General features: G+C 63.4%; 49 protein-coding genes and 2 pseudogenes (2 of these 51 running past the window's edge). 28 read left to right on the forward strand and 23 right to left on the reverse strand.

The window, feature by feature from the left end:
- Both D1Y85_RS17640 and D1Y85_RS17645 read left to right on the forward strand, forming a co-directional pair.
- Positions 1 to 602, forward strand: the 3' portion of a protein-coding gene (locus tag D1Y85_RS17640) for an SDR family oxidoreductase (RefSeq protein WP_124152363.1). 175 nt of this gene lie to the left of the window's left edge; 602 of the gene's 777 nt are visible here — the last part of the coding sequence; its start codon lies beyond the left edge, outside the window; it ends in the stop codon at positions 600 to 602.
- Between the two features lie 232 nt (positions 603 to 834).
- The gene (locus tag D1Y85_RS17645; RefSeq protein ID WP_124152364.1) at positions 835 to 2,463 is read left to right on the forward strand and encodes an ABC transporter substrate-binding protein; all 1,629 of its coding nucleotides are present in this window, start codon (positions 835 to 837) and stop codon (positions 2,461 to 2,463) included.
- 73 nt (positions 2,464 to 2,536) lie between these two features.
- Here the strand turns inward: D1Y85_RS17645 and D1Y85_RS17650 are convergent, their stop codons facing one another.
- Positions 2,537 to 3,583, reverse strand: a complete 1,047-nt coding sequence (locus D1Y85_RS17650) for a hypothetical protein (protein ID WP_124152365.1) — start codon at positions 3,581 to 3,583, stop codon at positions 2,537 to 2,539.
- Between the two features lie 391 nt (positions 3,584 to 3,974).
- Between D1Y85_RS17650 and D1Y85_RS17655 the strand changes: the two genes are divergently transcribed.
- Positions 3,975 to 4,259, forward strand: a complete 285-nt coding sequence (locus D1Y85_RS17655; RefSeq protein WP_124152366.1) for a PXPV repeat protein — start codon at positions 3,975 to 3,977, stop codon at positions 4,257 to 4,259.
- Positions 4,260 to 4,385: 126 nt separating this feature from the next.
- Here D1Y85_RS17655 and D1Y85_RS17660 read toward each other — a convergent pair whose 3' ends face one another.
- Positions 4,386 to 5,396: a sulfate ABC transporter substrate-binding protein gene (locus D1Y85_RS17660; protein ID WP_124152367.1), complete on the reverse strand. Its 1,011-nt coding sequence runs from the start codon at positions 5,394 to 5,396 to the stop codon at positions 4,386 to 4,388.
- Positions 5,397 to 5,744: 348 nt separating this feature from the next.
- Positions 5,745 to 8,363, reverse strand: coding sequence for a DUF3141 domain-containing protein (locus D1Y85_RS17665; RefSeq protein WP_246024956.1), 2,619 nt, complete (start codon positions 8,361 to 8,363; stop codon positions 5,745 to 5,747).
- Between the two features lie 409 nt (positions 8,364 to 8,772).
- Here D1Y85_RS17665 and D1Y85_RS17670 point away from each other — a divergent pair, with 409 nt between their 5' ends.
- Positions 8,773 to 9,711, forward strand: a complete 939-nt coding sequence (locus tag D1Y85_RS17670) for a bifunctional enoyl-CoA hydratase/phosphate acetyltransferase (RefSeq protein ID WP_124152368.1) — start codon at positions 8,773 to 8,775, stop codon at positions 9,709 to 9,711.
- Positions 9,712 to 9,748: 37 nt separating this feature from the next.
- Positions 9,749 to 10,996: an acetate/propionate family kinase gene (locus D1Y85_RS17675; protein ID WP_124152369.1), complete on the forward strand. Its 1,248-nt coding sequence runs from the start codon at positions 9,749 to 9,751 to the stop codon at positions 10,994 to 10,996.
- A gap of 15 nt (positions 10,997 to 11,011) precedes the next feature.
- Here D1Y85_RS17675 and D1Y85_RS17680 read toward each other — a convergent pair whose 3' ends face one another.
- On the reverse strand, positions 11,012 to 11,623 hold the full coding sequence (locus D1Y85_RS17680) for an RBBP9/YdeN family alpha/beta hydrolase (RefSeq protein ID WP_124152370.1): 612 nt from the start codon (positions 11,621 to 11,623) through the stop codon (positions 11,012 to 11,014).
- A gap of 195 nt (positions 11,624 to 11,818) precedes the next feature.
- Between D1Y85_RS17680 and D1Y85_RS17685 the strand changes: the two genes are divergently transcribed.
- From D1Y85_RS17685 to D1Y85_RS17725, 9 genes are all read left to right on the forward strand, one after another.
- Positions 11,819 to 12,265: a VOC family protein gene (locus D1Y85_RS17685; RefSeq protein WP_185219028.1), complete on the forward strand. Its 447-nt coding sequence runs from the start codon at positions 11,819 to 11,821 to the stop codon at positions 12,263 to 12,265.
- A gap of 13 nt (positions 12,266 to 12,278) precedes the next feature.
- Positions 12,279 to 13,229: a 2-hydroxyacid dehydrogenase gene (locus D1Y85_RS17690; RefSeq protein WP_124152371.1), complete on the forward strand. Its 951-nt coding sequence runs from the start codon at positions 12,279 to 12,281 to the stop codon at positions 13,227 to 13,229.
- A 99-nt stretch (positions 13,230 to 13,328) separates the two neighbouring features.
- A complete protein-coding gene (locus D1Y85_RS17695; protein ID WP_124152372.1) occupies positions 13,329 to 14,252 on the forward strand; it encodes a hydroxymethylglutaryl-CoA lyase in 924 nt (307 codons plus the stop codon).
- Between the two features lie 40 nt (positions 14,253 to 14,292).
- The gene (locus D1Y85_RS17700) at positions 14,293 to 14,811 is read left to right on the forward strand and encodes a YbaK/EbsC family protein (protein WP_124152373.1); all 519 of its coding nucleotides are present in this window, start codon (positions 14,293 to 14,295) and stop codon (positions 14,809 to 14,811) included.
- A gap of 2 nt (positions 14,812 to 14,813) precedes the next feature.
- Entirely contained in the window at positions 14,814 to 15,050 is a 237-nt protein-coding gene (locus tag D1Y85_RS17705) for a DUF1289 domain-containing protein (RefSeq protein ID WP_124152374.1), read from the forward strand.
- Complete coding sequence (locus tag D1Y85_RS17710; protein WP_124152375.1) at positions 15,047 to 15,481, forward strand: MaoC family dehydratase; 435 nt, start codon at positions 15,047 to 15,049, stop codon at positions 15,479 to 15,481. The genes D1Y85_RS17705 and D1Y85_RS17710 overlap by 4 nt, the downstream gene beginning before the upstream one ends.
- Entirely contained in the window at positions 15,478 to 16,410 is a 933-nt protein-coding gene (locus tag D1Y85_RS17715; protein WP_124152376.1) for an MBL fold metallo-hydrolase, read from the forward strand. Before D1Y85_RS17710 ends, D1Y85_RS17715 begins: the two co-directional genes overlap by 4 nt.
- A gap of 43 nt (positions 16,411 to 16,453) precedes the next feature.
- A complete protein-coding gene (locus D1Y85_RS17720; protein WP_124152377.1) occupies positions 16,454 to 16,675 on the forward strand; it encodes a hypothetical protein in 222 nt (73 codons plus the stop codon).
- Between the two features lie 276 nt (positions 16,676 to 16,951).
- Positions 16,952 to 18,013 (forward strand): acyltransferase family protein, encoded by a 1,062-nt coding sequence (locus D1Y85_RS17725; protein WP_124152378.1) that lies wholly within the window; start codon positions 16,952 to 16,954, stop codon positions 18,011 to 18,013.
- Positions 18,014 to 18,559: 546 nt separating this feature from the next.
- Here D1Y85_RS17725 and D1Y85_RS17730 read toward each other — a convergent pair.
- The 10 genes and pseudogenes from D1Y85_RS17730 to D1Y85_RS17775 form a co-directional block, all read right to left on the reverse strand.
- Complete coding sequence (locus D1Y85_RS17730; protein ID WP_124152379.1) at positions 18,560 to 19,474, reverse strand: DMT family transporter; 915 nt, start codon at positions 19,472 to 19,474, stop codon at positions 18,560 to 18,562.
- Positions 19,475 to 19,621: 147 nt separating this feature from the next.
- Entirely contained in the window at positions 19,622 to 20,437 is an 816-nt protein-coding gene (locus D1Y85_RS17735) for a fimbrial biogenesis chaperone (protein WP_246024957.1), read from the reverse strand.
- Positions 20,438 to 20,461: 24 nt separating this feature from the next.
- Positions 20,462 to 21,892: a fimbrial protein gene (locus D1Y85_RS17740; protein WP_124152380.1), complete on the reverse strand. Its 1,431-nt coding sequence runs from the start codon at positions 21,890 to 21,892 to the stop codon at positions 20,462 to 20,464.
- Between the two features lie 70 nt (positions 21,893 to 21,962).
- Complete coding sequence (locus D1Y85_RS17745; protein ID WP_221410318.1) at positions 21,963 to 25,103, reverse strand: fimbria/pilus outer membrane usher protein; 3,141 nt, start codon at positions 25,101 to 25,103, stop codon at positions 21,963 to 21,965.
- Position 25,104: 1 nt separating this feature from the next.
- On the reverse strand, positions 25,105 to 25,866 hold the full coding sequence (locus D1Y85_RS17750) for a fimbrial biogenesis chaperone (RefSeq protein ID WP_124152381.1): 762 nt from the start codon (positions 25,864 to 25,866) through the stop codon (positions 25,105 to 25,107).
- 83 nt (positions 25,867 to 25,949) lie between these two features.
- Entirely contained in the window at positions 25,950 to 26,489 is a 540-nt protein-coding gene (locus D1Y85_RS17755) for a fimbrial protein (protein ID WP_124152382.1), read from the reverse strand.
- A 171-nt stretch (positions 26,490 to 26,660) separates the two neighbouring features.
- Positions 26,661 to 27,194: a fimbrial protein gene (locus D1Y85_RS17760; RefSeq protein WP_124152383.1), complete on the reverse strand. Its 534-nt coding sequence runs from the start codon at positions 27,192 to 27,194 to the stop codon at positions 26,661 to 26,663.
- 114 nt (positions 27,195 to 27,308) lie between these two features.
- Positions 27,309 to 27,845 carry a fimbrial protein gene (locus D1Y85_RS17765; RefSeq protein ID WP_124152384.1) on the reverse strand — a complete coding sequence of 179 codons (537 nt, stop codon included), beginning with the start codon at positions 27,843 to 27,845 and terminating at the stop codon, positions 27,309 to 27,311.
- A gap of 316 nt (positions 27,846 to 28,161) precedes the next feature.
- A pseudogene (locus D1Y85_RS17770) lies at positions 28,162 to 28,454 on the reverse strand (helix-turn-helix domain-containing protein); the annotation flags it as partial.
- Between the two features lie 59 nt (positions 28,455 to 28,513).
- A complete protein-coding gene (locus D1Y85_RS17775) occupies positions 28,514 to 29,407 on the reverse strand; it encodes an alpha/beta fold hydrolase (protein WP_124152385.1) in 894 nt (297 codons plus the stop codon).
- 377 nt (positions 29,408 to 29,784) lie between these two features.
- Between D1Y85_RS17775 and D1Y85_RS17780 the strand changes: the two genes are divergently transcribed.
- Entirely contained in the window at positions 29,785 to 30,744 is a 960-nt protein-coding gene (locus tag D1Y85_RS17780) for an NAD(P)H-dependent flavin oxidoreductase (RefSeq protein WP_124152386.1), read from the forward strand.
- A gap of 67 nt (positions 30,745 to 30,811) precedes the next feature.
- Here D1Y85_RS17780 and D1Y85_RS17785 read toward each other — a convergent pair whose 3' ends face one another.
- From D1Y85_RS17785 to D1Y85_RS17795, 3 genes are all read right to left on the reverse strand, one after another.
- The gene (locus D1Y85_RS17785) at positions 30,812 to 31,747 is read right to left on the reverse strand and encodes a LysR family transcriptional regulator (protein ID WP_124152387.1); all 936 of its coding nucleotides are present in this window, start codon (positions 31,745 to 31,747) and stop codon (positions 30,812 to 30,814) included.
- 177 nt (positions 31,748 to 31,924) lie between these two features.
- Complete coding sequence (locus tag D1Y85_RS17790; RefSeq protein WP_124152388.1) at positions 31,925 to 33,022, reverse strand: porin; 1,098 nt, start codon at positions 33,020 to 33,022, stop codon at positions 31,925 to 31,927.
- Between the two features lie 612 nt (positions 33,023 to 33,634).
- Positions 33,635 to 34,189, reverse strand: a complete 555-nt coding sequence (locus D1Y85_RS17795; protein ID WP_124152389.1) for a hypothetical protein — start codon at positions 34,187 to 34,189, stop codon at positions 33,635 to 33,637.
- A 540-nt stretch (positions 34,190 to 34,729) separates the two neighbouring features.
- Between D1Y85_RS17795 and D1Y85_RS17800 the strand changes: the two genes are divergently transcribed.
- From D1Y85_RS17800 to D1Y85_RS17840, 9 genes and pseudogenes are all read left to right on the forward strand, one after another.
- Positions 34,730 to 35,776, forward strand: coding sequence for a bile acid:sodium symporter family protein (locus D1Y85_RS17800; RefSeq protein ID WP_124152390.1), 1,047 nt, complete (start codon positions 34,730 to 34,732; stop codon positions 35,774 to 35,776).
- Positions 35,777 to 36,011: 235 nt separating this feature from the next.
- Positions 36,012 to 37,853 carry an EAL domain-containing protein gene (locus D1Y85_RS17805; protein WP_124152391.1) on the forward strand — a complete coding sequence of 614 codons (1,842 nt, stop codon included), beginning with the start codon at positions 36,012 to 36,014 and terminating at the stop codon, positions 37,851 to 37,853.
- Positions 37,854 to 38,232: 379 nt separating this feature from the next.
- Positions 38,233 to 39,219, forward strand: a pseudogene (locus D1Y85_RS17810) (LacI family DNA-binding transcriptional regulator); the annotation flags it as partial.
- A gap of 192 nt (positions 39,220 to 39,411) precedes the next feature.
- Positions 39,412 to 40,758, forward strand: a complete 1,347-nt coding sequence (locus D1Y85_RS17815; RefSeq protein WP_124152393.1) for an AGE family epimerase/isomerase — start codon at positions 39,412 to 39,414, stop codon at positions 40,756 to 40,758.
- Positions 40,755 to 41,717 (forward strand): carbohydrate kinase family protein, encoded by a 963-nt coding sequence (locus D1Y85_RS17820; RefSeq protein ID WP_124152394.1) that lies wholly within the window; start codon positions 40,755 to 40,757, stop codon positions 41,715 to 41,717. Before D1Y85_RS17815 ends, D1Y85_RS17820 begins: the two co-directional genes overlap by 4 nt.
- A gap of 181 nt (positions 41,718 to 41,898) precedes the next feature.
- The gene (locus tag D1Y85_RS17825; protein WP_124152395.1) at positions 41,899 to 42,120 is read left to right on the forward strand and encodes a hypothetical protein; all 222 of its coding nucleotides are present in this window, start codon (positions 41,899 to 41,901) and stop codon (positions 42,118 to 42,120) included.
- A gap of 72 nt (positions 42,121 to 42,192) precedes the next feature.
- Positions 42,193 to 42,438, forward strand: coding sequence for a hypothetical protein (locus D1Y85_RS17830; protein ID WP_124152396.1), 246 nt, complete (start codon positions 42,193 to 42,195; stop codon positions 42,436 to 42,438).
- Positions 42,439 to 42,662: 224 nt separating this feature from the next.
- Positions 42,663 to 43,628: an ion channel gene (locus D1Y85_RS17835; protein ID WP_124152397.1), complete on the forward strand. Its 966-nt coding sequence runs from the start codon at positions 42,663 to 42,665 to the stop codon at positions 43,626 to 43,628.
- A 459-nt stretch (positions 43,629 to 44,087) separates the two neighbouring features.
- Positions 44,088 to 47,696, forward strand: coding sequence for an indolepyruvate ferredoxin oxidoreductase family protein (locus D1Y85_RS17840; RefSeq protein WP_124152398.1), 3,609 nt, complete (start codon positions 44,088 to 44,090; stop codon positions 47,694 to 47,696).
- A 74-nt stretch (positions 47,697 to 47,770) separates the two neighbouring features.
- On the opposite strand, the gene D1Y85_RS17845 is transcribed toward D1Y85_RS17840, so the two are convergent.
- A complete protein-coding gene (locus D1Y85_RS17845) occupies positions 47,771 to 49,048 on the reverse strand; it encodes an EAL domain-containing protein (RefSeq protein ID WP_124152399.1) in 1,278 nt (425 codons plus the stop codon).
- A gap of 437 nt (positions 49,049 to 49,485) precedes the next feature.
- Between D1Y85_RS17845 and D1Y85_RS17850 the strand changes: the two genes are divergently transcribed.
- Positions 49,486 to 51,153: a Na+/H+ antiporter gene (locus tag D1Y85_RS17850; RefSeq protein WP_124152400.1), complete on the forward strand. Its 1,668-nt coding sequence runs from the start codon at positions 49,486 to 49,488 to the stop codon at positions 51,151 to 51,153.
- A 114-nt stretch (positions 51,154 to 51,267) separates the two neighbouring features.
- On the opposite strand, the gene D1Y85_RS17855 is transcribed toward D1Y85_RS17850, so the two are convergent.
- The 4 genes from D1Y85_RS17855 to D1Y85_RS17865 all read right to left on the reverse strand — a co-directional run bounded on the left by D1Y85_RS17855 (position 51,268) and on the right by D1Y85_RS17865 (position 53,889).
- Positions 51,268 to 52,572 carry a solute carrier family 23 protein gene (locus D1Y85_RS17855; RefSeq protein WP_124152401.1) on the reverse strand — a complete coding sequence of 435 codons (1,305 nt, stop codon included), beginning with the start codon at positions 52,570 to 52,572 and terminating at the stop codon, positions 51,268 to 51,270.
- A gap of 466 nt (positions 52,573 to 53,038) precedes the next feature.
- On the reverse strand, positions 53,039 to 53,368 hold the full coding sequence (locus D1Y85_RS17860; RefSeq protein ID WP_281278295.1) for a multinuclear nonheme iron-dependent oxidase: 330 nt from the start codon (positions 53,366 to 53,368) through the stop codon (positions 53,039 to 53,041).
- Positions 53,369 to 53,432: 64 nt separating this feature from the next.
- A complete protein-coding gene (locus D1Y85_RS27945) occupies positions 53,433 to 53,609 on the reverse strand; it encodes a multinuclear nonheme iron-dependent oxidase (RefSeq protein WP_281278296.1) in 177 nt (58 codons plus the stop codon).
- Between the two features lie 31 nt (positions 53,610 to 53,640).
- A complete protein-coding gene (locus D1Y85_RS17865) occupies positions 53,641 to 53,889 on the reverse strand; it encodes a BufA1 family periplasmic bufferin-type metallophore (protein ID WP_124152402.1) in 249 nt (82 codons plus the stop codon).
- Positions 53,890 to 54,171: 282 nt separating this feature from the next.
- On the opposite strand from D1Y85_RS17865, the gene D1Y85_RS17870 reads away from it, so the two are divergent.
- A complete protein-coding gene (locus D1Y85_RS17870) occupies positions 54,172 to 54,477 on the forward strand; it encodes a DUF4148 domain-containing protein (protein WP_124152403.1) in 306 nt (101 codons plus the stop codon).
- Positions 54,478 to 54,794: 317 nt separating this feature from the next.
- Here D1Y85_RS17870 and D1Y85_RS17875 read toward each other — a convergent pair whose 3' ends face one another.
- On the reverse strand, positions 54,795 to 55,088 hold the full coding sequence (locus D1Y85_RS17875; RefSeq protein WP_124152404.1) for a hypothetical protein: 294 nt from the start codon (positions 55,086 to 55,088) through the stop codon (positions 54,795 to 54,797).
- 939 nt (positions 55,089 to 56,027) lie between these two features.
- Here D1Y85_RS17875 and D1Y85_RS17880 point away from each other — a divergent pair.
- Positions 56,028 to 56,855, forward strand: a complete 828-nt coding sequence (locus D1Y85_RS17880) for a DNA adenine methylase (protein WP_124152405.1) — start codon at positions 56,028 to 56,030, stop codon at positions 56,853 to 56,855.
- A protein-coding gene (locus tag D1Y85_RS17885; RefSeq protein WP_124152406.1) for an ATP-binding protein crosses the window boundary here: on the forward strand, positions 56,852 to 57,671 show its start. 1,175 nt of this gene lie beyond the right edge of the window; only the first 820 of its 1,995 coding nucleotides appear in the window; it begins with the start codon at positions 56,852 to 56,854; its stop codon lies beyond the right edge, outside the window. The genes D1Y85_RS17880 and D1Y85_RS17885 overlap by 4 nt, the downstream gene beginning before the upstream one ends.

The following is a 57,671-nucleotide window of genomic DNA, read 5'->3' on the forward strand; positions in this document are numbered from 1 at the left end:
ACGTGCGCGACGCCGATGCGCTCGCCGCCGCTGCGCGCGCGTTCATCGCGGAGCACGGCCTGCCGGACATCGTGATCGCCAACGCGGGCGTGAGCCGCGGCGCCCTCACCGGTCACGGCGAGCTCGCGACCTTTCGCAACGTGATGGACACCAACTACTTCGGCATGGTCGCCACCTTCGAGCCGTTCGTCGCCGCCATGAGCGAATCGCGGCACGGCGTGCTCGTCGGCATTGCGAGCGTGGCCGGTGTGCGCGGACTGCCGGGCTCGGGGGCCTACAGCGCGTCGAAGGCCGCGGCGCTGACCTATCTCGAGGCGCTGCGCGTCGAGATGCGTCCGTTCGGCGTGAACGTCGTTACGATCGCGCCGGGCTATATCCGCACGCCGATGACGGCGCAGAATCCGTATCGCATGCCGTTCCTCATGGACGTCGACCGCTTCGCCGCCAAAACCGCCGATGCGATCGCGCACGGCACATCGTTTGCGGTCTTTCCGTGGCCGATGCGCGTGGCCGCGGCGCTTTTGCGCGCGCTGCCGCGCTGGCTCTACGACCGCGTGTTCGAGAAGGCCCCGCGCAAGCCGCGCGCCACTGCCGACCACTGAGCCGCGCATGCTCGCGTGACCCCAGCACACGCGGCGAAAAAAACGCGCGTCCGGCGCGTCCCTATGGGCCAGGCGGATTAAATGGTTGTCCCGACAATTTCCCTTCGATAAGCTTTCCCGATCGGGCCGTCCCACACTCGCCGCGCCGCACGTCTTCCATGCCGCGTCGCGCGCAGAACAACCCCACGTGCCGGGGCGTGTCAAAACGCTACCGCAGACAACCGGAGAACCCATGCGCCTCATCTCGCCCGCCCCTGCGCTCGTCGGCCTGCGCGCCGCCGCATTGTGCGTCCTCGGCGCCACGCTCGCCGTCGCGAGTGCGAGCACGCTCGCGAAGCCACTGACGGTCTGCACCGAATCGAGCCCGGACGGTTTCGACGTCGTGCAGTTCAATTCGCTCGTGACGACCAACGCGTCCGCGGACGTGATTTTCAACTCGCTCGTCGCGTATGACGAGGCCGCAAAGAAAGTCGCGCCTGCGCTCGCCGACAAGTGGGACGTGAGCGCCGATGGCCTCACGTACACGTTCCATCTGCGCCCCAATGTGCAGTTCCAGACGACCGGATGGTTCAAGCCCACGCGCGCGCTGAACGCCGACGATGTCGTCTTCACGTTCGAACGCATGCTCGACGCGAACAATCCGTGGCACAAGGTGGCAGGCGCGAGCGGCTTTCCGCACGCACAGTCGATGGGATTGCCGAAGCTCATCAAGTCCGTATCGAAGGTCGACGACAGCACGGTCCGCTTCGTCCTGACCGAGCCGAACGCCACGTTTCTCGCGATCCTGACGATGGGCTTCGCGTCGGTCTACTCCGCCGAATACGCCGACCAGCTCCACAAAGCGGGCAAGGAAACCGACTTCAACGCGAAGCCGGTGGGTACGGGCCCGTTCGTGCTGAAGAGCTACACGAAGGACGCGTTGATCCGCTACGACGTGAATCCGGCGTACTGGGGGCCGAAGCCGAAGGCGGAACGTCTGATCTACGCGATCACACCCGACGCCGCCGTGCGCGCGCAGAAGGTGAAGGCTGGCGAATGCCAGATCGCGCTGTCTCCGAAACCGCAGGACGTCGCGGCGTCGAAGGCCGACAAGACGCTGAACGTGGTCGAGACGCCCGCGTTCATGACCGCGTTCGTCGCGCTGAACACGCAGCAGAAGCCGCTCGACAACCAGAAGGTGCGTCAGGCGCTGAACATGGCGTTCGACCGTACGACGTACCTGAAGACCGTGTTCGACAACACAGCAACGCCGGCTACGAATCCGTGGCCGCCGATCACGTGGGGTTACAACAAGTCTGTCCAGCCGTATCCGTATGATCCGGCGAAGGCGAAGCAATGGCTCGCCGAGGCGGGTTTCCCGAACGGCTTCTCGACGACGATCTGGGTGCGCCCCAACGGCAGCGTCCTCAATCCGAATCCGCGCGCGGGTGCCGAACTGCTGCAGGCCGACTTCGCCAAGATCGGCGTAAAGGCGGACATCAAGGTGATCGAGTGGGGCGAGTTGATCAAGCAAGCCAAACAAGGCCAGCACGGTACGCTGTTCATGGGCTGGGCCGGCGATAACGGCGACCCCGACAACTACCTCTCGCCGCTCTTCAGCTGCAACGCGGTGCAGTCGGGTATCAACTTCGCGCGCTTCTGCGATCCTCAACTCGACAAACTGATCTCCGAGGGCAAGGCCACCGCCGATCAGGCCAAACGCGTGAAGCTCTACGAAGCCGCGCAGAAAATCATCCACGATCAGGCGCTGTGGATTCCGCTCGGCTACCCGACCGCCGCGGCGATCACACGCACGAATGTGAGCGGTTATCGGGTCAGTCCGTTCGGACGCCAGAACTTCGCGGACGTCTCGGTGCAGTAGTCCGGAACCGGGCTGCGGCCAGCGACGGTTTTGCCACGAACCGCAGCACGCGGTTCGCGCAACGCCCGTCACATCATGCCGCCGCGGCGTATCCCATGAGTTCGGGCTCGCGAACAGGTGCCGTGTGCGTGAGCGTCTGCCAGCGCACCTTCGGAAAGACGTCCTCGCCGAGCGCGCTCTTCATCGAGAGATTCGTCACATGCACGCCGCGGCTGCGCAGCAGCGCTGCCGCGTGACGAAAAGACGGCTCGATGAAGTCGTGGAAGTTGCTGTCGAGATGGCTCGGCTGCATCTGGCCCGGCGATTCGTAAAACCGTGGCGTGTGCGCGGCATCGGAGAGATCGACGCCGTGCATGAAGATACGCTTCGCACCGAGCGAGGCGAGCACCTGCAGCGCGGCATAGGCAACCGTGCGCCCCTCGAAGACGCCGCGGCGGATATCGAGGCTGAAACCCAGCGACTCGGGCGCATCGAACAGCGCGAGGGATTTGTAGTCGTGCGCAACTCGCAATTCGTCGACGGTGAGCGCGCGCTGTCCAGCGGGACGCAACAGTTCATCGATCAGGAAAATGCGGCAACGCATTTGTGCGATGTCGAGTTGCTCGGCGATGCACCAGAGCACGAACGGTGTCGCGTATAACGTGAGCGGCTCGCCGATAATGCGTTCGACCAGGTCGGGCCGATTCCGCACGAAGCCGCAATCCACGATGCAGTAGTCGTCGAAGCGCACGCCCTGCCGCTCCTGCAACGCAATGGCGCCGTTGACGCCCATCACGCGGCGCATCGGCAACGCCCGGTAATCAATTTCATTGACGGATGGGCCCGTGGCGATGAGATGCCAGCCGTCCGGATCAGGCGCGGCGTGCGGCTCGCGGTTCACGCACGGGAGCGCGCGGCCCCGAATGCTCATGCCAGTGAGGCCGCCGCTTTCGTCGCGCGATATTTCGACACCATGTGCGATCCGCTCGTTGTGACGAAACGCGCGCGAGTGGGTCCAGCGGTAGCACAGCTTGAAAAACGTATTGCGGATGCGCCGTGCAGGCGCAGCCCCCGTGCGCGACTTTCTGTCGGCCTCCACGCCTGCACACGAAAGCTGCCCCGCATTTACTTTGTTAGCCACTTATATACCTCACGCTGAAGCGAAGCCAAAAGCTTCGCGTCTTAATGAAGTGTTTATTCTAAATTACAGGATTTTTACATTCATTACGAAACGTCATCCATTTATTACGGCGCCTTACAAACCTCCATACGTGCGACCCTTTCGAGGTGTCGTGCACGCTGCTGCGCAGTCAATCGGTTGGACGGTTGGTCGACGAGGCTACGGCGCGCTGCGGTACGGCACGTCGACTAACGCGCGGCGGCCTTGGGCGCCTGGTGTATCGCACAGCACCAGAGCGCAGCAGCATGCCGGGAACAATTCGTCGAACATGGTTGCAGTTTGGTAACTCAAGGCGAAACGTGCTCCGCTAAATTGAAGCCATGCAATCGTTCTTTTACCGAAGGGGGCTTCAATGAAAACGAAACTGTTTGCTGCCCTGGGCACCGGGGCACTCATCCTTACCGCATCTCAAACCGCAATGGCACATGTGTCCGTGGGTCTGAGCATTGGCGTGCCCGCGCCGGTGTACGTTGCACCCGCCCCGGTGTATTTCGCGCCGCCGCCGGTCCGTGTAGTCGCGTACCAGCCTGCGCCCGTGATGATGCCGGCCGTCTACGTCGGCTGGCACGGCGACCGCTACTGGGACGGCCGCCGCTGGTGGGGCCACCGCGAGTGGTATGGTCAGCGGCGCTGGTGATGCGCGCACGGTCAGCCGATAACCGATAACCGATCGCCAATAGCAAAACGCCTCGCAGGCTGTGACCTGCGAGGCGTTTTTTCTTGTGCGCGCAACGGCGCGCCGGTTGTCGCCGGTTGCCGCCTGTTATTCGCGTCCGGTGACGATCTGGTCGAACGTGCCGCCATCCGCGAAGTGCGTGGCCTGTGCCTTCTGCCAGCCACCGAACATCTGCTCGACCGTGAACGTCTTGATCGGCCTGAATTCGCTGGCGTGCTTCGCAAGCACGCCGGCATCGCGCGGACGCAAGTGGTGCTGGGCGATGATTTCCTGCGCGGCCGGCGAGTACAGATAGTCGAGATACGCCTGCGCCAGCTTACGCGTTCCGCGCTTGTCCACGACCTTGTCGACGATCGTCACCGGCGGCGCCGCAATCAGGCTCACCGACGGATAAACTGCTTCGAAGTCCTTTCCATCGGCGCCCGTGTCGATAAGCGACACTTCGTTTTCGAACGTCACGAGCACGTCGCCGATACCGCGCTGCGTAAACGTCGTCGTGGCGCCACGGCCGCCCGCGTCCAGCACCGGCACGTTCTTGATCAGCGCGCGTTCGAAGTCGAGCGCCTGCGCGTCGGTTGCGCCGAGCAGCTTGCGATAGCCCCACGCCGCGAGGTACGTATAGCGGCCGTTGCCCGAGGTCTTCGGATTCGCGATGACGACCTGGACGCCCGGCTTTACGAGATCATCCCAGTCTTTGATGTGCTTCGGGTTGCCCTTGCGCACGAGGAACACCATCGTCGTGGTGTAGGGCGCGCTGTCGTCGCGCAGACGAGCGCGCCAGTTCTCGGGCACGAGGTGCCCTTTCTGCGCGAGCAAGTCGATGTCGTTCGGCTGGTTCATCGTCACGACGTCGGCCTGCAGGCCTTGAAGCACCGAAAGCGCCTGCGCGCTCGACGCACCATGCGACTGCTTGATCGATACGGTCTCGCCGGTCTTCTTCCGATAGTCGGCGATGAAGCTCGCGTTGATGTCCTTGTACAGTTCGCGCGTCACGTCGTAAGAGACGTTGAGCAGCGACGTGTCCGCCTGCGCGGCACCCGTCGCCAGTGCGATGATGCCCGCGCCTACCCAGCGCGATGCGCGTCCCCAGCCTGCCATGATGGTCCCCGTCTGTCGAAAGAAAGCGTCGCCGTTGCCCGGCGTTTTCACCCGGCTAACAACGGACGTCCGATTCTAGCGAGATCCCGCGCGCTCGTTATATCGATTCGAATGTAGCTTCTGCCGATTCGTTATAAGCGCGGCGCGCGCCATGACGTTCGCGCCGCCGTCGATATGGACCGTGTTGCCGCTCGCGCGGCACGCGTAGCGTGGCGAGGTGAGCCGTGGCGTAGCCAACACCCAGGATGTCGACGCGTTCGACGGCGCGGGCGAGCCTCCGGTCGGAGTCGGGCAGCCCCTGTGCCGCCCGCGTCTTGAATGGTCCCGGCGAGAGCCGGGCCGGTCGCGTTATTCGTCCGACGCGCCCGATGCGCGCGTAGCGCGGCGGCGTGCGGGTGCCGTCCCCGCAGCGCGCATCGACGACGGCGCCGCACCCGCACGCGCGCGACGCGGGGTCTTGGCGACGGGCGCGTCCGCGGCACTTGCATGGGCACGGCTCGCCGCCACCTTGCCCTTCGCCGGTGTGCGCTTCGCTTTCTTGCTGGCGGCATCGGCAGCGACGGCAGCCTCGCCCGCCTGCATCTTCGCGACAGGTTGCTTCGATGCATCGTTACCCGGCGCGACGTTCGCCGCGTGGTCGAACTCCTGCGCGGCAGCAACCTGTCCCGCGGCACCCGCAACGTTGCCCGAACCCACCGCACCCGACACCGGCACAGTACCGCCCGATGCCGTCCCGCCGTTCGGCGGCGGCAACTCACTACGCTCGCTGCCCGGCTCGATGCCGAGCGCCCGCTGCACATCGCGGAAGCGCTCGCGCCGCTCGCCTTCGAGCGGGCCCGTCACCGACGCAATGCGATAGACCGCCGCGAGCAGCGCCCGGCGCGTGGCCATTTCGGGCACGAGGTCGGGCAGCGCCGCGATCGCGGCCTTCGGATCGAGTTGCACGATCGCACCCTGGCGGCGCGCAGTCTCCTTCAGTTGGGCGATGGTCGGCTCCTTCTCGCCGAGGTACTCGCGCGCCAGTTCGCGCATGCGCTGGAACGGACGGTATGCCACGGTGCGCATCTCGTCGACGATGTACGCCCTGATGCGCATGAACGCATCGAGGAGCGTGCCCGTACGAAGATTCTCGCGGGCCACGCGCAAGCGCAGTTGTGCAAGTTCCTTGCGCAGTTCCATGAGCGGCGGCGCGATAGGATCGAGCGGCTGGTTCGGCGTGACGCCCACAAATGACTGCACCCACGGCGCGGTATAGACGTTGTAGAACGTGCTCTCCATCCATGCGTCGCGCGTATCGCGGAACGTGTCCCACGCGGATTCAATACTCGCCGACATCTGCTTTTCGAGCAGCGTGAATGGATTGTCGGGTGCGACGGGCTTGCGATGCTTGCGCACAGACTCCGCGACCGCGGGCACCGTGAGCAGCGCCGGATTCGCGTCGCTCATCGCGCTGCGCTCGACACGCGACGGATGCGTCTCGCGCAGCATGTGCGCCGAGAACGCATTGCTCGACGCCCGCACGAACGGCGAGACGTACAGGTCATAATTCCGCTGGTTGATCTCGGAGAAACGGCGCACCACCTCGAACGGCTGCTCGTCGTCGCGGCCGTCGTCGAGCGCAAGGATGTCCTCGATCTTGCGCCGCTCGAAGTGGATCTCGTAGCGCCCTTCTTGCGCTTCGAGGCGGCCCGCTTCCGGTTTCGTGTCGGTGATCTTCGCTTCGTAGAGGCCTGGCGGCAGCACGTCGATGAGGTCGAGTGCCGAAAATAGTTCGGTGTGCTCCTTGTTTGCCACACTCGACGAAACGAAGATGCCGAGGTGTCCGACCTTGTCGTGCAGGCAATAGACGATGACCTGTTCGTTCGCGATGATTTCATCGACGCTCGCGTAGAGGTCCGGGATCCAGTTCAGCGCCTGCTGCGGCGGCGTAATGTTGTCGCCCCACGAAGCGAGCACGATGATCGGCGTGCGGATGTTGCGCAGATCGACGGGCGCGCGCGCGTTCTTCGCATACACCTCGTTGCGCGTCAGGTGATTGCCGACGAACAGGTTCTGCACGATCCAGTCGATCTCGGCACGGTTCAGCTGGAAGTGGCCGCCCCACCAGCGCTCGAATTCGAGGAAGCGCTCGCGCTCCGTATCGACATTCGCATAGAGGTTGTAGAGCTTGCCCCAGAACGTGTTCGAGGGATTGAGATTCTCGAAGTTCTGGACGAGATGCGCGCCGTCGAAGTGGCCGTCGCCGAGGTCCGACGCAAGCGACGACATCCACGTGCCGCCGAGCATGCCGCCCGAGTAGCGCATCGGATTCTTGCCCTTGACGCCCGCCCAGTACGAGAGCGGCGAGCCCGCGAGCATGAGCGGCCCGACGAGTTCCGGCGCCGACGCCGCGAGCAGCGCCGCGGCCCAGCCGCCCTGGCAGTTGCCAATGATGAACGGCAGACCATCCGATTGTGGATGCAGTTCGCGCACCTTTCGGATGAACACGGCTTCGGCCTTCGCAACCGACTGAATGGTCTGCGTTTCGCACGGCACCGGGAAGAACGTCACGAAATAGCACGGATGCCCCTTGCGCAATGCGATGCCCACTTCGCTGTCCATCTTGAAGCCCGCGATGCCGGGACCATGACCGGCGCGCGGATCGATGACGACGAAGGGACGCTTGCGCGGATCGGTGGGCGCACCCTCCTCGGGCAACATGCGCAGGAGCGCGTAGTTGCAGGGATCGCTCAGCTCGCGGCCATCGGCGATCACTTCGTACTCGAAGCGCAGCACCGGCGGCATGCCAGCCTTCTCGTGCAGGTAGGTCTCGTTGCCGCGCTCGCGCAGGACGTCGAGGAGCAGCACGCTGCGTTGCCAGGCGTCGTACAGGTAGTCGTAGAGCGGCTGCATTGCAGGCGGGACCGGCAGGCCGGAAAAGGAAGAGAGGGACGGAACGACGGCGGACGTAGGGGCGGAAACTGCCACGACACGAATCTCCTTTAACGGTGAACCTCCGGCCGCATCGCGCAATGCTTGCGCTCAGCGCGGCCAGCCCGGCAATGTGCGCACGCGCAAAAACGCGGCGCTTGACGCATGGGGGCCCGGATAACGTAGGGGCACAGCATTTATGCTGCACTGCAATATCTCAATGTAGGCAGCCACTTGTCGAAAGTCAAGGCAGGTAAAAAAGGGCGCCAGCGCATGGCGTGTCGTCCATCATCGCCGGCCGGCGTGAACGGCGCGTGACACGGCGCTGCGGGCCCTGCAGCGTCAACGCGTCGCAATTTCCGTCCGGCAAGCAATTCACTGCATTACACTGTCAGCGCGTTGCGCGCCGCAGCATCCGACCCCTCGCACGGCGCCGTCCTACTGTGGTTCAGCCTGGAGACAGCCCATGGCTTCATCGCACGACAAGTATTCGGTCCTGCTCGAACGCTGCAGCGGTCTGGCGCCAGTGCCCACCGCCGTGGCGCATCCGTGCGACGTGTCTTCGCTCACGGGCGCACTCGACGCCGCGAGCCTCGGCCTGATCGTCCCCCTGCTCATCGGACCCGAGGCGAGGATCCGCGCCGTGGCCGAGGAGTCGCAACGCTCGCTCGACGGTGTGACGATCATCGACGCGCCCCATAGCCATGCATCGGCGGCGCGCGCGGTGCTCGCCGTGCGCTCGGGCGAAGCCGAACTGCTCATGAAGGGCAGCCTGCACAGCGACGAACTCCTGCACGAAGTTGCATCGGCCACCACGGGCCTGCGCACCGAGCGCCGTCTGTCGCACGTCTTCGCGATGGACGTGCCCTCGTATCACAAGCCGCTCTTCATCACCGACGCGGCCGTCAACATCTTCCCGAAGCTCGCCGACAAGGCCGACATCGTGCGCAACGCGATCGAACTCGTACAGGCGCTCGGCATGGCCACGCCGAAGGTCGCGATTCTCGCCGCGGTCGAGACCGTGTCCGACAAGATGCCCTCGACGATCGACGCCGCCGCGCTCTGCAAGATGGCCGACCGCGGCCAGATCACGGGCGCCATGATCGACGGTCCGCTCGCCTTCGATAACGCCATCAACAAGGAAGCGGCGCAGATCAAGGGCATCGTCTCCGAGGTCGCGGGCGACCCGGACATCCTGCTCGTGCCCGACCTCGAAGCGGGCAACATGCTCGCGAAGCAACTCACTTTCCTCGCCGGCGCGGAAGCGGCCGGCATTGTCCTCGGCGCGCGCGTACCCATCATTCTCACGAGCCGCGCCGACACGGTGCGCTCGCGCATCGGCAGTTGTGCGATCGCAGTGCTGGTCGCGCACGCGCGACGCGCGGGCAAGAACAGCGTTGCATGAGCCTGGACCAAGGGCTCCGCATGGAACAGGAGATCACGTGAGTACACAACCAGCGCATCCGCATCACGACGAAGGCCATGTCGTGCTCGTCGTCAACGCGGGCTCGTCTAGCATCAAGTGTTCGGTGTATCGCGTCATCGACGATCCGAAAGTCGAGGGCGGCATGCGCGCGATCCACGGCGCGGGCGGCCAGATCGAAGGCATCGGCGTCGCGCCGCGCGTGGTCGCACATATGGCCGACGGGAAGCTCATCGTCGACGAGCACTTTCCCGTCGCGCAGGTCGCCGATCACGACGCTGCCTTCCGGCTCCTGCGCCTCGTGCTCGCGGTGGGTCTGCGCGAAACGCCGCCCGCCGCGATTGGACATCGCGTGGTGCACGGCGGTCCGCACTACGCGGACGCGGTGCTCATCGACGACAAAGTCATCGACGAGCTCAACGCGCTCACGCCACTCGCACCGCTGCACCAGCCGCACAACCTCGCGGCGATCCGTGCGGTACGCGAGGCCGCGCCCGATCTTCCGCAGGTGGCGTGCTTCGACACGGCCTTTCACGCGACGACGGGCGTGCTCGCGCAGCTCTTCGCATTGCCATACAGCTATTTCGCGGACGGTATCCGCCGTTACGGCTTTCACGGCCTGTCGTATGAATACATCTCGCGGCATCTGCATCTGGTTGCACCCGACATCGCACGCGGACGCGTGATCGTCGCGCATCTCGGCAACGGCGCGAGCCTGTGCGCGATGAAGAACGGCAAGAGCGTCGAAACGACGATGGGCCTGACCGCGCTCGACGGCCTGCCGATGGGCACGCGCTGCGGCGCGCTCGACGCGGGCGTGGTGCTGTGGATGATGGAGCGCGGGATGGATCACGACGCGATCGAGAAGCTGCTCTATCACGACTCGGGGCTCAAGGGCCTTTCGGGCGTGAGCAGCGATATGCGCGAACTGCTCGCGAACGACAGCGAGCAAGCGAAGCTGGCCATCGACTTCTACACGTACCGTATCGCGCAGGAGATCGGCAAGCTCGCGGTGGGGCTGGGCGGAATCGACGGACTCGTGTTCACGGCCGGCATCGGCGAAAACTCGGCGCCGATCCGCGCGAAGGTCGTCGAGCGGCTCAAGCCGCTCTTCGGCATGGAGATCGACGCGGAAGCGAACGCGGCAAACCACGATCACGTCAGCACGCGCGAAAGCCGCGTGCCGGTCTTCGCCATTCGCACCGACGAGGAAGGCATGATCGCGCTGCACACGGCGCGCCTTTTGCGCGAGATGTTGAAGTCCTGAAAGAGGGCCTCGCACTCACGCGAGCGCGCGCTGGCCGCCTTCAGTGCTCGCGTTGGGCGCATGGTGCAGCGAGCCTGGTGGCTCGCACTGCACAAGCGTGTCGATAAAGTCCTTCGCACGCGGCCACGGCCCGAAACCCGCCGCTGTGTTGATGTGCCCCGCGTCGCCGAGATTCACGAACGCGCTGCCCAGATGCTGCGCAAGTGCGCGTGCGCCGGAAAGCGGCATCCACGGGTCGGTTTCGCTGCCGATGAGGATCGACGGCACACTCAGGCGTCGCGCGTCGAATGTGCCCGCGAAGCGGAACTTCTCCGGGCTTGCGGGCGCAACAAACAGAACGCCCACGACATCGGCGCGCGCAGCGCCGTGCTGCAACGCATGGGCCGCAACGAGACAGCCGAAGCTGTGCGCGGCCAGCACGAACGGCCCGCGCTCACGCGCGAGCAGGCTGCAAAGCGCAGCGCTCCAGACAGCCAGATCCGGAGCGTCCCAGTCGGCCTGCTCGACGCGCAGCGCACGCGAAAACTGACCCTCGAGCCAGGTCTGCCAATGCGCGCCGTCGCTGCCGTGCAGGCCCGGCACGGTGACGAGTCCCGGCGGCCGGCGCGTCCCTCCGCTCGAAAGCATGATTTTTTCCTTGTGGCGACAAAGCGTGAATCGATTGTGATCCGCAGCGCCCGTGCGCCAAACCAATTTTTTTCGCTTTGCTTTGCAGCGTTGTCCCCCTGCGGCCGTGGCGCCGCGCCTCGCGCGGTGAAAGGGCGGCGGGCGCGGTCCTGAAAAAGTAGAATGTCGGCAGTACCACCAGCCACGGGGGATCCCATGTCACAGGCTACGAGCATCAATCGGCGTCCGCTGCAGCCGTTTCATCTCGCCTTTCCGGTCACGAGCCTCGACGACGCGCGTGCGTTCTACGGCGGACTGCTCGGCTGCGCCGAGGGGCGAAGCTCACCGGATTGGGTCGACTTCGACTTCTTCGGCCATCAACTGGTCGCGCACCTCGCACCCGACGAAGTCGGCCCCCGCAGCCGCAACCCCGTCGACGGCCACGACGTGCCGGTGCGCCACTTCGGCGTCGTGCTCTCGATGGACGACTGGCAAGCCCTCGCAGATCGCCTGACGACCGCGGGCACGCAGTTCGTGATCGAGCCGTATATCCGCTTCAAGGGTCAGGTTGGCGAGCAGGCGACGATGTTCTTCCTCGATCCGAGCGGCAACGCGCTCGAATTCAAGGCATTCGCCGATATCGGCCAGCTCTTTGCGAAGTAAGGCATCCGTCACAATGAAAATCCTGTTCTGGCTGCCGCAAGCGGATGCGTCCGCATGGCTTAACGGTCTCGCTCGCGCGCTGCCCGGCGCTGAACTGCGCGAATGGCAACCGGGCGACAACGCCCCCGCCGATTACGCCGTCGTCTGGCATCCGCCGCGCGAACTGCTGGCCGCACGGCCCGGCTTGCGTGCGATCTTCAACCTCGGCGCGGGCGTCGACGCGATCCTCGCCTTCGAACACGAAATACCGGGCACGTTGCCGCACGACGCGCTGCTGGTGCGCCTCGAAGACTCGGGCATGGCGGAGCAGATGAGCGAATACGTGCAGCACGCGGTGCTGCGCTATCTGCGCCGCTTCGACGAATACGCACTGGCGCAGGCGCGGCGCGAATGGCATGTGCTCGCGCCGCATCCGCGCGAAGCGTTCACGGTGGGCGTGCTTGGACTCGGCGTGCTGGGCTCGCAGGTCGCGCGCGCGGTCGCGTCGCTCGGCGTGCCCGTGCGCGGTTTCTCGCGCAGCGCGAAGAAGCTCGACGGCATCGCGACTTATTCGGGTGCGTTGCATGGCGCGCAGTTCGACGCTTTCCTCGACGGCGTGAAGCTGCTCGTGAACCTGCTGCCCGCCACGCCCGATACCGAGGACATTCTCGACGCCCGCTTGTTTGCGAAGCTCGAACGCGGCGCGTATCTCGTGAACGTGGCGCGCGGATCGCATCTGGTCGAGCAGGATCTGCTCGACGCGCTCGCCAACGGCACGCTCGCGGCAGCGACACTCGATGTGTTCCGCAAGGAGCCGCTCCCGGACGATCATCCGTTCTGGCGCGAACCTCGTATCACGATCACGCCGCACAGCTCGGCACTGACGCTGCGCGACGAAGCCATTTCTCAGATCGCCGACAAGATTGAAGCGCTTGCGCGCGGTGAGACGGTGAGCGGCATCGTACATCTCGGGCGCGGGTATTGAAGTTCAAGAAATTCGCGTCGTGCGCGCGGATCGACAACACCGACAATTCGCGGCGCCGCGCATAATCCGTGACAAAGGCAATAAAGGCTGGAGACACCCATGACCCTACCCAAAGCAGTAAAGATCGTCGAAGTCGGGCCGCGTGACGGTCTGCAGAACGAAAAGGATTTCGTTTCGACCGCCACCAAGATCGAATTGATCAACCGCCTCTCGGCGGCCGGGTTCCCGAACATCGAGTCGGCTTCGTTCGTCTCGCCGAAATGGGTTCCGCAGATGGGCGACGGCGCCGAAGTCATGGCCGGCATCGAACGGCGTGCGGGCGCGATCTATTCGGTACTCACGCCGAACCTGCGAGGCTTCGAAGGCGCGCTCGCCGCGCGCGCCGATGAGATCGTGATCTTCGGCGCCGCGAGCGAGGCGTTCTCGCAGAAGAACATCAACTGCTCGATCGCAGAGAGCATCGAGCGCTTCGTGCCGGTCGCGCAAGCTGCGAAGGAGCACGGCATTCGCATTCGCGGCAGCGTTTCGTGTTCGCTCGGTTGCCCCTATCAAGGTGAGGTGCCGGTTGCATCCGTGGTCGACGTGGTCGAGCGCTTCGCCGCGCTCGGCTGCGACGAAATCGATATCGCCGATACGATCGGCGTCGGCACACCCAGGCGCACACGCGAAGTGTTCGAGGCCGTGACGAAGGTGTTTCCGCGCGAGCGTCTCTCGGGACACTTCCACGACACCTACGGCCAGGCGCTCGCGAACATCTACGCGGCGCTGGAAGAAGGCATCGCGATCTTTCACGCTTCCGTTGCAGGGCTCGGCGGCTGCCCGTACGCGAAGGGCGCGACGGGCAACGTCGCCACGGAAGACGTGCTCTATCTGATGAACGGCCTCGGCATTCATACCGGCATCGACCTGAACCAGGTCGTCGCGGCGGGCGACTTCATTTCGACCGCCATCGGCCGCGCCAATGTCTCGCGCGCCGGCAAGGCACTGCTCGCGAAACAGCGCAGCGAACCGGCGTGCGCGTGACACATCGACTATTGAATTGCAGGACGAAGGAAATAGCCACATGACGGAAATGCTTCCCCCCTCTCAAGACGACCTCGACGCGCTGCCCGAATCGGCGCGGCGCGTCGCGCTGTTGCTGCGCGAACGCGGCCACGCGAAACGTGTCGTGATGCTGCCCGAAACCGGCAAGACCTCCGCCGAAGCCGCAGCGGGACTCGGCTGCGAAATCGCACAGATCGCCAAGTCGATCCTCTTTCGTCGCCGCAAAGACGATGCCCCCGTGCTCGTGATCGCAAGCGGCGCGAATCGCGTCGATGAAAAGAAAGTCGCGGCTCACGTGGGCGACATCGGCCGCGCCGATGCAAAGTTCGTGCGCGAGAAGACCGGCTACGCAATTGGCGGCGTTTGCCCGATCGGCCACGCTACGCTCCCCGTCACGCTCATCGACGCAGACCTCTTCGAGCTCGACAGCCTGTGGGCTGCGGCGGGACACCCGCATGCGGTGTTCAACCTGTCGCCACAGGAACTGGCCGCGCTGACCGGCGCGCCCGTCGTCGACGTCGCGCTTCGCGACGCCTGAGCATGGCGGCGATTTCCGCTACCGGGACGCCCGCTTCGCCGTGCATCAACATCTGCCGCATGAACGAAGCGAGCGGCCTGTGCGAAGGATGTCTGCGCACGATCGACGAGATCGCGGCATGGTCCGCGCTCGACGACGACGCGAAGCGCGCGGTCTGGAATGCCATCGACACGCGTCACGCGCAATGGATGGCGCAGCGCTTCGATTCGACGAACACAAACCACGGAGGCCCGCAATGAACGCGCCGCCACGGGTCGTCAAAATCGGCGAGACCATCCGTTCGACGCTCGCGCTCTCGCCCGATTCGGTGAAGTCGTTCGCCAGGCTCGTGAACGACCTGAACCCGCTCCACCACGACGACGCTTACGCAGAAGAGAGCCGCTTTGGCGGACTGATCGCATCGGGCACGCAGCCCTCCGCGCATTTCATGGCGCTGCTCGCGACGCACTACTCGGAGTTTGCGCAGCCCCTTGGCCTCGAATTCGAAATCAAGCTCAAGCGGGCCACCTACGCGCGCGACGTGCTCACGTTCGAGTGGCGCGTGGAAGATGCATGGTGGAAGCCGAGCCTGAACGGCGATCTCGTGAAGCTCGCGGGCACAGCCGTTAATCAGGATGGCGAAACGGTCGTCACCGGACAGGCGACGATTCTCGTGATGCCAAAGCCATGAGCCTGGCCGTGCCACTTCCACCGTCGATCCGCGTGTTTGAGCGCGGCTGGCTCTCGTCGAACAACGTGCTGGTCGTCGACGATGCGCGCGCGGCGCTCGTCGATACCGGCTACGCCACGCACGCCGCCCAGACGGTGTCACTCGTGCGACGGGCGTTGGGCGAGCGCATGCTCGATCTCGTCGTCAACACGCACCTTCACTCCGACCATTGTGGCGGCAATGCACAACTACAGGCAGAGTGGCCCTGCGAAACGCTGATCCCGGTGCTGGGAGCTGACGCCGTGCGCGACTGGGACGAAACGCGTCTTTCGTTTCTCGCGACCGGGCAGACCTGTGAGCCTTTCAGCTTCACGGGCACCCTTGCGCCGGGTGAAGTGCTCACGCTCGGCGGTTTCGAGTGGGAAGTGATCGGCGCGCCGGGTCACGATCCCGATTCGATCATGCTCTACGCTGCTGAGCCGCGCCTTCTGATCAGCGCCGACGCGCTCTGGGAAAATGGCTTCGGCGTGATCTTTCCTGAACTCGATGGCGAAAGCGGTTTTGCCGAACAGCAAGCCGTGCTCGAAGCGATCGCGAAACTCGACGTCGCCACCGTGATTCCGGGTCACGGCGCACCGTTTGCCAACGTGGATGGCGCGCTCGAACGAGCGTATTCGCGTCTCGCATGGCTACGCACCGATCCCGCGCGCAATGCGCGCAACGCGCTCAAGGTGCTGATCGTGTTCAAGCTGCTCGAAGTACGCTCGATGACGTTCGCCACGCTGGAGGCGATGGTCGCGGACGCTTCGGCCATGCGCGCCGCGGCGCGGCAACTCGCGCCGCAATCGGCATGGCCCGCGCTCGTGCGTGAACTGGCCGGCGAACTCGCGAAGAGCGGTGCGCTCACGCTGAACGGCGAGCGCGTTGACGCGCCCGCGACGGCTGCTTGAGCGAAAAAGAATCTTTGGGGATTTGCGGGAGTATGGATGCCGCTTGACGATCCAACTGCGTCATCAGGGCATCGCAATCATGAGCATTGAATGGGCGCGATTATTGCAGATAAATACTGTTCCGTCGCTTTTCGTCAATCGCTTCCTCTGGGTCTACCTTGTAGTTCAAATTACTTCGATTGCGGATGGCTCATCGCGCAAGATCCAGTGCGTGATGCCCTCCATTTTCCGCACAGAGGCTTTAATTACACGCGCCGCCGTCTGAATTAATAATTTAAAAAACACAAACATCCGGACTGACATTTGATAAATGTACGGCCTCGCACATTATCTTGACACCGTCCACCCTATAGTTTTATCAGGACACCCCATGGCAATTGGCCCATCAACGAGTAGGCAGATCTCGCCGAAAAATCCCCGGATCAATTACCGCACATTGATACGATGCAACTCGGGCAAATCCCCAATCCTGGCACTTTTCCTGGCTTAAAGGCCAATCCGGTTTAATCAGGGTCAGAAATTAACGGGACAGGAAAACATCATGAAAAATGACAACCGATTCATTCTTCTTGATGGGTTACGAGGAGTGGCAGCGTTCATTGTGCTTGTCTTTCATCTGATCCAGCAACATACACTCACTGCGCTCCCCTACGCTGGCCTGGCGGTGGATTTTTTTTACGTATTAAGCGGATTCGTTGTTGCGTGCGCATACGAGCGCAAGATTTTGTCTGGCCAGATGCAAACGAGAGATTTCGTCGAGACAAGAATCAAGCGTCTCTACCCCCTCATATTTCTGAGCACTTCAATTGGAATATCGATAGCCTTGCTAGCTGTTATATTCAAAGACAGCATCACATTATTGCAGCTTCTGAAGATCACCGCGCTCGGCCTTCTGGTTCTGCCGTCGTTTGTGCTTCCCCAGTGGCAGACGGCTTACCCCCTGAATATGGCTAGCTGGTCCCTGACCTTCGAGGCCTTCGTAAATCTGGTATATATTTCAATCGTGCGGCAGCTGACCAACAAGGCGTTAATATTAATTGTTTCACTTAGCTGGTTTGCGCTACTCTTTCTGGCCATTCACGCAAATGGCATCTCTGGCGGCAACAATCAGAACGCGTGGCCATTGGGGTTTTTGAGGGTAATGTTCCCTTTCTTTGCCGGCGTTGCGTTGTATAGATTCAAGCGTCACCAGAAAGAAAGCACAGCAACCGGAATCGCCCTTCTGCTGTCGCTGGCTGCAATTCTTCTTGCGAATTTACCAAATTACAGAGTATGCAGCCTGATATATGTTTCGATTGTTTTCCCTGCAATAGTTTACATAGGATCAGGAATAATTGTTACTTATAAAATTAATGCAATCTCCTATTGGCTAGGCGCAATTTCCTACCCTGTATATATAATGCAAGGACCAATACTCCGCATCGGCGAGGAAGTTATAAAACACATTCATTCAAATGCGATGACGTGGCTGGTTTCAATATCGGAATTTTGTGTGGTTGTACTGGTTTCGTGGGCCGCATTGAAATTTTTTGATGAACCTGTGCAGAGAATAATGCGCGGTCAGAAGCGGCTTCGTCAGGGCGATTTTGTCCGAAACGCTTAACGCTCTGTGGCGGAGCCTGGAGATAGTCGTCCAGACTTCCACAGGAGCGACCGCGCCGCCACCGATTGCCTGACCGACTCTTACAGCGCCATCCTTAGTGTCGGGTTGAGCGCGACGTCAAAGCGGCTCTTAACGGCGCGCCTCAAGTCGGACTGCAAGTTGAGGCGCAGAAGGCTAAACACCCGAACTGCCTGGCCGGACCGTGTTCGTGTGAGCGACGGCCTGACACCGCGCTGTTGTCGACAATCTTGCCCCATCCGTCGACGGTCTCTTTCTGGCCGAATTCGCGCACATCCGTCCTGCCTGCGTCCACCCTCGATGAACCAAAAAAAACGCCCATCCGTTTCCGGACGAGCGTGAGTATCTTGCACTGACGTGATCAAACTGATTTACCCATAATACCCGCGCCCGCTTTCTCGAAGCATCGGTGATTTCCCTACAAATGCCCAGTGATTTACTTGCAAATTGCCAACAAACGTCGCTGGCAATGACAAAATCACAAGCCCGCCGTTACGACGCACCATCCACATTGATTCGAAATCCGAATCAATCTTTCGTCAACCCCGAACCGATCAGCAAGCGTTGCGGCACGATCCGCCAGCCCAGGTTCACGCCCGCTGCGGCGAGCAGGATTAGCGCCGCGCCCACCACCTGGCTCCACGCGAGCCGCTGGCCGAACGCGAGCCAGTCCACGAGGATCGCGACGACGGGATAGATAAACGAAAGCGCGCCCGTCATCGCCGTGGGCAGCTTCTGGATTGCGCCGTAGAGCAGCACGTACATGATTCCGGTGTGCACGATGCCGAGCGTAGCGATCTGGGCCCAATGCAGCGGCGTGGCAGGCAGCGTGTCGTAGTGGATGAACGGCGCGAGCGCGAGCGCGCCGAACGCGACCTGCACGAGTGCGATCAAGTGCGGCGGCGTGCCTTTGAGGTGCCGCGTGATGATCGACGAGACGGCGTAGAGGAACGCTGCGCCCGCAGCGCAGGCTACGCCCTGCAAATACTGGCCCGGCACGGCGAGCACGGCCGGCGGCACCTCGACTACGCAAACGAGCCCGACGAACGCAATCGCGAGCCACGCGAGCGTAGAAGCCGTGACGCGTTCGCGCAGCACGAGCGCGCCGAGGCCGACGAGCATGAACGGCTGCGTGTTGTAGACGGCGGTGGCCATAGAAATCGACGCGCGCGAGTACGCAGCAAAAAGCAGCACCCAGTTGACGACGATGGCCGCACTGCCCAGAACGGCGAGGAGCACCATACGCAGCGAGAATAGCGAGCGACGAAACAGGCCGAGCGCGGCGCAGACGAGCGCGAGCGTCGCGCCGCCCAGCACACAGCGCAGGAACGCGACATTTATGGGCGCCTGCTTCGACGCGACGACGAGCCAGCCGATGGTGCCGGACATGAGCATCGCGACGACCATCTCGGTTGCGCCGCGGCGAATTTCGGTAGTAGACATTGAAACGATTCCGGTGTGAGACAGGCGACGCGCTCGACGACCGTCGGGTGTCTGCAATGACGATCAGTTTACCGGCTGGGAGGCGTGCGATACACGGCTAAAACTCGACGACAATCCGCGACTTGGGCCGCGCGGCCATGCGCGAACTCACTGCGGCGGCGACCGGTCCGCGTTCCTGACGGCAAGCTCGCGCTCTCCGAGCATCGGATTGCCTTCGTCGTTGAGCAGCGTGAAAAGCACCTTCGCATGTTCGCCCAGCGTTCCCCGAAGCCCGCTGAGGCTGACTTCGGCATGCGAAAACGGCGCGATCATGTCGACCTTTTCGGGCCGCGGCGCCCCTTCGATCGTGATCTGAAGAGCGCCGATCGTCGCGTAATACGGTGTGGGATTGCCGATTTCGAGCGTGACCTTGTCGTGCCGATGGACGAGCGTGAACGTCAGGCGTTTCGGCAAATCTGTCTCGGGATACGGGAGCTTGTCGGGCCTTACGAAAACCTTGATCTGCGTACGCATCGTGACCGTGATTTTTTCGCTATCGGAAGCGCCGACCTTCTGCGTCGCCGGAATTTCATACAGGTTGAGCCAGAACAGCGACTCGCGATCCTCCGGAAGCTTCGCGCCCGAATTGATGAGCCGAACGCTCATCTGGTCGCCGGGGTCCATGCGGAAGATCGGCGGCAACGCGACGATAGGTGCCTTCGAATCCTGCGGTAACGCGAGGACATTGCCGTCGTCGATCCACGTCTGAACGAGTACCGGATACTTGTTGACGTTGAATACATGCAGCGATTGTTCGTTGGCCCCCTCGGAAAACACGACACGCGATACCTCCGGCGCGACGCCAGCAACGGCCTGCGTCCACCACACCATCATGACGGCGGCAAGGCCGGCGATTAACGCGAGGCCGGACGCGCCGAAGCGTCGACGCCTGCGGAGCGGAGGTGAGGAAGTGTCGTCGGTCATAGGTCCCTCATCGGATCATCGCCATTACTGCACGCGGACGATCACCGTCGCGGTCGCATCGTAGCGTCCGGGCGTGACCGGCGTCGAACCGGGTGCAAACGCCTTGAACGTCGCGTAGATCGTTCTGGTGTACGAAGTGAATCCGCCGCTTGCGGGGCCATCGGCGGTGGCGTCGTTTAGCACGGCGTCCCAGCCGGACGCAGCGCCACCGGTGGTCACGAACTGGTTGGTCAGAAAATTGAGCGCCGTTCCATTGGGTCTCGACAGGGCGACGCCGACGCCGGATGCGATGCCCGGTGTGCCGTAGTTATCGGACAGCAGATAGGTCACGCCGGTGCCGCTCGTCGTGAGACCGGCATTCGTGGCGCTTTGCGCGTTCGCGGGCGACGCGAGAATGCCGAGCGCCGTCTGGTTTGCCGCCGTGCCGCTTGCGAACGCGCTCATGCCGGAAGGGGTCGTGCTTTGGCACTGTACCTGGATCGTGACCGGCACCTGGCGTGATCCGCCGTGGTTCAGTTCCACCGTGGTTATCGTCGGAAATAGCACGACGGGCGTCGCGTTCGTGACCGCGCAGGTGGCGTTTCTTCTCACGATCACCGTGTTGTACGCGGCGATTGCGCCCGGCCAGGTCCCGTACCAGCCATCGTAGTGCGTGGCCGTGTCGGAGCCGACGGTCAGGTTGCCCTGGATGACGCTGGTACTGCCCGTCGCTCCGCCGACAAAAGCGACGTAGCCCAGCGGCCCCACATACGTCCAGGTTCCGGTGCCACTGGTGGCGCCGGCCTGGCAGACGGTGCACTGGAACATCTCCATCTGGTATTGGCTGAAATTCTTCGCCTTTACGAGGATCCAGTTCTGGCTATCGCGATCAAGGCCGGTGAGCGGCCGCGCCTGCCAGGAGCGAGACAGATAGTTCCCCGTGGCTATGTTGGTGAGGCGGAAAACGACACCCGTGTAGTACGAGCGGAAGGTGCCCGGAATGCCGGATGTACCGCTCACGTCGATGTTGCCCGAGTAAGCATCGTCCCCGTTCACGCCGTAGAACTCGTAGATGGTCCCGTCCGCATTCGGCGAGCAGCGAAACAGGATCTGCTCCGGGTTGTAGCTTCCCACACCACTGGAGCCGAGGTTATAGACCGGGGAAATCGCGCTCCCGATCAGCGTGCCGTTCGGCACGAACGCGGGGACGTTGACGTTGATGGTCATCGGAAACGCGCCTTGGCCTGCCGTGTCGGTCGAGCCGGTCCAGGCACCCACGATGGCACCGGGGTCGGTGTACAGATAGGAAGTCGTGCTGCTCGTCGCTGTCGTGATCTTCCAGCATCCCGTCGACGTCGATTGCGCCCACGCGCCCGTGGGCGTTACGGCGGCCGAGATCGACAGCAGCGTCACAAGGCGTGCGCAGCGGCCCGCCCGGCCGCCCGCCAGCAACAGGTTCACAAGCCAACTGTTCATGGACCGATCCTCCTCGTCGCCGCCGGTGTTGCCGGATCGAGCGGATGGGTGTGTGTGATCGCACATACCATTACTCTGCTGATGCTGGTGCCGGTGCCGGTGCCGTTGCCGGTGCTGCGACCGTCGGTGCAGCGACATTGAGCGGCTTGCATTGCGCTTCGAGGCGCGTGATCGGCGCCTTCGGATCCGTGCCTTTCAGATCGTAGTCGATCATGCACTGATCTTCGTCGCGCTCGCCCCACTTGAGCGTCAGTGTGCCGTGATCGGCGGGCACCCGCGCGTACGCCTGGCTGCCCTGCCCGACAACGCCAATCACCGCGCCCGTGTCGTCCAGCACATCCGCGCCGAGCGGTAGCGGTTCGCCGCCAGGCGCGCTCGCGGTGATCAGCAGCGCGCGGCCGGTCAGCGTCGCAAACCTCAGCATCACGGACGAACCAGCGTACGGCGCGACCCTGACTTGTCCGCCCGACAGTTCCGCGTTCGGATTGATGCCCTTCGTGTCGATCGCAACGTCGTTGTAGCGATACGGCGTGAGCGACGGGACGATCGCGTAGCCGGCGCTGTTGATCGATACGCCCTGCGTATTGCGCAGGGTTGCGCCTTCCGCGCCCTTCGCTTCGACGACTGCAAACGTATCGCCGAGGAACCGGCCGAACGTGACGCCGCCCTCGTGCGCGACCACCGCGCCGCGCGCATTCGCGCCCGCCTGCGAGAAGCCTGTGCCATTCGAGTAGTTTGCGCCGACGGAGATGGTCGAGAAGCTCTTCTGCACGTTGCCGCTGAAGGTCTTCGCGTCGTTGCTCGGGTCGCCGGTAGCAGACAGGCCGTAACTGAGCGTCTGGGCCTTGTCGGCGGTACCGCTCACCGACGCCTGGTATGACGTGCCCTGATCGGTGCTGTTCGTCACGCCCGCCGAGACCGATGCGGACCGTGGCCCGGAGCCGAGCGGGATCGACACCATGAACATCACGGCATTGGTCAGGCGCGTCTGCTCGGGCGTCAGCGTCGCCTCCTGGCCAGGTGGCACGCTCTGGCCGAACAGGGTTCCAGTCTGCTGGCGCACGAACGACAGGTTGAAGCTGATCTGCTTGTAGTGGTTCGTATAGCTGAGCTGGAACTGCGTATCGCGCGACCGGTTGCCGTAATAGTCGCTGATCGACGCCGACAGCGACACAAGGCCGTACCGTCCGAAATTCTGGTTCAGGTTGACGACGAATTGATTGCGTTGCTGAAACGTCGCTGACGTGAAGGGCTCGCCATGCTCGGCGAACGCGCGGGCATTCAGCGCATCGGCGAAATCGCGGTATCCGCTCGTCGAATACCGGTAACTCGCGAGCGAGAACGTCGTCGCGGTCTCCGTGATGGTGTGACTGTAAAGGAGCGCCGCCTTCCAGCCGTTCACGCGGTTGCCCCCGACTTCGGTCGTGTTCGACCAGGCGGCGCTGAGCCCGAACGCGCCGAACTTCGTGCCGAGGACGATGCCGCCGAGCACCGACTGATAATCGGACGACACACGCATGCCGCCGTTCGCGGTGAGCGAATTGGTCAGGCCGCGTTCGTAGGTCCCCTCGGCGAACGGCGTATGCAGGTTCTGGATCTGGCGAACCTCGCCGGCTGTGAAGCTGTAACGCGACATGCCGGGCCGAAGCGAGCTAGGCACCGCAGAAAACGGCACCGTGAAAGTGGTGACCTGTCCGTTAGCCTCGAACACCGTGACCGTCAGGTCTCCCTGGAAGGCGGTGGGATTGAGGTCGGTGATGGAGAACGGGCCGGGCGCGACCGTGGTCTGATAGATCGTGTTGCCGCCTTGCGTGACCACGACCCGCGCGTTGGTGTTCGCGATGCCATTGATGACTGGCGCGTAACCGCGCAGCGAATCCGGCAGCATGCGGTCGTCGCTTTCGAGGTGAACACCCGTATAGCCGATCGAACTGAACAGGTTGCCACCCGTGAAGTCCTCGCCGATCAGGAGCCGGCTGCGCCAGGAAATCAGCGGCCGCTCGGCGTACGTGCGGATGTTGTTCCAGCGTGAGGTGCTGCCGCCGAAACTGTTGAGATACGTGAATGCCGACTGATCGCGAATCCGCCACAGCCCGATATTCACGCCGGCATTCATGCCGGTATAAAACGAATCCGTCCGGTTTCCCGAGGACGATGCCGTGTAAAAGCTGGAGTCGTAGTTGAGGTACCCCATCATGTTGCCCGGGTCGAGGCTTTCCGGGTCGACGTAGCCGCGCGGCACGCGCTTCATCATCGCCTGCGGGACACTGATTTCGAGTCGCAGGCGCGACAGATCGAACTTGGTGCTCGCGCCCGGCACGCGTTCTGCGAGCGGGACGCATTGAGCGGACAACGCTGCGGGTTTCCATTCGGGTTCGTCCGGGAATTTCGGTTCCGTGAACGAATCGGTCTCAGGCAATACCTCGTCGGAGACGTCGTCGTCAAAACCTCGCTCCGGCAGCAGCACGCCGATCGCGGTGAGCATCTCGTCGCTCAGGCACGGATTGACCGCGCCGCCTTCCGCGGCGCGAAAATCAATCGTACGACGCGAGAAGAAAAGGCCGTTGACGAAGATATCGACCTGGTAATTCCCAGGCTCGATCGCGCTGATCTTGTTGAAGCGCTCGATATTGGCTACACCGAGCGTTGAACCGAGCAGCAGCTTGCTGTCGAAGTGGTACTCGACGGGGGCGGTGCTGGTAGCGGTGTTGGTGGCTGGGGCGTTGCCGGCTGGGGCCGTTCCGGCGGGGTTGTTCGCGGCAGGCGCGTTCCCGGCGGGTGCGTTCCCGTCGGGTACGTTCCCGCCAGGGGCATTTCCGGTGGGCGCGTTTCCGGCAGGCGTGTTCCCCGCAGGGGCGTTTCCGGCAGGAGCGTTCCCGGGAAGTGCGTTCCCCGCGGGGGCATTTCCGACGGGCGCGTTTCCGGCGGGCGCGTTTTCCGTGGGAGCGTTCTTCCCAGGAGCCTTTTCCGCCGGTACATTGCCCGCATTACCGTTCTCGCGAAGCGCGCCAGCGGAACTACCGCTGTCGCCAGGTACGGCGCTGGCAGGCGCCGTGTCCGACGCCGGCGCATCGCTGTCTACCGGTGCTGCAACGGCCCTGCACGCGGGTATGACAAAACCCGATGCCGCCGCGATGGCAGACAGCAGAAGCGGCCAACAGGATCGTCCGCGTGCATGAGCCGGCCCGAGATCGGATCGCTCGTCGCGCATGTCATTGCGTGCCCTGTGCGGCTACCGGAAACTCGGTGTCGTGAACGGCGCCGTGGTCATCGATGTAACGAATCTTCACGCGAATCGGCGTTGCGTCGAGCGGGCAGTCGCCCTCCACGTTCAGCGCCGTCTCGGTGCGAGGCGCAAACATCACGGGCCTGAGCGTCGCGGTATGCGAACTGCAGATCAGACTGCCGTTCGCGACGGATACGTAGTATCCCGACGCATTATTGGCGTCGACCCGTCGATCCTTGCCCTGGCCGTTCACGCGAAAGCTCAGTCTTTCGATAGCTCTGGCCGGACTGCCTTCGATGCCCGGTGGACGATAAAAAATCTTGAGCCGGTTACGCACCATCACCAGCATCTGATTTTGTTCGGTAGTGGCCGGGTTCAGCGACGGAATCTGAAGGGTGTTCAGATAGAACACCGATTCGCGGTCCTGTGGCAGTTCCTTGCCCGTAAAGAGCAGGCGAACCGTCTGCCCCGCGTTCGGTTCGATGCGGAATATCGGTGGGGTGACGACGAACGGTCCATCCGCTGTTTCAGGCGTGGATTGCTCGTTTCCCGAGTCGACCCATACCTGCATGACGCTCGGGCCGCCGTCGGGATTGTTGAAACTCAGGGTCTGCCCTTGGGACCTTGCGTCGTAGATCACGCGCGTGCCGATCATGGTGACCGCCGCGCTGGCCAGGCCCGCCAGCGACAGCGACACAACGCCTACTATCGCGCGGAAAAGAGACAACTGGAGCCATTGAGTGGACATTCCGAGTCCTCCCGATTGAGCGACGACAGTATCTCAGAATTATTCGACCTGCCTCTCGCAGAACGTCCATCAATGCGGGCGAGTTATTCGTAGGTCATCCGGTACTGCACGCTGTTGAGCACCGAACCTGCCGATGCACTGCCCTCTTCTGTGATGTACTGAACCGCGAGGTCGTGCGATGCGGACGTCGCGCCGTCCTGCAGCACGGGGTTCGTAGCGTGAATCCCGCCGCTCGCGGTGAAATCGACCGGATCGGCGGAAGAAGGCGGGTCGAGCAGTTGCAGGGCGACGTTCGTCGCGGTGCCGGTGCCGCCGAGGTTGCCGCCGGTGGTCACGGCATTGCCCGCGAAGGCGGTGCTGATCGCCTGCGGGACCGCGAGCGGCACGATGCAGTCGCTGATAGTCAACACAAAGGTGGTGAGGCCATCGGTGTCGCCCGCGGTTGTCAACGCGGACGCCGAAACCGTGGGCAGCTGCACCGACAGATGGGCCGCGTCGCCGTTGACGCTAACCCGGCAGGTCTGGTCGGCGACACCGCTCTGGAAGTCGCGTGCGTGTACGCCGCTCGCAAAGACAACAAAAGGCGCAGCAGCGAGGGCGAAAGCAAGGAGTTGCTTTTTCATGACCGCGCTCGATGAAGTTAGCAAACCGCCCTCTCATTCGAGCAGCGGAAAATCAGGTGACTAATGGCATCGGATTAAAGTCCGTTGCAGTGGCAAAAGCCAGAGGATTAATTGTGAAAGCGTGGCAATTCAGGGGCTGCCTTTTCAGGCAAGCCCCTGATCGTCGGCACGTTATTGGTAGCTCACCGAGTACTGCACGCTGCCGAGCACCGTGCCCGCCGTCGCGGCGCCCGTCTCCGAGATGTACTGGACGGCGAAGTCGTGCGCAGCAGCCGTCTCGTCGGCTTGCAGCTCGAGGCCCGGGGCGTAGACACCACCCGCTGCGGTGAGGTCGAACGGAGCACCCCCGGCGGGGTCGAGCAGTTGCAGCGCCACGTTCGTGGCCGTGCCGGTGTTGCCGAGGTTGCCGGCCGTCGTCACGAGGTTGCCGACGAAGACGGTGTTGATCGCCTGCGTGGTGCTCACCGGCGCCATGCAGTCGCTGACCGCAACCGTGAACGTAGTCTGGCCGGCAGTGCTGCCCGCGCCGCTCAGGGCCGTGGCCGGCACGGTCGGCAGCAGGACGGTCGGGTTGCCCGGGTTGCCGTTGACGGAAACCTGGCAGGTCTGATCGGTGACTTCGCCCTGGAAGTTGATCGTGTTCGGGGCCGCGAAGGCGAACGCAGGAACGGCGGCGAGAGCGAGGACGAGAAATTGCTTTTTCATGAATACCCCTGCAATAAAGATTAGGATAACTATTTAATATGAATGGTCAGATGACGTCGAAGTCCGGTATTTCATGGGACAACCTATACAGGCTGCCCCATGATTTTCCGCGCGTTACTGATAGCTCACCGAGTACTGCACGCTGCCGAGCACCGTGCCCGCCGTCGCGGCGCCCGTCTCCGAGATGTACTGGACGGCGAAGTCGTGGGCAGCGGCCGTCTCATCAGCTTGCAGCACCAGGCCCGGGGCGTAGACACCACCGGCTGCGGTGAGGTCGAACGGAGCACCCGGCTGGGCGGGGTCAAGCAGCTGCAGCGCCACGTTCGTGGCCGTGCCGGTGTTGCCGAGGTTGCCGGCCGTCGTCACGAGGTTGCCGACGAAAACGGTGTTGATCGCCTGCGTGGTGCTCACCGGCGCGATGCAGTCGCTGACCGCAACCGTGAACGTGGTCTGACCAGCGGTGCTGTTCGCCGTGCTCAGGGCCGTGGCCGGAACGGTCGGCAGCAGGACGGTCGGGTTGCCCGGGTTGCCGTTGACGGAGACCTGGCAGGTCTGATCGGTGACTTCGCCCTGGAAGTTGATCGTGTTCGGGGCCGCGAAGGCGAACGCAGGAACGGTGGCGATGGCGAGAGCGAGAAGATGCTTTTTCATGGTAGATCCTTGAAATATAAGTTAGCAAACCTAATGATTAATAATTCAGGCTGCCGATCGGAACCATGTTGCTTGCACAACGACTCGTCGCTGCGTCGTCTGCCCGATGTCAGCCGCTTTCGCGGTATTCAGTCGGGGCTTCTTGCAACCGGGCAATTCTTTTCAACAACCTTTCATTGATTTGAAGTATATCGATATAGCTGTCAGATTCAAGATATTCTTTGTCAGGTTTTTGTTAAATTCGGACACGTCCGAATTTAACACTTCTGGTTGAGGACACAACAAAAAGACCATTAGAAGGCGACTATTCCCGTCGTCACTCACCTACAAAAGGGTCGGACGAAAACCCTCGCGCATATCGCGTCGGCGGAGCGCCGACGTGGCGACGGAATGCCACACTGAACGCGCTAAAGGAGCGATAGCAGACCCGTTCTGCGACTTCGGAGACGGCGCAACGATTCCGCTGTAGCAGGTCCCTGGCGATCTGCATGCGCCAGGCCAGCGGTATTCCATCACCGCCGTGCGCGCCGGGCGCTCCTGCATTAAACGGATCGTCGCCGCGAGGCGTGCGTCGGACAGCCCTCGCACGAGGCCGGATGGTGAGTTGCTGTCGCAACAATCACCTCAGCACCTCGCTCCGCTGGACTGACCGACGTAACGACGCCCTGTCAGCGATCGGTTGACTCGAAGAAAGCGAGCATCTCGGCCACGAGTTCAGTGCTCGCTTCCTCGGGGATGTAGTGGCCGCACGCGAGCGAGCGACCGCTCACGTCGCGCGCGACCTTGCGCCATTCGCCGAGCGGGTCGAAACAGCGTTCGATCACGCCTTCCGCGCCCCACAGCACGCGCAGCGGACACGCCACCTTGTTGCCGCGTTCGATGTCGGCACGGTCGTGTTCGAGGTCGATCGTCGCCGACGCGCGGTAGTCCTCGCACATCGCATGCACGGCACCGGGCTGGCGCAGCGCTGCGCGGTAGGCGTCGAGCGCCTCGGGCGCAAACGGCGCAAGCCCGGCGTGACGATTGCCCATCGCGCGCTCGACGTAGAGATCGGTGTTCGCGCCGATCAGCGATTCGGGCAGCGGTTCAGGCTGAATCAGGAAGAACCAGTGGAAGTAGAGCGTGGCGAATGCGCGGTCGGCCTGCTCGTACATCGCGAGCGTCGGTGCGATGTCGAGCAGCATCAGGCGTTCGACGGCATCGGCATGGTCGAGCGCCATACGATGCGCGACGCGCGCACCGCGATCGTGCGCGCAGACGAGAAACCGCTCGTGACCGAAGTGGCGCATCACCGCCACCTGATCGCTCGCCATCTCGCGCTTGGAATACGTGACGTGCGCGGGATCGCCGGCCGGCTTCGACGATGCACCGTAGCCACGCAGATCCGTCGCGATCACGGTGAAGTGCCGGGCGAGGTCGTCGGCGCAGCGATGCCAGATCATGTGCGTCTGCGGGTGGCCGTGCAGCAGCAAAAGCGGTGGGCCCTCACCGCCCTTTACTCCATGGATGTCGATTCCGTTCGCCATGCGAACGGTGAAGGGCGTGAATCCCTGGAACGGCATGGCATCTCCATTGTCTTTTTTGCTGTCCCGATATTGTATGAGGCGTGCGCAGTCGCCCGCGCGATTTTGGGTCCACAACTGTAGAAACCGAAGACTTGCTCGAAAATCGAACGGGCCATCCAGCGGCAGATGCGTGCATATAATCGAACGTTCGTTTTAAATTCAGAAGCGGCGACTTGCGGATCGCATCGCGAGGCCACGTGCGTCACCCCATCGACTGCATTGAACGCATCGAACACATTGAACATCGAGGCGGTACGATCTGCTCCATCGGATCCGATCCATCGCCGGTTCCGTTGTCCATGTCCTGAAAGCTGAAGAAGGCGTCCGCACCGCGCACATCGTCCGGCTGCGGGGCGCACAAGGAGACGCTCGCCATGGCACTACCCGCCGTCCTGCAAAATCTTTCGCTGCCCGTCGTCGGCTCGCCGATGTTCATCGTCAGCTATCCCGAACTCGTGCTCGCGCAATGCAAGGCCGGCATCGTCGGCTCGTTCCCGGCGCTTAACGCACGCCCCGCCGAACAGCTCGACGCCTGGCTCACGCAGATAGAAACCGAACTCGCGGCCTACAAAGCCGCCAACCCCGGCGCCGCGATCGGACCGGTCGCCGTGAACCAGATCGTCCATCAGTCGAACGAGCGCCTCGAACATGACGTGCGCGTCTGTATCGAGCACAAGGTGCCGATCTTCATTACGAGCCTGCGCGCACCGGCACGCGAGATCATCGACGCCGTGCACAGCTACGGCGGCATCGTGCTGCACGACGTCATCAACCTGCGCCATGCGGGCAAGGCGCTCGAAGCGGGCGTCGACGGGCTGATCCTCGTCGCGGCGGGCGCGGGCGGCCACGCGGGCACGACATCGCCGTTTGCACTCGTGGGCGAAGTGCGGCGACTCTTCGACGGACCGATCGTGCTATCGGGCGCAATCGCAAACGGCGGTTCGATTCTCGCCGCGCAGGCGATGGGCGCGGACCTCGCTTACATGGGCACGCGCTTCATCGCCACGCAGGAGGCGCACGCGGTCGAAGGGTACAAACGCGCGATCCTCTCGGCAAAGGCCGCCGACATCGTCTACACGAACCTCTTCACCGGCGTGCACGGCAACTACATCCGGGAGAGCATCGTCAACGCGGGGCTCGACCCGGACGCGCTACCCGACTCGGACAAATCGAAGATGAACTTCGCCGGCGACAAGTCGAAAGCCTGGAAGGACATCTGGGGCGCGGGCCAGGGCGTGGGGCTGATGGACGACATTCCGTCTGTTGCGGAACTCGTCGCGCGGCTCAGGCGCGAGTACGCCGAGACGCGCTCGCGGCTCGGCGTGGGGCGCTGAAGGTCACAGACAGCGTCACAGTCAGCCAGCCCACGCCCGCGACGCGCGAACCGGACGCTCCCGCCGCTTACGAAGCCGCCGCCGCGCGAATCGCTTCGACGTCGGGCCATAGCCCGCGATCGTCGAAACGCTCAGCCAGGAAATCGACGAACGAGCGCACCTTCGCCGACAAATGCCGCCGGCTCGCGTACACGGCGTAGATGGGCAACTCGCGCAGCGGCAGCGCATTGACGAGCAGCGGCACGAGGCGGCCTTCGGCGATGTCGTCGCCGACCACCTCGGTGCCCAGCATCGACAGCCCGCCGCCCTGCAGCACGACCACGCGCAGCGCTTCGAGGTGGTTGACGATCAGGTTGCCGCGCGGCTTCGGGCGCGCGAGCGCATCGGAGAATGGCGCGAGTTCCTGCGCCGACGCCCCCGCGTAATGAACGAAGTCGTGGTGCGCAAGGTCGGCGACGGTCTTCGGCACGCCGCGCCGGCGCAGATACTCGGGCGACGCGCACAGCACGATGTGCGCGGTAGCGAGTGGCCTCGCAATCAGCGACGACGACTTGAGCCCGGAAGGCGCCGCGCGGATCGCTACGTCGAAGCCCTCTTCGATCAGCTCGACGACGCGGTCGGAAAGCGTGATATCAACGGTGACTTGCGGATAACCGGCCGCGTAATCGGCAACCGCGCCCATCACGTGGCGCAGCCCGAACGCGGTCAGCGACGACACACGCAGCCGCCCCTGCGGCACCACGCTCGCGGCACCGACGGCCTGACCGGCTTCGTCGAGTTCGGTGAGCGCCTGCGCCAGACGCTCGTAGTATTCGCGGCCCGCCTCGGTGGGCGCGACGCGGCGCGTCGTGCGGTTGAGCAGGCGCGCGCCCAGTTGCTGTTCGAGATGCGCGACGTGCTTGCTCGCCATCGCCGCGGACAGGTTCATGCGCTCCGCGGCTCCCACGAAGCTCCCCGACTCGACGACCTGGCGAAACACTTTCATGCTGACGAGGGTATCCATCGGGCGCTGGCGTAACGGTTTAGCGGGTTGAGCATCGTAAAGCACAGGGAATCAATCGCCGCCATTGTGCGCGTCTAATCAATTCCGGGTGTGCAAAGCCGCCAATGCGCGCCGGTTCCAGAAAGCAAAAACCCCGCGCTGCGGAGCAGCGCGGGGTTGGTCGATGCGGCCGGAGGCTTAGAACTTCGCGCGGATACCGGCGCCGTAGGTCATGCCCGACGACATGTTGTCGAAGTGGTCATACATATACGCGGCATAGACGTCGGTGCGCTTCGAGAGCGGGTAGTCGTAGCCGACTGCCGCGGTCTGGCGCGTCTGGTTCAAGCCGCCGGTGTCGCGCGAGTACGCATACGAGGCCATCGCCGTACCCGGGCCGACCGGCGCCGTCACGCCGCCCTGCACCGTGTTGACGTGCCAGCTGCCGATTTGCTGCGTGTTCGACGTGTACATGTACTGGCCGAAGAACTTCACGAACTTCAGGTCATACGACAGGCCGATCTGCCCGACGCCCTGGCTCTTCAGGCCAAGCGCCGTTACGCCATCGGCCGAGATCGTGCCGATGTCGCCCGGCGTGTTGTTGAAGTTCACGTACTGATAGACAGCCGTCGCGGCGAAGGGGCCGTGGAAGTACAAGCCCTGCACGCTCCACTTCTTCGCGCCGTTCTCGCCGGCCTGGTTGCCGAACGCATACATCGCCGAACCCGAGAGGCCGTTGAAGTCAGGCGTCGAGTACTGGACGGCGTTGTTCCAGCCCGAGTCGCCCACCACGCCCTGGTCGGTCGTGTAGGTGGGGAACGTCGAGAGGCCGAGGTACACGTGGTACACCATCGGCGAGAACGTGTACGAATCAATGAACGGGTTGAACAGGATCGACGAGACGAACAGCTGCGTGGTCAGGCGGCCCGCCGTGAGCGTGCCGTACGGCGTCTCGAGGCCGACATAGGAGTTGCGGGCGAAGAACGTGTCGCCCTGGAAGCGGCCGAACTGGCCGTTCTGCGGACGGAAGAAGCTTTCGAGGGTGAAGATCGCCTTGTAGCCGCCGCCGAGATCCTCGGAGCCTTTCAGGCCCCAGTAAGACGTCGACATGCCGCCGCCGCCGACACCCACCGATGCATTGTCGCCCGGAAATTTCGTGACCCCGGCCCACGCGTCGACCTGACCGTAGAGCTGGACGCTCGACTGTGCAAACGCCGATGACGAGGCAGCAGCAAGAACGGCGGCGAGTGCACTCGCCTTCAGGGTGGTGCGCAGCGCGCGGCTAAAGGTTGTTTTCATGAAATCTCCACACTTTTGCAAAATAAAAACGGGGCTTGGCGGCGGATGACGCTCGCGCAAACCATTTATTGTTTTTCGTCGTTCGCAGGCGTGGCCGTTTCCGGGCCTTGGGCATTGGGCGCGAGGCCCGGCCACCTTCGCGGACCGGCTGCGCGACCAAATATCTCGCTGCCGTTACCGGTATGTCAGGAAGGGTATTGCCGTCCACGCGGGCCACAGCGGCCGCGTGGCGGCCTCATTGCGCTGCGCTGCAACGCACCACCTTTTCGGGCATTTGAGCCGCTTCTGCGCGGTTTTTCCCGAGCGCCCCGGACTGCGATTGACGCACCGCCAAAACGAAGCCGAGATTTGATGATGAAAGGGTTGTGTATGACGAGCGATTTTTCAAAAAGTGTGGTGTCCGCGCGTCAGATCGGGCCGATTCGCGCCGGGGACTTGCGAATCGCTGGGCAAGGGGAGGGAGTTCGATGCGCGCGCAACGGGACGCGCCGCTAGAAGGAGGAAATCGACGGAAGGTTATTGATGCGGCGGCCGACGCGCGGCCGGGCGCTTATGCCAGGTGCCTATGCCGGGCGATGGCAGCCAGCGCCGGGCCCAAAGCGCCAGTGAGCGCTAGTTGCGATAGGGGGACGGCATCGGCGGACGTGGCACTTCACCGCCGCCGCGCGGTACAGGCCGGAATGAGCCGCGCTCCTCGTTGTAGCGCGCCACGTCTTCGCGGATCGAACCCGCCCGCACCGGCGAGTCTGCCGGCGGATGCGGTACCGGACGCATCGGCTCGCTGACCGGTGTGATCGGCCCGTTGCGGTAGATGCCATAGCCGCCGCCCGTCGCGCGATCCGGCTGGCCATTCACCCTTCCGGCGCTTCGGCCGCCGCGCTCGCGCAAGCCGCCCTGGTCGGCGACATGCATCGGTCCCGCGGCGTAGCGGCCCGAGCCGCCGCCATAGGCCGCCTCACGGCGCGTGGGAGCCGGCTCACGCGCGCCCCAGGCGCCGCGCTCGCGGCCCGCCCACGGCATGCCGCCGCGCCCTGCGCCGCCGGACGACGGGCTCGCCATCGGCGTCCGTTGAAAGCCGCCGCCCGCGTGCGCCGACGAATACGCAGGCTGCGCGTGGGCAAGCGCGACGAGCGCCATCAATCCGGCCCCGAAGACCCACCGTCCCATTCGTGACAAACCTGCGTGCATTGTGTCGATCGTCCGCCCGACGTTCCGCCTGAAGGTCCGCCACTCGGGCTGTGGCGGGGCCTGTCCTGAAGCGGGTACTCGCGTGGTGCGCAGCGATTGCCACCGCGACGGACCCGAGCGCCCTTTGACGGTAATTTATGGGCGCCCCGGATGGGTGTCGAGCCAAAAGATGTTATGCCGCCAGTAGGGTTGTAACGCCATGTTACTGCACGGTTTTTCTGGCTTCGGAGCGCCGTCGGACAAGGCTCTGCGAGCCGGTCCGATTGATGCCCGTGCAACAGTTGCCGGACGGGTGCCGCACGCGTGCCGAGGTGTGTCGAGCGAGTGCGACCGCACGAAGCCGCCGGACCATCGCCGCATCCGGATCATGCGTTAGTATCATTAATCAATTCTTCAAATGAATTTGCTTTTTCAATAGGCTTGCGGGGACAATTGCGTTTTCGATGACCGCGGCGCACGACCTGTCGCCGCATAGCAACCCGCGCCGCACCGCGCCGATGCGCACCTGAGATTGCCCAGATGGCCCGTCCGAAATTCATCCCCGATAACTTCACCCTGTGCCTCATCGGCGCGGTGATCCTCGCAAGCCTTTTCCCCGTGCATGGCCAGGCCGCCACGGCCTTCAACTGGCTGACCAACTTCGCCGTGGGCCTGCTGTTCTTCCTGCACGGCGCGAAGCTCTCGCGCGAAGCGATCATCGCGGGCGCGACGCACTGGCGCCTCCACCTTGTCGTGCTGGCGAGCACCTTCGTCGTCTTCCCGCTGCTTGGCCTCGCGCTCAAGCCCGTGCTTTCGCCGCTTGTCACGCCGGCGCTCTACGCGGGCGTGCTGTTCCTCTGCACGCTGCCCTCGACTGTCCAGTCGTCGATCGCCTTCACATCGATTGCGCGCGGCAATGTGCCTGCCGCGGTCTGCAGCGCATCGGCGTCGAGCCTGATCGGCATCTTCGTCACGCCCGCGCTCGTGAGCCTCCTCATCACGAACCAGGCCGCGAGCGGCGGCTCGGCGTGGCACACGATCTGGAACATCGTGCTGCAACTGCTCGTGCCCTTCATCGCAGGGCAACTGCTGCGCCCTGTGATCGGCCGGTGGATCGAGCGCAATCGCGGCATGCTCAAGTTCGTCGATCAGGGCTCGATCCTGCTCGTCGTCTTCGGCGCATTCAGCGAGTCCGTCAACGAAGGCCTCTGGCACCACATTCCGATTTCCGCGCTGGCCGGGATCATCGTCGTGAGTGCATTGCTGCTCGCGCTCGCGCTCGGCATCACGATATTCACCAGCAAGAAGCTCGGTTTCTCGCGAGCCGACCAGATCACGATCATCTTCTGCGGCTCCAAGAAAAGCCTCGCGGCCGGGGTGCCGATGGCGAAGGTGATTTTTGCGTCGAGCGCGGTAGGTGCGGTCGTGCTGCCGCTCATGTTGTTCCACCAGATCCAGCTGATGGTTTGCGCCGCGCTCGCGCAGCACTGGGGCGCGCGCGACATGAGCGGCGAGCGCGACGCGCACGCAGGCGACGAATCGCGCGCGGGTGGCACTAAGCGCACGGCGGCTGCGGTGCGGCGTTAAACCGCGCAGGAGATTTGCGCCGCCCGGGGCGGGCGGCGCGCGATCTTGGGCTTTCGCCCTCCTGCCTCTTGCCCCTGCCTTTCACGAAGCAAAGCTTCGCCACCACAGCCATTCCCGGCATGTCGCCCGTTGCTTAGCCTCGCTAACGATTGCGCGCCCCTGTCACCAAAAATTCACTTAATTGTCGGCCGTTGTTGCCGTTAAGCGTGTCGTTACTGCCTGTAATGGCTCGCTTATGTCTGTTCGCGCATCCTCATCCTCCATCCCGCCTGGCATCGCAGATCTGATCGCACGGTGCAATCTGCGCGCCGTATTCCAGCCGATCGTCGATTTCGCGGACGGTGCGATCCTCGGCTACGAGGGCCTGATTCGCGGCCCCGCCGGATCGCCGCTCGAATCGCCCGCTGCACTCTTCGCGCGCGCGCACGAAGAGCGCTGCACGACTGCGCTCGAACACGCGGCGGCGCGCGTCTGCATCGACGCTTTCGTGAGGTTTGACGGCCAGGGCAAGCTCTTCCTGAACTTCAGCGCCGACGCCCTGCGCGAACTCACCGCGTCCGGCCGCGACACGTTCGCCCTCTTCGACGGCACGCTCGACGCCCGCCGCGTCGTGGTCGAACTCACCGAGCAGAGCGCCATCGACGACAGCAACGACTTCACCCCCGTCGTCGATGCCCTGCGCTCGGCCGGCGCGCAATTCGCGCTCGATGACTACGGCACCGCGAACTCGAGCCTGAACCTGTGGGTGCGCCTGCATCCCGACATCGTAAAGATCGACCGCTTCTTCATCGACGGCATCGCGAAGCATTCGCTCAAGTTCGAAGCCGTGCGCGCGATGCAGCACTTCGCGCAGGCGAGCGGTGCGCGGATCGTCGCCGAGGGCATCGAATGCGAAGCCGATCTGATCGTGCTGCGCGACATGGGCATCGGCAGCGGGCAGGGATATTTCTTCGGCCGCCCCGAGACGCGTCCCGCGCTCGCGCTCGCGCACGACGCAAGTGAAGCGATCCGCGCCGGTCACATCGCCGTCTTTCCCGAAGCCGCGCGCCGCGCCGCGACGGTGCAATCGGGCAGTGGCTCGCCGGCGGCGAAGATGATGGTTCACGCACCGACGCTGCCGCGCCACGCCACCAACAACGACGTTCTCCAGGTCTTCAACCGCGAGCCCGAGCTGCATGCGCTCGCCGTGGTCGAGGGCGAAACGCCGGTCGCGCTCATCAACCGCCGCGCGTTCATGGATCGCTATGCGCTGCCCTATCACCGCGAGCTGTTCGGCAAGAAGGCGTGCATGCAGTTCGCGAACGCGTCGCCGGTGCTGATCGAGCAGTCGATGACCGTCGAGCAGATGGCGACGCTGCTCGCGAGCGACGACCAGCGCTATCTCGCCGACGGCTTCGTTATCACCGACAACGGCCGCTACGCGGGCCTCGGCACCGGCGAGAGCCTCGTGCGGGCGGTGACCGAGGTGCGCATCCAGGCCGCGCGCTACGCGAATCCGCTCACGTTCCTGCCGGGCAACATTCCGATCAGTTCGCACATCGAGCGGCTGCTCTCGAACGATGCAGGCTTTTACGCTTGCTACGTCGACCTGAACCAGTTCAAGCCGTTCAACGATCAATACGGGTACTGGCAGGGCGACGAAGTGCTGAAGTTCGCCGCGACCGTGCTCGCCGACGCCTGCGACCCGACGCGCGATTTCCTCGGCCACGTGGGCGGCGACGACTTCCTGATCCTGTTCCAGAGCGAGACTTGGCTCGAACGCGCGCAACGCGCGATCGATACGTTCAACGCGGGCGCGCAGCGCTTTTACGCGCCTGCGGACCGGCTCGCGGGTGGCATCGAAGGCGAGGACCGCCAGGGCAATCGCGTGTTCTTCGGCTTCGTGACGATGGCGATCGGCTGCGTGCATATCGCGCCTGGCAGCGGCGGGCGACACACCAGCGAGGCGATCGCGTCGCTCGCGGCCTTCGCCAAGCGCCAGGCGAAGCAGGAAGCGGCGGGCCTCGTCGTGATCGACGGCAGCGACAGCGCGGCGCTGCTGCCTGTGCACGGCGAACCCGCGTCGTCTGCGGGCTGACGCCCGCTTTTTCTCTTTCCAGCGGCACGCGCCGCTCGGCACGGATGGGGCGCTATGGCGGCACCCTGCGCATCGGCACGCCTTCGGACCTTCACGCGATGGCGGACGGTGCATGCCGCCGCTACCGTTGCACCGCGAAGCAGCCAACGCGCCGTTCACTCGATCTGCGATGCGCGGTCTCGTGCCTCCGAACTGGTCAACAACCTTTGTTTCGTCGTTTTTACTAAACGTTTAATTGCGCGTTTATCGCTTCCGTTTCTGGTATTTACGGGCGTAACCGAAGCGCAACGAAGGCTGTTTAGCCAGATTTTTACTATACAATCGCCCCGATATCAGACGAACACCACGCGGCGCCGTGGCGCGCCGCCAGCCGGGAGCCATGGGGACAACCATTCGCGACGTCGCGCAGGCAGCCAACGTGTCGATCGGCACGGTTTCACGCGCGCTCAAAAACCAGTCGGGCCTCTCCGAGTCCACGCGAGCGCGCATCGTCGAAGTCGCGCGCGCGCTCGGCTACGATTGCGCCCAGCTGCGCCCGCGCATCCGCCGGCTCACGTTCCTGCTGCACCGCCAGCACAACAACTTCGCTGCAAGCCCGTTCTTCTCGCACGTGCTGCACGGCGTCGAGGACGCTTGCCGCGAACACGGCATCGTGCCCGCGCTGCTCACCGCCGGCCCCGCCGACGACACCATCCGCCAGCTTCGCCTGCACGCACCCGACGCGATCGCCGTGGCAGGCTTCGTCGAACCGGAGACGCTCGGTGCGCTCGTCGCGCTGCAGCGGCCACTCGTGCTGATCGACCTGTGGGCGCCGGATCTGCGCTCGGTGAACATCGACAACGTCGCGGGCGCCACGCTCGCGATGAATCACCTGTTCGCAATGGGGCGCCGGCGCGTGGCGTTCATCGGCGGATCGCTCGCGCACTTCAGCATCGCGCAGCGCGCGCTCGGCTACCGACGCGCGTTCTTCGAAGCGGGGCTCCTGTTCGATCCATCGCTCGAAGTGACGATCGACGCCGGGCTCGACCCCGATACCGGTGCCGCGCGCGCGATGGCGCACTTACTCGACGAGACGCGCGGTGCAGCACCCGACGCCGTGTTCGCCTACAACGACGCCGCCGCGCTCGCCGCGATGCGCGTGTGCCAGTCGCGCGGCCTGCGCGTGCCGGAGGACATCGCGATCATCGGTTTCGACGACATTGCGGGTGCTGCCCATGCGGTGCCGTCGCTCTCGACGATCGCCGTCGACAAGGAAACGCTCGGGCGGCGCGGGGTAGAGTTGCTGCTCGAAGAAGCGCCCAGCGTCACCGAAATTTTCCTGCCGGTGCAACTGATCGCACGCGGCAGCACGACAGCAAAGGTACTCCCGGCTACCGAGGGCACGCGTACCACGCAACCTGATTTGCGAATGACCGACCACCCGAGCGCGCCGAACGCCGCCCTCACCTGCGCCGACGCAGACGACGCAATTGCCGAAGACACCGCCGCCGCACGGGCCACGCGCGGCACCGCAGCGCGTGCCGCGCTGAAACCACGCTAACGCCATGATGAGAACGCCATGACGAAGCTCACCAAGACCGCCGCTGTCACCCAACCCGAAGCGCACTCGCCGCAAGCGGGCGTGCCGCCAGTCGCCAGTTTCCGCGACCGCGCGTTCCTGCTCTCGCACGTGAAGGACACGCTGCGCTTTTACGCGCCCAACGTGTTCGACGCATCGGGCGGTTTTCACCACTACTTCCGCGACGACGGCACCGTCTACAACGCGCACTCGCGGCATCTGGTGAGCAGTTGCCGTTTCGTCTTCAACTATGCGATGGCGTATCGCGAGTTCGGCGACGCGCAGTATCTCGAGTACGCACGCCACGGCCTGCAGTTCCTGCGCGACGCGCACTGGGATCCGCAGCACGAAGGCTATGACTGGGAGATCGACTGGCGCGACGGCAAGAAGCGCACGCTCGACGCCACGCGTCACTGCTACGGCCTCGCGTTCGTGCTGCTCGCGTACTCGCACGCGGCGATGGCGGGTATCGAAGAAGCGCGCCCGATGATCGGCGCGACGTTCGAGTTGATGGACCACCGCTTCTGGGATGCCGCCGCGGGCCTCTACGCCGACGAAGCGAGCGCCGACTGGGTCGTATCGAGCTATCGCGGCCAGAATGCGAACATGCACACGACGGAAGCGCTGCTCGCCGCGTATGAGGCGACCGGCCACCTCGTCTATCTCGACCGCGCCGAGCGTCTCGCGTCGAACCTCACGCTGCGCCAGGCGAAGCTCTCTAACGGCCTCGTATGGGAGCACTATCACGCGGACTGGTCGGTGGACTGGCACTACAACGAAGAGGACAGTTCGAACATCTTCCGTCCGTGGGGATTCCAGCCGGGACACCAGACCGAGTGGGCGAAGCTGCTGTTGATCCTCGAGCGCCATCGTCCGCTGCCGTGGCTGTTGCCGCGCGCGATCGAACTGTTCGACGCCGCCATGGCGCGCGCGTGGGACAACGATCACGGTGGGCTCTACTACGGTTTCGGCACGGACGGAACGGTCTGCGATCACGACAAGTACTTCTGGGTGCAGGCCGAAACCTTCGCTACGGCCGCGCTGCTCGCGAAACGCACGGGCAACGAGCGCTTCTGGGACTGGTATGACGAACTCTGGCGCTACAGCTGGACGTATTTCGTCGATCACCGCTACGGCGCGTGGTACCGCATCCTCACCTGCGACAACCGCAAGTACGGCGACGAAAAGAGCCCTGCGGGCAAGACCGACTATCACACGATGGGCGCGTGCTACGAGACGCTCAACGCACTGCCGGGGCGCGGCATGGCGCCGGTCCTCGGCCGCCGCGCCGCGTTCGCACAAGCGTCCGGCGCTGACGACGCCCGACATGAGGGAGCCACACCATGAGCACCTGCAACACGGGCCCCGACTTCTCGTCGGGCTTCCCGGCCTTCATCTCGGCCGGCGACATCCTCACCGATCTCGTGCGCGTCGCCGCGCCGGACGGCACGCCACTCCAGGCCGATTCGCAATGGCGCGCGCATCCAGGCGGCGCGGGCTGGAACGTCGCGCGCGCGGTCGCCCGGCTCGGTCTGCCGACCGCGTGCGCCGGCGCACTCGGCACCGACAATTTCTCCGACGAACTCTGGAACGCGAGCGTCGCCGCAGGCCTCGACATGCGCTTCATGCAGCGCGTCGAGCGTCCTCCGCTGCTCGCGATCGTGCATCAGACGCATCCGCCCGCGTACTACTTCATCGGCGAGCAGAGCGCGGACCTCGCATTCGATCCCGCGAAACTGCCGGCTGGCTGGCGCGCGCAAGCGAAGTGGGCGCACTTCGGCTGCATCAGCCTCGTGCGTCAGCCGCTCGGAGAAACGCTCGCGACGCTCGCCGCCGAGCTGCGCGACGCGGGCGTCAAGATCAGCTTCGATCCGAACTACCGCAATCTGATGGCACACGGCTACGAGCCGATCCTGCGCCGCATGGCAGCGCTCGCGGACCTCATCAAGGTCTCCGACGAAGACCTTCACATGCTGTTCCCGGGTCACAGCGAAGCCGAAGCGATCGACGCCATGCGCGCGCTCAATCCGGCGGCCACGCTGCTCGTGACGCGTGGTGCGCATCCGGCGACGCTCTACGCCGCAGGCGAAGTCATCGAAGCCGCGCCGCCGCGCGTCGAGGTGGCGGACACGGTAGGCGCGGGCGATGCGTCGATCGGCGGGCTGCTTTTCAGCCTCATGAGCGCGCCGCGGCGCACATGGCGCCAGCATCTCGACTTCGCGCTGGCAGCGGGCGCAGCGGCCTGCCGTCGACCGGGCGCGCATTCGCCGACGCTCGACGAAGTGGTCGCGCTGCTCGCCGATTGAGGGCGCAGAGAGCTGCCCCATCGTCTGAGCCACGTCACGCCGCGCGTGACACGAAAGTGAAGCCCCGCTGACACATCCGTGCCCCGCAGTCGCGCGGGCAACGTGCTAGCATGGAAATTCCTTTCCGGCACCGTACGCTGCGCTGCGCCGGGACGGCGTTTCCTTCCACCAGGAGCACGCTATGGAAGACGTCAGCTACACCAAGGGTATCTACACGGCGGTCGCAATGACGCGGACCATGGACAGCGGACTCTACCAGGGCGTGGTCTCGCTGGAGCGCGACGACGGCGAGGAACTCGAGAACTCGGTCTACGAAGTGGAAGGCACATCGGGCACGCCCGAAGAAGCGCTGGAAGAAGCCAAGGCGCTCGCGCATCGCATCCTTGGTGAACTCGAACTGTAAGCCGGCATTGCGCGGCTTTACGTTCGGGCTGTGTTACCTGGCTGTGTTACCTGTATCCGGCTGGAGGCAATCATGGCCGAACAGCTCTTTCTCTACGGCGTCTACGCCATCCATGTGCATCCGCTGGAACTGCAGGGGGCGCGCTGGGACGCCGAATACCAGATCACGCACCGCGACAAGCCCGTGCAGCCGTGGATCACCGTCGGCGGTAACGCGGGGTTTGACGCGGCCCCCGTCGCCGTCGATGCCGCGCGCCGCCAGGCCATCGCCGATATCGAGCACGGCGCGGGCATTCCGAAACCGCATACTTTTCCGTGAGGCTGTGCGTACCGCGCGTATGAGCGGGTAGCGCCGCGCGTGCAAGTTCGTTGTGCGCGTTGCCAGCGCAAGCGCCGGTCATTGCGGCCATCCAGCACCGCATCGCAAGGCGGCGCGCTGCACACGACGCGCGCATGCCACACAAGCGCCCTCTGTGCGCTTGTCCCGCGCATCCGTCGTTGCTACCCTTCTTCCCATTTCGAGTCGAGCCCGAAGGGAACACCATGACGCCCGAGCCGCCGGAGCGCAGCACCAATCAAAAAGCCGACCAGCCGACCAGCGCGTCCGCACCGTCCAGACGCGGCGCGCCGCACAAGCTGCGCATCGGCAACCGGGTGATCATGGTCTACGGCATGCCGGCGACCGGCTGGCGCGACTTCTATCACGGCGCGCTCACCATGCGGTGGCCCACCTTCTTCGCGTTGCTCGGGGCGCTGTTCCTGCTCCTCAACACACTCTTCGCGTGCCTCTACCTGCTCGGCCACGCGCCCATCGCCAACCAGTTCCCACCCGGCTTCGGCGGCGCGTTTTTCTTCAGCGTCGAAACGCTTGCGACGGTCGGTTACGGCGACATGCATCCGCAAACGCTTTACGCGCACATCATCGCGACGCTGGAGATTTTCATCGGCATGTCGGGGATCGCGCTGTCCACGGGACTCATCTTCGCGCGCTTCTCGCGCCCGCACGCGAAGATCGTGTTTGCGCGCAGGGTGGTGGTGCATCCGCTCGAAGGCCGCACGACGCTCATGGCGCGTGCCGCCAATGCGCGCCAGAACGTGATCGCCGAAGCGCGCGCGAAGCTGCGGCTGATGCGCCTCGAAACCTCGTCGGATGGCTACACCGCACGCCGCATCCACGACCTCAAGCTCGTGCGCGATCAGCATCCGATCTTCACGCTCGGCTGGAACCTCATGCACGTGATCGACGAATCGAGCCCGCTCTACGGCGAAACGCCAGAATCGCTCGCGCGTCAGAACGCGTCGCTGCTCGTGATGATCGAAGGTTCCGACGAATCGACCGCGCAGACCATGCAGGCGCGCCATAGCTGGTCGGACAACCAGATCCGCTGGCATTACCGCTACGTAGATGTGCTACACGACGTCGACGGTGTGAGTCATATGGACTACACGCGATTTCACGATGTCGAGCCGTATGACGGGCCGCCCGCACAAGGCTCGCAAGAGGTCTGAGCCGGGCCGTTACGGCGGGCCGGCAAGATCTCCCTCAAAAATTGAGGTCTTCGGGGAGCATCTCGCGCGCACGCCCCATATGCGAGGGTAGTTAGCAAAACATTTCCGTCATTGGCGCTGAAAAATAGAGCCTCCTGCAGCGTGTCGACCGGAGTTAGCGCTTTAGCTGTCGGCGGGAGTTAGCGCTTTAGCGCTTATTCCCGCCCCATGCAACGCACTTACTCCGGTCCCATGCAGAGCTGTCGACCGGAGTTAGCGCTTTAGCTGTCGGCGGGAGTTAGCGCTTTAGCGCTTATTCCCGCCCCATGCAACGCGCTTACTCCGGTCCCATGCAGAGCTGTCGACCGGAGTTGGCGCTTTAGCGCTTGTCGTTAGGAGTCGGGGCATTAACCCTCCCTCCCGCCTCCTCCGGTCGCATGCCCAACGGGCACGTAAGCGCCAAATAACGGAGACACCCCCATGACCGCCCGCCCCGCATTCGGCGATTCATCCAGCCCGCCTCTCGCCGACTACCGTCTGAGCGACAACCTCACAGCAACGCGCGGCCGCATTTTCCTCACCGGCACGCAGGCGCTGATCCGTCTCGCGCTGATGCAGCACGCCAACGACCGCGCGCGCGGCCTGAACACCGCAGGCTTCATCAGCGGCTACCGCGGCTCGCCGCTCGGCATGGTCGATCAGCAAGCGTGGAAGGCGCAGAAGCTGCTCGACGCGGCCGGCGTGCGCTTCCTCCCCGCGATCAACGAGGAACTCGGCGGTACGGCAGTCCTCGGCACGCAGCGCGTCGAAGCCGATCCCGAGCGTACCGTCGAAGGCGTCTACGCAATGTGGTACGGCAAGGGACCGGGCGTCGATCGCGCAGGCGACGCGCTCAAGCACGGCAACGCTTACGGCTCGTCGCCGCACGGCGGCGTGCTCGTCGTGGCGGGCGACGACCACGGGTGCGTCTCGTCGTCGATGCCACATCAGAGCGACTTCGCGATGATGGCGTGGCACATGCCCATCGTGAATCCGTCGAACGTCGCCGACATGCTCGAATTCGGCCTGTACGGCTGGGCGCTCTCGCGCTTCTCGGGCGCATGGGTGGGCTTCAAGGCGATATCGGAGACCGTCGAATCGGGCTCGACCGTCGATCTCGATGCCATTCGCACCGACTGGTCCGCACCCGATGCCTTCACGCCGCCGCCAGGCGGCTTGCACAACCGCTGGCCCGATCTGCCGAGCCTCGCGATCGAAGCACGCCTCGCCGCGAAACTCGACGCCGTGCGCCACTTCGCACGCGCGAACAGCATCGACAAGTGGATCGCGCCAAGCCCGCATGCGAATGTGGGCATCGTCACGTGCGGCAAGGCCCATCTGGATTTGATGGAAGCGCTGCGACGCCTCGACCTCTCGGTAGCCGATCTCGACGCGGCAGGCGTGCGCATCTACAAGGTGGGGCTCTCGTTCCCGCTGGAGATGTCGCGCATCGACGCTTTCGTCGCCGGTCTCACCGACGTGCTCGTGATCGAAGAAAAAGGCCCCGTGATCGAGCAGCAAATCAAGGACCATCTCTACAACCGCAAGGCGGGCGCACGTCCGACGATCACCGGCAAGGCGACCGAGGACGGCGCGGCGCTTCTCTCCGAACTCGGCGAGCTGCGCCCGTCGCGTATCCTGCCCGTGTTTGCCGAGTGGCTCGCCAGGCACAAGCCCGCGCTCGACCGGCGCGAACGCGTGGTCGATCTCGTCGCGCATCAGATCCTCTCCAACGAGGCCGACGCCGTGCGCCGCACGCCGTACTTCTGCTCGGGTTGTCCGCACAATACGTCCACGAAGGTGCCTGAAGGCTCGATCGCACAGGCCGGCATCGGCTGTCACTTCATGGCATCGTGGATGGAGCGTGACACGACGGGCCTGATCCAGATGGGCGGCGAAGGCGTGGACTGGGCCGCACACTCGATGTTCACGAACACGCGCCACGTCTTCCAGAATCTGGGCGACGGCACCTACTTTCATTCAGGCATCCTTGCGATTCGCCAGGCCGTGGCGACGAAGGCGAACATTACCTACAAGATTCTCTACAACGACGCCGTTGCGATGACGGGAGGACAACCCGTCGACGGGAGCATTTCGGTGCCGCAAATCGCGCGTCAGGTGGAAGCCGAAGGCGTCTCGCGCTTCGTCGTCGTGAGCGACGAACCCGAGAAGTACGACGGCCATCACGACCTCTTCCCGAAGGGCACGACGTTCCACCATCGACGTGAGCTGGACGCCGTGCAGCGCGAACTGCGCGACACACCGGGCGTGACCGTGCTGATCTACGACCAGACCTGCGCCGCCGAAAAACGCCGCCGTCGCAAGAAAGGCGAATTTCCCGATCCCGACAAGCGTCTCTTCATCAACGAAGCGGTGTGCGAAGGCTGCGGCGATTGCGGCGTGCAGTCGAACTGTCTTTCGGTGGAACCGATCGAGACCGAACTCGGCCGCAAGCGCCGCATCGACCAGTCGTCGTGCAACAAGGACTACTCGTGCGTGAATGGCTTTTGCCCGAGCTTCGTGACGATCGAAGGCGGCAAGCTCAAGAAAGCCGCGGGCGCAGCGTTCGATCCGCAAGCGCTCGCCGCGCGCGTGAGCGCGCTGCCCGTGCCGCAGACGCCGCTCGAAAATGCCCCCTACGACATCCTCGTGACGGGCGTGGGCGGCACCGGTGTCGTGACTGTGGGCGCGCTCATCAGCATGGCCGCGCATCTGGAAGGCAAGAGCGCGTCGGTGCTCGATTTCATGGGCTTCGCGCAGAAGGGCGGCTCGGTGCTCTCGTTCGTGCGTTTCGCCGCAACCGATGCGTTGCTCAACCAGGTCCGCATCGACACGCAGCAGGCCGACCTGCTGCTCGCCTGCGACATGGTGGTCGGTGCGAGCGCCGACGCGCTGCAAACGGTGCGCCGCGACCGCACGCGCATCGTCGTGAACACGCACGCGATTCCGAACGCTTCGTTCGTGCAGAACCCCGATGCGAACCTGCACGCCGACGCGCTGCTCGCGAAGATGCGCCACGCGGCGACGGGCGGCGCGGTGGCGGCGGACGCGCAAGACCCGCTCGCGACATGCGATGCGCAAGCGCTTGCTCAACGTTTCCTCGGCGATACGATCGGCGCGAACGTCCTCATGCTCGGCTTCGCGTGGCAACTCGGTCTCGTGCCAGTCTCGCTTGCAGCGCTCACGCGTGCGATCGAATTGAACAACGTGGCCGTGCCCGCGAATCTGCTCGCGTTTTCAGTCGGCCGTCTCGCAGCCGCCGACCCGGCGGCCCTCGATACGCTCGACGCCCAACGCGGGCGCGCCAGCGAGCCGTTGCTGACACAGACGCTGGACGACCTGATCGCCGATCGCGAAGCGCGTCTCGTCGCGTATGGCGGCGCGCGTTACGCTTTGCGCTTCCGTGCGCTCGTCGATGCAACCCGAAGCGCCGACGAGAGCACCGACGAGGCGCTGACGCGCGCCGTCGCGACGACTTTCTATCGCCTGCTCGCCGTGAAAGACGAATACGAAGTCGCGCGACTGCACACCGATCCTGCATTCCGCGCCTCGCTCGAAGCGCAGTTCGAAGGCACCGCAGGCCGTGACTTCACGGTGAAGTTCAACATGGCGCCGCCGCTCGTCGCGCGCGCGAAGCACGGTGAGGCGCCGCGCAAGATGCAGTTCGGGCAGTGGCTTTGGGGCGCACTCGCGCTGCTATCGAAGGGACGCGGCGTGCGCGGAACTTGGCTCGATCCGTTCGGCCGCACAGTGGAGCGTCGGATGGAGCGCGCGCTCGCCGACGACTACGAGGCGACCGTGCGCAGCGCACTCACGCGTCTCGATGTGCACAACGCCGCCGATATCGTGACGCTCGCAAGCCTCCATCAGCGTGTGCGTGGCTACGGTCACGTGAAACTCGCGAACCTCGCGGCGGTGAAGCGCAACGAGCGCGAGCTCGCGGCGCGCCTGCAACTCGACGCACGAACGAGTGCGGCAGTGCAGAAAGCACTCGATTCGTTCAAGGGCGCTGGATCGTTGCGCGGCATTCCGGTGGTGGTCGCGAAGTAACGCGCGCGACGAGTGTGGATGCGAAAAGGGCGGCTTTAAAAAGCCGCCCTTTAACTTTGTGACGCGCGAGGTGCTCAAACCACCTCGTCGAAAATCCAGTCGATGTCACCGCACAGCACGCACAACCTTTCTCCGACATGCACCGCCATCGAAAGTGTCACGCACGGCAGCGCCTCGTTGATCGACAGATACGGCGCCGTGACGTGCACATGCCCCGGCACCGCAACCGCCGAACGAAAATAAGGACGCCTTAGCCAGTTCGCACCCTGCGCGTCGTCAAGCGGTAAAAACCGTGCGTCGTGCTGTGCGCGATCGACGCGCAACACGATATTGCGCCCGGCCTGCCGTCCATTCGCATCGAGCAGAAAACAACGCGCTGCGTGAGTGAGCCCGAGGAAGTTCCAGCACACCTCCTCCAGCGGCTCTCCTGCGGCGAGCCGCTCCGCCGCGCGCTCGAACGCCCGCACGTAGGGCGCAAGGCGATTGGCGGTGCCGCGCTCGCGCTCTTCGGCCTGCGAGCGGAAGCGCTCAGTCGCCTCTGCGATCACGGATCGCGCCAGCGCCGCATCGGTGAGCCCGGGCGCCGGACGCGCAAAGAAAAACCCCTGCACGAAATCCGCATTACACGAGAGCGCGAGCTGCGCTTCCTGCTCGGTTTCGACGCCCTCGACCAGCACGAGCTTGCCCGCCTCGTGCAGCAGCGCGACGAGCGCGGGCAGCGTCGCCGCCATGTCCGCGCGATGCGCCGCGTGCAAAAGCAGGATGCGGTCGAGCTTCACGATGTCGGGATTGAGCTGCCACACGCGACCGATATCGACGTGGCCCGCGCCGAAATCGTCGAGCGCGACGAGAAAACCGCGTTCGCGAAACGACGCGACGGCTTGTGCCAGTGCGTCGAAATCCGTGGCCGGGTCTTCGAGCACTTCGAGCACGATGCGCCGCGGCGGCAAATCGAGTCGCACGAGATTCGCAAGCAGCGCCGCCGTGTGATACGGCTCGATCAGCGTGCCCGGATGCACGTTGAGGAAGAGCCATTCGCGCTCGGCGCCGAGCAGCTTGAAGTTCTCCAGATGCAGCGCCTGGGCGAGACGATCCACCTGCAGCGCCTCGCCGATGCGGGCCGCCTCGCCGAACACGTCGAGCGGGGGCACCGGCCGGTCGAGCGCATCGTGCGCGCGCAGCAACCCCTCGTAGCCGATCGCCCGCATGTGCGAGAGGCTGAAGACGGGCTGGAATACACTCGTCAGCGTGAGTTCGCCGTGCTGAGCGCTATAGCGCTCAAACCCCGAGGTGACGCTGATGTTGAAGCCGTGCGGTGCAACGGCCGTTCTGTCCTGCTGTTCTGTGGTCATGCGTGCCTCTCGCGCGACATCATCGCCGGCATCCGCGTGACGCTCACACGCGGGATGGTGGCCGGCAGCCAGATTCATTGCGTCACAGGCTGCGTGAAAGCAAAGTCCGTGCGCACTTTCCATCCATGGCGGCGAGCATCGAAATGCGGGCGTCACGTGCCGTGTTGCGCCGCGAACAGGCACGCCACGCACCATAAGCGTGCGTGGCCGATGCGCGTGCGTCGCGCCGCAGCAACCTCGCTGCAGCATGCCGGATGACTCCGGCACACCAACACCAGTGCATCCAGAGGCCGCCGCGCCCTGCTCGCTTCACGGCGCCGGCAACCGCCCTCGGGCTACACTGTCCAACGGCTGTTCTGGCTCTAAAGCCGAACGCAAACCACGCAATCGTGCCGCCTTGAAGGGACGCATCGTCGTCCCCCGCCTTCGCCTGATCGATGGAAATCCTGCTCACCGTCCTCATTTTGCTCCTCGCCGTGGCGCTTTCGGGCGTCGTCGTGCGGCTTGTGCGCGTGAAGTTGCCGCTACCGCTCGTGCAGATCGGCATTGGCGCGCTGCTCACGTTTCCGCGAATCGATCCGCACGTCACGTTCGATCCGGATATCTTCATGGCGCTGTTCATTCCGCCGCTGCTGTTCGCCGATGGCTGGCGCATCCCGAAGCGCGAATTCTTCCTGCAGCGCCGCGCGATCCTTATGCTCGCGCTCGGCCTCGTGCTCATCACCGTCGTCGCCGTGGGGTATTTCGTGCACTGGCTCGTGCCGCAGATTTCGCTGCCCGTCGCCTTTGCGCTCGCCGCCGTGCTCTCGCCCACCGACGCGGTCGCGCTCTCGGCCATCGCCGGCAAAGACCGGATACCCGCGCAGCTAATGCACATCCTCGAAGGTGAAGCGCTCATGAACGACGCCTCCGGCCTCGTCGCGCTGAAGTTCGCCATTGCCGCCGCGCTCACGGGATATTTCTCTCTGCGCGCAGCGGCGCTCAGCTTCGTCCTGATCGCGGCGGGTGGCCTCGCGATCGGTGCCGCAATCGGCTGGCTTTTCAGCTTTGTGTCGGCGAAATTTCTCAACGCCACCGATGAAGGCGACCCCGCGCCCGGCGTCGTGCTGACGATGTTGATCCCGTTCGCCGCGTATCTCCTCGCCGAACATCTGGAATGCTCCGGCGTGCTTGCCGCCGTCGCGGCGGGCATGATGATGAACTACACGAGCACCGCGCACATGGGACCCGTGTCCGAGCGCGTACGCGCGACGAGCACCTGGACGATGATCGAGTTCGTCTTCAACGGCATGGTGTTCACGCTGCTCGGACTGCAGTTTCCCGGCATTCTCGGCAAGGCGCTGCTCGACGCGCATCACACGAGCAACGTGGAGATGCTTCGGCTCGTTGGCTATATCGGTGCCGTCCTGGCGGCGCTCTACGCGATGCGTTTCGCGTGGGTCTGGGTATTGCGCTGGTTCGCGAGCCGGCGCGCCGCGCGTCACGGCATCGCTAACGCGGTGCCGGGGCTGCGCACCATCGCGATCACAACGGTGGCGGGCGTGCGCGGCGCCGTGACGCTCGCGGGCGTGCTCTCGCTACCCGTGGCGCTCGCAGACGGCAGCCTCCTGCCGGGACGCGACACCGCCATCTTCATCGCGACGGGGGTGATCCTGGCCTCGCTGCTCGTGGCGATCGTCGGACTGCCGCTCCTGCTGCACGGCGCAAGACGCGGCAGCGTACCGCCGCACGCCGCCGAGGAACGCGCGGCGCGCATCCAGGCCGCGCAATCCGCGATCCGCGCAATCGACGCGCTGTACGACGAAACCACCCGCGGCATGGACGAATCCGAAGCCGCCTATGCCGCCGACACCACGGCACGGGTCATGGACCTGTATCGCCGGCGACTCGCGATGCTCGACACGGACCGCGCCCGCAGTGCGCATGCAGGCCGCGCGGAGAGGCTCGAACTGCAGATGCGACTCGCCGCGATGCGCGCCGAACGCGCGACGCTGCTTGCGCTGCGCAATCAGCAAAAGATCAACGACGAGACGATGGCGAAGCTGATGCGCGAAGTCGATCTGACCGAAACGGCGATCATTTCGCGCGCGCGCAGCCGCGCGTGAGGGCGCATCGAGGAGGTGTGCGAGGCGCCCGTTTGCGCCTCGCTTCACCCACACGCGCATAAAAAAAGGCGGCACGTATGCCGCCTTTGATTACCGCACAGACTGAGCGCGGCGTCAGACCGCTGCCTGTTGCGCGGGCTTGCGGCGCAGCAGCGCGTAGAGAATGATCGCGCCGAACGTCGCGGTGCCGATGCCGCCGAGTCCGAACGCGCCGAGCTTCAGCGAGAAGTCACCCGCGCCGAGCACGAGCGTGACGGCGGCGACGATGAGGTTGCGGTTATCGGAGAAGTCGACCTTGTTCACGACCCAGATGCGCGCACCGGTGACGGCGATGAGGCCGAACACGACGATCGACACGCCGCCCAGCACAGGACCCGGAATCGTCTGGATCACGGCGCCGAACTTCGGCGAAAAACCGAGCACGATCGCGATCAGCGCGGCGATCACGAAAACCAGCGTCGAGTAGATCTTCGTGACGGCCATCACGCCGATGTTCTCGGCGTAGGTCGTGACGCCCGTGCCGCCGGCGAAGCCCGAAACGATCGTGGCAAGACCGTCACCGATAAACGCGCGGCCGATATAGCGATCGAGGTTCGTGCCGGTCATCGCAGAAACGGCCTTGATGTGGCCAAGATTTTCAGCGACGAGGATCACGGCGATCGGCGCGAGCAGCGTCATCGCGTGCGGATCGAACACGGGCGACACGAACTTCGGCATGCCGAACCAGGCGGCGTTGGCGACGATCGAGAAATCGATCGGCTTGCCGAGACCCATGCCATTGGTGACGACTGCGTAGATCACATAGGCGATCAACAAGCCGATGAGAATCAGGAGCCGCTGCAGCATGCCGCGCGTGAACACCGCGACGCCGCCGACGCAGAGCACAGTGATGAGCGCCATCCACGAATCGAAGGACGAACCGCTCACGCCCTTCACGGCGATGGGCGCGAGATTCAGACCGATCACGCAGACAATCGCGCCCGTGACGACGGGCGGCATGAGCGTCTCGATCCACTTCGTGCCGACCGCCGACACGATCAGCCCGATGATGGCGTAGACCACGCCGCAGGCGATGATGCCGCCGAGCGCGATCGGAATATTCGGGTTCGGCCCCGATCCCGCGTAGCCGGTGACGGCAATCACGAGGCCGATGAACGCGAAACTCGACCCGAGATAGCTCGGCACGCGCCCGCCCACCAGCACGAAGAACAGCAGCGTGCCGATACCCGACATCAAGATGCACAGGTTCGGATCGAACCCCATGAGCAGTGGTGCGAGCACGGTCGAGCCGAACATCGCGACAACGTGCTGCACGCCCATCGCGAACATCTGCGGCCAGGGCAGGCGCTCGTCGATGGCGACGATGCTTTTCGCGGCGCTCGATTGCTCCCGCCAGCGGGGGAAATAGGAATCTGGCATTAGGGCTCCTCTTATCTGTGTGGGCTGCTTCTGATTGTTTGAGGGTGTTCGGTGACGCGAGCGCGAACTCCGACGACGCGCTTAAGGGCAATCAAGGCGCGAGTGTACGGAGCCGGAACTCGCGTGGCAAGCCGCGCTAAACCCAAGTTTGCCTGACGATTTGCCTATTGCTTTCAGACTGGTCCTATGGGTCACGTATAAGGCCTCAGATACACTGGCCTTGCTGCGTGACCCTTTAACAGCTCATGCAGAGGTTGTTAGCTGTAAACTCTCCGACTTCCCGCTCATGCTTCACGGCCTGAGCGGTTTTTTTTTGTGCCTGCGTTGTTGTACCTGCGTTGTTGTACCTGCGTTGTTGTACCTGCGTTGTTGTACCTGCGTTGTTGTACCTGCGCTGTCGTTGGCGCCGACCGGATGCGCATTGCGATCGACGAAATCCTGGATCGACGCCCTTGCAGCCAGTGGGTCAATCGTCCTCGCCGTGATTGCACTGGTTGACGTAGAGATTGTTCACGTCGAGTAGCACGCCGCAATCCGTGCGGCGCGCGAGTTCGGCGAGAAAGGCGGTTTCACCGAGCGTATCGCCGCGAAACCTCACGTAGACCGAAACGTTCTCGACAAGGATCGGTCGCCGCAACACGTCCTGAACCTGCTCGACCCGAGCGCACAGATGATCGAGAGAGACCGCATTGAGCGGCATCGGCAGTAAATCATCTAGCGTGCCTTGCGGCGTCGCGCCCCAGCAGAGATGCTCGGAGACAACAGCGGGATCGATGCGCTCGACGAGGCGCTGCAACCGGCGAGATGGTCCGCGTCAAGCGGCGTAGCCGACCCCAGACCCAGCCCGACACCGTGCAGGCTCACGGGGTGTCGCGGCGCACCGTTTCGAGGACGTGCAGATCGTAGCCACCATCGCCGAAATAGTTTTCGCTGTGGACCTCGACCCAGTCGACGGCAGGTGGCGCCGCCATGAACGCATCGTAGTGGGCGTAACGCAGGCCGATGCCAACGCCCGCTGGTGCACGTGCAGCGCTCATCGCGCGCACGCTGCGCGGCAACGGTCGCGGCTCATTCTTCCAGCGTGCCGCCGAGCTTCTCGCAAGTGCCCTTCGGCATGGTCTTGAAGTCGCCCTTGTCGTGGTCGACCTTCGCCCGCCCCGCGCAATCGTGCACGCCGGTCTTGCTCGCACAGTCGTTCTGACCGGCTTTTGCGACGCCGTAGCAATTCACCTGTTCATCCGCGTGCGCGACACCCGCCGTCGCAAGGCCCGCCAAGGCTGACGCGATCAACGCCTGGCGGCTGAGACTGTTCTTCATGCGGCGGCTCCTCGAATCCCGTATGCCGTGGATGCCGCATATGGCGCGTGCGGCCCATTCGCAGCATTTTGCCCCCATCGGCGGCAACGAGGTTTGGACTGCCCGACAGCAAACCGCATGGGATCAGACGACAGATAAATCGGGCAATCCTCACGAAATCCGTAATTATGTTTGCCGCATGGTGCTATTTTTCTTTGATTATCGCTGGAATACAGTTACCTCCAACGGTTCCAATCAGTCGATTGTTACGAACCTAAATATAATCTTTGGAGGTTAGTCACCATGAAGAGCCTTATCGCTGCAGCACTTGCCGCTACCGTCCTCGCCGCCCCGGCTCTCTCGTTCGCTCAGCAAAGCCAGCAGCCTGTGACCCGCGCACAGCTCCGCGCCGAACTCGCCGATCTGGAAAAGGTCGGCTATAAGCCGGGACTCGCGAGCCCGTACTATCCGCAGGACATCCAGGCCGCCATGGCTCGCGTTGCAGCAAACAAGGACGCAGCGCAGGCTACCGCCTATGGTGCTCCGGCCAATGCGGCGACCCAGGCTGGTGTGCGTGAGAACGTGAAGTCGGTTTACTTCGGGCATTGATGTGGTTCGAACGCGTCGGGCCCTCGGCCCCTCGCGCAGCGCACGCGAATTGCGCGTGCGTGGATTGTGATAACGGGTCTGCTTTCCAGTTCGATCTGGTTAGTGGGCCCGTTGTTGTTGCGTCGCACCACTGGGCACGGCGCTCACCCTGGATACCTCCGCCGCCGGACCTCCGGTGGCTTTGCCCGGACCTCGTGTCCGGGCCTTTTTCCTCTTTTCCTCTTTTCCTCTTTTCCTCTTTTCCTCTTTTCCTCTTTTCCTCTTTTCCTCTTTTCCTCTTTTCCTCTTTGCTGCATGCCCGTGCGAACTGCCACGGGCTAGAAACCGTGCGTGACCAGCGACAGGACAGATAGGTCGGGGTGCGTGCCATCGACGATGCTGTGCCCCACATGGATCGCTTCTTCCGTCGCTTCCTCGGCGCTGCGGAACGTCTCGTCGCCGTTCGGGTGGAACGCTATCGTGTGACCAGGCAGCGCTGGGTTGGCGCCCGGGTGGCAAACGTAGGCGGCGTAGGTGTAACGGTTGCTGCCATCGTCCGTCGGAGCCGGCGAGACGTGGATCTCGAATCCTTCGTAATCGAATTTCTGAAACAGGACTTGCGGACCGGACATGACGGCCTCCGTTTGCCGCGTGGGTAGGCGGCTTTGATGCTGGCCCGCCACGCATGGTGGTGCTGTGGGTCGATGGGGGAAGTTTAGGTGATTGGGGGAGGGTTGGCGGGACGGGAACGGGTGGCGTTGGGTAGCGCGGAGGAGGATCGAACTATCAATCAAATCCCCTATCAGACGGGGATAGAATGCATTGCTCAATTAAAATACCCCCACAAATACCCCCACTACACCTCCATTGAATCAGAGATTCCCGATCTTCTGGTCACGCAGGTCTTCATCGATAATAGGGTCATAACTAACTCCCCAATCGGCCCCGGTACGCGGATGATGGTCGGTAGTTCGGCAGAGCGCCAAGTAATCCTTTTCCCAAACAACTGCCCCCGAAGGGGGGAACAAGCCGAAGGGGCCTGGACCGGTCTCCATGAAGGCACGTAGAAGATTTTCCGCCAGAGGTATAGCTACAATTGTTACTATGTTATAGATACAGTAAGAGGAAGGATTCCCTCAGCTAAGGGGGATTCCAGTTCGGGAGCTAGCTCCATGGCAGACAACAATTTCACCCAAGTGGATTGCGCTTGCGCGCGAGCTGATCGGAACTCTGAGCGCGAAATCGCTTACGACGCGAAGCAAGCGCTGCTCAACGGCTTGAATTTGTGGGCGGGGAAAGCGGCGTGGCCAAATGAGTTCCTAGACCGACGGACACCTCCGCCTGCCTGAGTCTTGGCGTTAGGTCCACCGGACGTTGATGTTTTCGGTCGTGCGGATATCCCCACATGTCATCGTCGGCAAAACTGAACGAGAATTCGAAAGCGTTGCGCAACTTGTTCTTACTTAACGAACAATCAACTTTTACGGTGTGTTCTTAAAAGCAGAGGCGCTCATTTTGCCTGCTAGCTAGCCAGCAACCTGAGCACGTCCTGCGACGAACCAAAAAATAAATTGAAAAAAGAGATCGTTCCGTTTTTGAAATGGGCCGGAGGCAAGCGTTGGTTTGTACAGTCTCACGCGGACAAGCTTCCTCGGACGTTTAACCGGTACATTGAGCCTTTTTTAGGCGGGGGCTCAGTCTATTTTTATTTGAAACCGAGGAACGCCATTCTCGGGGATCTTAATCCTGATGTTGTCGCAGCGTATCAAGGAATTAAAGAAAATTGGCAATCCTTAAGAACCAGCTTGTTGTCTCGCCAAAAAAAACATAGCGACGAGTATTTCTACAAAACTCGAGCGAAGACTCCTGCGAGCCTGACCGAGCGAGCTGCTCGAATGATTTACTTGAATCGCACATGTTTCAATGGAATCTATCGAGTAAACAGGAACGGTCAGTTTAACGTACCTAGGGGGTCAAAAAATGAAGTCCTCCTGGATAGCGATGATTTTAAGGGGGCTTCCGATCTACTAGCCGATGCCGTTATTCGATTGGCGGATTTTGAAGTTCTGATTAATGAAGCTACCGACGGCGATCTCATATTCGCCGACCCTCCCTATACTGTTCGCCATAATTACAACGGATTCGTTAAATATAACGAAGTGCTGTTTTCTTGGGCAGATCAGGAACGACTAGCGAAGGCCTTAATTCGAGCACGCGAACGGGGGGCACAGATCGTAGCAACAAATGCTAACCATCACTCTGTTCGTGGACTTTACGATATAGAAGGATTTGAGTTGCATGCAGTGTCTCGATTTTCATCGATTTCGGCGGCCGGGGCGAGCCGCAGGCAGTTTGAAGAACTAGTCATCCTTGCAAATACAAATAAGAGGGCCGAATGAACGATCTCAACAAATTAGTCAATACATCTGCCACACAGGGTAATCCGATCGATTCTCTTAGAATTTTTCTTGACAGAGAAGATAAAGTCGAAACGGCAAGGCAAACGGAAAAGATGCGGTTTGTCGGCTATGTCCTTGAACTCGGCTTCGACACCGCGAAAATTATAACGAGCGATCCTTACAAGCTCGCGGTCGGAGGAATACCTCGAGGTTCGTATTTAATTATGACGCCCACGAACGCCGGTAGCGCTCCGCCACACTTCACCCTATTGAGAGTTACGGGCGTCTCGCCTACGCCGTTAAGTAATCAGGTACAGCAAACGTATTTCGAATTGCACAAAAAATCCATGCCGGAATTGGACGTATGGACGCAAAGCGAGCTTCAGTGGGGAGCGCTGGATTGCGACGTGCTAGGTATGTTTTACGCGGATCCAAGCAACATGCAAAAGCTCGCATTTTCGGGTGATGTCAATAACGTTGTAAGCGCTCACCGCTACAAGGTATTCTCTCCCGACGATGCACTTTTACAGGTAATCGTGAATGGAACAGTAAAAGCGGAGCAACAATTTAATATTGGAATGCTCCGCACCATGGAATGTGGCCTAGTCAGCAATGGAGGCGCATCGAAGATTCCAGTCAATATATCCATGCGTGACTTCAAGGGATGTCGAACTGCGATGTTCGGGAAGACTCGACTTGGGAAGTCCAATGTGGTGAAGCTGATTGCAAAGGGTATGTTGGATGCAACATCAACAGATAATAGCGTTGGCCAGCTGATTTTCGACATTAATGGAGAATACGCCAACGATAATCCGC

Origin of the sequence: Paraburkholderia dinghuensis (assembly GCF_003837865.1) — a bacterium.
Classification (GTDB): domain Bacteria; phylum Pseudomonadota; class Gammaproteobacteria; order Burkholderiales; family Burkholderiaceae; genus Paraburkholderia; species Paraburkholderia dinghuensis.

Excerpts from the sequence above, each read along its gene's own strand:
- D1Y85_RS17730 (WP_124152379.1), bottom strand. The coding sequence starts at position 19,474 with ATGTCTACTACCGAAATTCGCCGCGGCGCAACCGAGATGGTCGTCGCG.
- D1Y85_RS17865 (WP_124152402.1), bottom strand. The coding sequence starts at position 53,889 with ATGAAGAACAGTCTCAGCCGCCAGGCGTTGATCGCGTCAGCCTTGGCG.
- D1Y85_RS17725 (WP_124152378.1), top strand. The coding sequence starts at position 16,952 with ATGAAAAATGACAACCGATTCATTCTTCTTGATGGGTTACGAGGAGTG.
- D1Y85_RS17740 (WP_124152380.1), bottom strand. The coding sequence starts at position 21,892 with ATGAACAGTTGGCTTGTGAACCTGTTGCTGGCGGGCGGCCGGGCGGGC.
- D1Y85_RS17820 (WP_124152394.1), top strand. The coding sequence starts at position 40,755 with ATGAGCACCTGCAACACGGGCCCCGACTTCTCGTCGGGCTTCCCGGCC.
- D1Y85_RS17660 (WP_124152367.1), bottom strand. The coding sequence starts at position 5,396 with ATGGCAGGCTGGGGACGCGCATCGCGCTGGGTAGGCGCGGGCATCATC.
- D1Y85_RS17815 (WP_124152393.1), top strand. The coding sequence starts at position 39,412 with ATGACGAAGCTCACCAAGACCGCCGCTGTCACCCAACCCGAAGCGCAC.
- D1Y85_RS17785 (WP_124152387.1), bottom strand. The coding sequence starts at position 31,747 with ATGGATACCCTCGTCAGCATGAAAGTGTTTCGCCAGGTCGTCGAGTCG.
- D1Y85_RS17780 (WP_124152386.1), top strand. The coding sequence starts at position 29,785 with ATGGCACTACCCGCCGTCCTGCAAAATCTTTCGCTGCCCGTCGTCGGC.
- D1Y85_RS17760 (WP_124152383.1), bottom strand. The coding sequence starts at position 27,194 with ATGAAAAAGCAATTTCTCGTCCTCGCTCTCGCCGCCGTTCCTGCGTTC.
- D1Y85_RS17755 (WP_124152382.1), bottom strand. The coding sequence starts at position 26,489 with ATGAAAAAGCAACTCCTTGCTTTCGCCCTCGCTGCTGCGCCTTTTGTT.
- D1Y85_RS17850 (WP_124152400.1), top strand. The coding sequence starts at position 49,486 with ATGGAAATCCTGCTCACCGTCCTCATTTTGCTCCTCGCCGTGGCGCTT.
- D1Y85_RS17855 (WP_124152401.1), bottom strand. The coding sequence starts at position 52,572 with ATGCCAGATTCCTATTTCCCCCGCTGGCGGGAGCAATCGAGCGCCGCG.
- D1Y85_RS17735 (WP_246024957.1), bottom strand. The coding sequence starts at position 20,437 with ATGACCGACGACACTTCCTCACCTCCGCTCCGCAGGCGTCGACGCTTC.
- D1Y85_RS27945 (WP_281278296.1), bottom strand. The coding sequence starts at position 53,609 with ATGAGCGCTGCACGTGCACCAGCGGGCGTTGGCATCGGCCTGCGTTAC.
- D1Y85_RS17695 (WP_124152372.1), top strand. The coding sequence starts at position 13,329 with ATGACCCTACCCAAAGCAGTAAAGATCGTCGAAGTCGGGCCGCGTGAC.
- D1Y85_RS17715 (WP_124152376.1), top strand. The coding sequence starts at position 15,478 with ATGAGCCTGGCCGTGCCACTTCCACCGTCGATCCGCGTGTTTGAGCGC.
- D1Y85_RS17775 (WP_124152385.1), bottom strand. The coding sequence starts at position 29,407 with ATGCCGTTCCAGGGATTCACGCCCTTCACCGTTCGCATGGCGAACGGA.
- D1Y85_RS17845 (WP_124152399.1), bottom strand. The coding sequence starts at position 49,048 with ATGACCACAGAACAGCAGGACAGAACGGCCGTTGCACCGCACGGCTTC.
- D1Y85_RS17825 (WP_124152395.1), top strand. The coding sequence starts at position 41,899 with ATGGAAGACGTCAGCTACACCAAGGGTATCTACACGGCGGTCGCAATG.
- D1Y85_RS17685 (WP_185219028.1), top strand. The coding sequence starts at position 11,819 with ATGTCACAGGCTACGAGCATCAATCGGCGTCCGCTGCAGCCGTTTCAT.
- D1Y85_RS17705 (WP_124152374.1), top strand. The coding sequence starts at position 14,814 with ATGGCGGCGATTTCCGCTACCGGGACGCCCGCTTCGCCGTGCATCAAC.
- D1Y85_RS17680 (WP_124152370.1), bottom strand. The coding sequence starts at position 11,623 with ATGCTTTCGAGCGGAGGGACGCGCCGGCCGCCGGGACTCGTCACCGTG.
- D1Y85_RS17870 (WP_124152403.1), top strand. The coding sequence starts at position 54,172 with ATGAAGAGCCTTATCGCTGCAGCACTTGCCGCTACCGTCCTCGCCGCC.
- D1Y85_RS17805 (WP_124152391.1), top strand. The coding sequence starts at position 36,012 with ATGTCTGTTCGCGCATCCTCATCCTCCATCCCGCCTGGCATCGCAGAT.
- D1Y85_RS17800 (WP_124152390.1), top strand. The coding sequence starts at position 34,730 with ATGGCCCGTCCGAAATTCATCCCCGATAACTTCACCCTGTGCCTCATC.
- D1Y85_RS17790 (WP_124152388.1), bottom strand. The coding sequence starts at position 33,022 with ATGAAAACAACCTTTAGCCGCGCGCTGCGCACCACCCTGAAGGCGAGT.
- D1Y85_RS17700 (WP_124152373.1), top strand. The coding sequence starts at position 14,293 with ATGACGGAAATGCTTCCCCCCTCTCAAGACGACCTCGACGCGCTGCCC.
- D1Y85_RS17710 (WP_124152375.1), top strand. The coding sequence starts at position 15,047 with ATGAACGCGCCGCCACGGGTCGTCAAAATCGGCGAGACCATCCGTTCG.
- D1Y85_RS17645 (WP_124152364.1), top strand. The coding sequence starts at position 835 with ATGCGCCTCATCTCGCCCGCCCCTGCGCTCGTCGGCCTGCGCGCCGCC.
- D1Y85_RS17875 (WP_124152404.1), bottom strand. The coding sequence starts at position 55,088 with ATGTCCGGTCCGCAAGTCCTGTTTCAGAAATTCGATTACGAAGGATTC.
- D1Y85_RS17795 (WP_124152389.1), bottom strand. The coding sequence starts at position 34,189 with ATGGGACGGTGGGTCTTCGGGGCCGGATTGATGGCGCTCGTCGCGCTT.
- D1Y85_RS17690 (WP_124152371.1), top strand. The coding sequence starts at position 12,279 with ATGAAAATCCTGTTCTGGCTGCCGCAAGCGGATGCGTCCGCATGGCTT.
- D1Y85_RS17835 (WP_124152397.1), top strand. The coding sequence starts at position 42,663 with ATGACGCCCGAGCCGCCGGAGCGCAGCACCAATCAAAAAGCCGACCAG.
- D1Y85_RS17750 (WP_124152381.1), bottom strand. The coding sequence starts at position 25,866 with ATGTCCACTCAATGGCTCCAGTTGTCTCTTTTCCGCGCGATAGTAGGC.
- D1Y85_RS17745 (WP_221410318.1), bottom strand. The coding sequence starts at position 25,103 with ATGCGCGACGAGCGATCCGATCTCGGGCCGGCTCATGCACGCGGACGA.
- D1Y85_RS17765 (WP_124152384.1), bottom strand. The coding sequence starts at position 27,845 with ATGAAAAAGCATCTTCTCGCTCTCGCCATCGCCACCGTTCCTGCGTTC.
- D1Y85_RS17655 (WP_124152366.1), top strand. The coding sequence starts at position 3,975 with ATGAAAACGAAACTGTTTGCTGCCCTGGGCACCGGGGCACTCATCCTT.
- D1Y85_RS17670 (WP_124152368.1), top strand. The coding sequence starts at position 8,773 with ATGGCTTCATCGCACGACAAGTATTCGGTCCTGCTCGAACGCTGCAGC.
- D1Y85_RS17840 (WP_124152398.1), top strand. The coding sequence starts at position 44,088 with ATGACCGCCCGCCCCGCATTCGGCGATTCATCCAGCCCGCCTCTCGCC.
- D1Y85_RS17830 (WP_124152396.1), top strand. The coding sequence starts at position 42,193 with ATGGCCGAACAGCTCTTTCTCTACGGCGTCTACGCCATCCATGTGCAT.